This is a genomic window from Geobacter sp. AOG1, from assembly GCF_019972315.1.
GTDB lineage: Bacteria > Desulfobacterota > Desulfuromonadia > Geobacterales > Geobacteraceae > Geomobilimonas.
This window is the reverse complement of record NZ_BLIZ01000001.1, coordinates 2,179,487-2,237,157: the sequence shown is the minus strand read 5'-3', so window position 1 is coordinate 2,237,157 and position 57,671 is coordinate 2,179,487. Positions and strand designations below refer to the sequence as shown.

At 54.9% G+C, this 57,671-nt stretch carries 40 protein-coding genes (1 of these 40 cut by a window edge); 1 reads left to right on the top strand and 39 read right to left on the bottom strand.

Annotated elements, in window-relative coordinates; all coding sequences use genetic code 11:
• The 37 genes from LDN04_RS10225 to lysS form a co-directional block, all read right to left on the bottom strand.
• Positions 1-68: the beginning of an SDR family NAD(P)-dependent oxidoreductase gene (locus tag LDN04_RS10225; protein WP_223909723.1), read on the bottom strand. 601 nt of this gene lie to the left of the window's left edge; only the first 68 of its 669 coding nucleotides appear in the window; its start codon is at positions 66-68; the stop codon falls past the left edge of the window.
• A 149-nt stretch (positions 69-217) separates the two neighbouring features.
• The gene (locus LDN04_RS10220; RefSeq protein ID WP_223909720.1) at positions 218-1,813 is read right to left on the bottom strand and encodes an aldolase catalytic domain-containing protein; all 1,596 of its coding nucleotides are present in this window, start codon (positions 1,811-1,813) and stop codon (positions 218-220) included.
• Between the two features lie 3 nt (positions 1,814-1,816).
• Entirely contained in the window at positions 1,817-3,616 is a 1,800-nt protein-coding gene (locus LDN04_RS10215) for a thiamine pyrophosphate-binding protein (RefSeq protein WP_223909709.1), read from the bottom strand.
• A gap of 60 nt (positions 3,617-3,676) precedes the next feature.
• Complete coding sequence (locus LDN04_RS10210) at positions 3,677-4,555, bottom strand: NAD(P)-dependent oxidoreductase (protein WP_223909706.1); 879 nt, start codon at positions 4,553-4,555, stop codon at positions 3,677-3,679.
• Positions 4,552-5,730, bottom strand: coding sequence for a glycosyltransferase 87 family protein (locus tag LDN04_RS10205; protein ID WP_223909703.1), 1,179 nt, complete (start codon positions 5,728-5,730; stop codon positions 4,552-4,554). Before LDN04_RS10205 ends, LDN04_RS10210 begins: the two co-directional genes overlap by 4 nt.
• 207 nt (positions 5,731-5,937) lie before the next feature.
• Positions 5,938-7,971 carry a hypothetical protein gene (locus LDN04_RS10200; RefSeq protein ID WP_223909700.1) on the bottom strand — a complete coding sequence of 678 codons (2,034 nt, stop codon included), beginning with the start codon at positions 7,969-7,971 and terminating at the stop codon, positions 5,938-5,940.
• A 310-nt stretch (positions 7,972-8,281) separates the two neighbouring features.
• Positions 8,282-8,980, bottom strand: coding sequence for a glycosyltransferase (locus tag LDN04_RS10195; protein ID WP_223909697.1), 699 nt, complete (start codon positions 8,978-8,980; stop codon positions 8,282-8,284).
• Positions 8,970-9,992, bottom strand: a complete 1,023-nt coding sequence (locus LDN04_RS10190; RefSeq protein ID WP_223909694.1) for an NAD-dependent epimerase/dehydratase family protein — start codon at positions 9,990-9,992, stop codon at positions 8,970-8,972. Before LDN04_RS10190 ends, LDN04_RS10195 begins: the two co-directional genes overlap by 11 nt.
• Complete coding sequence (locus LDN04_RS10185; RefSeq protein WP_223909685.1) at positions 9,989-10,879, bottom strand: NAD(P)-dependent oxidoreductase; 891 nt, start codon at positions 10,877-10,879, stop codon at positions 9,989-9,991. The genes LDN04_RS10190 and LDN04_RS10185 overlap by 4 nt, the downstream gene beginning before the upstream one ends.
• Before the next feature lie 46 nt (positions 10,880-10,925).
• Positions 10,926-12,278: a lipopolysaccharide biosynthesis protein RfbH gene (rfbH, locus tag LDN04_RS10180; protein WP_223909682.1), complete on the bottom strand. Its 1,353-nt coding sequence runs from the start codon at positions 12,276-12,278 to the stop codon at positions 10,926-10,928.
• 14 nt (positions 12,279-12,292) lie between these two features.
• Positions 12,293-13,360 (bottom strand): CDP-glucose 4,6-dehydratase, encoded by a 1,068-nt coding sequence (gene rfbG, locus LDN04_RS10175; RefSeq protein WP_223909680.1) that lies wholly within the window; start codon positions 13,358-13,360, stop codon positions 12,293-12,295.
• 23 nt (positions 13,361-13,383) lie between these two features.
• Entirely contained in the window at positions 13,384-14,163 is a 780-nt protein-coding gene (rfbF, locus tag LDN04_RS10170; RefSeq protein WP_223909677.1) for a glucose-1-phosphate cytidylyltransferase, read from the bottom strand.
• Positions 14,164-14,260: 97 nt separating this feature from the next.
• Entirely contained in the window at positions 14,261-15,193 is a 933-nt protein-coding gene (locus LDN04_RS10165) for a glycosyltransferase family 2 protein (RefSeq protein ID WP_223909675.1), read from the bottom strand.
• Positions 15,180-15,572, bottom strand: a complete 393-nt coding sequence (locus LDN04_RS10160; RefSeq protein WP_223909672.1) for a GtrA family protein — start codon at positions 15,570-15,572, stop codon at positions 15,180-15,182. Before LDN04_RS10160 ends, LDN04_RS10165 begins: the two co-directional genes overlap by 14 nt.
• A complete protein-coding gene (locus LDN04_RS10155; RefSeq protein ID WP_223909669.1) occupies positions 15,550-17,835 on the bottom strand; it encodes a hypothetical protein in 2,286 nt (761 codons plus the stop codon). Before LDN04_RS10155 ends, LDN04_RS10160 begins: the two co-directional genes overlap by 23 nt.
• 40 nt (positions 17,836-17,875) lie before the next feature.
• A complete protein-coding gene (locus LDN04_RS10150) occupies positions 17,876-18,889 on the bottom strand; it encodes a glycosyltransferase family 9 protein (RefSeq protein ID WP_223909666.1) in 1,014 nt (337 codons plus the stop codon).
• Positions 18,890-19,042: 153 nt separating this feature from the next.
• A complete protein-coding gene (locus LDN04_RS10145) occupies positions 19,043-20,053 on the bottom strand; it encodes a glycosyltransferase family 2 protein (protein WP_223909663.1) in 1,011 nt (336 codons plus the stop codon).
• A gap of 38 nt (positions 20,054-20,091) precedes the next feature.
• On the bottom strand, positions 20,092-21,186 hold the full coding sequence (locus tag LDN04_RS10140; RefSeq protein WP_223909661.1) for a glycosyltransferase family 4 protein: 1,095 nt from the start codon (positions 21,184-21,186) through the stop codon (positions 20,092-20,094).
• Between the two features lie 13 nt (positions 21,187-21,199).
• A complete protein-coding gene (locus LDN04_RS10135; protein ID WP_223909658.1) occupies positions 21,200-22,135 on the bottom strand; it encodes a glycosyltransferase family 2 protein in 936 nt (311 codons plus the stop codon).
• Positions 22,136-22,214: 79 nt separating this feature from the next.
• The gene (locus LDN04_RS10130; RefSeq protein ID WP_223909656.1) at positions 22,215-23,288 is read right to left on the bottom strand and encodes a glycosyltransferase; all 1,074 of its coding nucleotides are present in this window, start codon (positions 23,286-23,288) and stop codon (positions 22,215-22,217) included.
• Positions 23,289-23,305: 17 nt separating this feature from the next.
• Positions 23,306-24,367 carry a lipopolysaccharide heptosyltransferase II gene (waaF, locus tag LDN04_RS10125; RefSeq protein ID WP_223909654.1) on the bottom strand — a complete coding sequence of 354 codons (1,062 nt, stop codon included), beginning with the start codon at positions 24,365-24,367 and terminating at the stop codon, positions 23,306-23,308.
• A gap of 6 nt (positions 24,368-24,373) precedes the next feature.
• Positions 24,374-24,547 (bottom strand): Trm112 family protein, encoded by a 174-nt coding sequence (locus LDN04_RS10120; RefSeq protein WP_223909652.1) that lies wholly within the window; start codon positions 24,545-24,547, stop codon positions 24,374-24,376.
• A 63-nt stretch (positions 24,548-24,610) separates the two neighbouring features.
• On the bottom strand, positions 24,611-25,684 hold the full coding sequence (lpxK, locus tag LDN04_RS10115; RefSeq protein ID WP_223909649.1) for a tetraacyldisaccharide 4'-kinase: 1,074 nt from the start codon (positions 25,682-25,684) through the stop codon (positions 24,611-24,613).
• A 135-nt stretch (positions 25,685-25,819) separates the two neighbouring features.
• Complete coding sequence (locus tag LDN04_RS10110) at positions 25,820-27,109, bottom strand: 3-deoxy-D-manno-octulosonic acid transferase (RefSeq protein ID WP_223909646.1); 1,290 nt, start codon at positions 27,107-27,109, stop codon at positions 25,820-25,822.
• Entirely contained in the window at positions 27,106-27,765 is a 660-nt protein-coding gene (locus LDN04_RS10105; protein ID WP_223909643.1) for a lysophospholipid acyltransferase family protein, read from the bottom strand. The genes LDN04_RS10110 and LDN04_RS10105 overlap by 4 nt, the downstream gene beginning before the upstream one ends.
• Positions 27,765-29,483 (bottom strand): lipid A export permease/ATP-binding protein MsbA, encoded by a 1,719-nt coding sequence (msbA, locus tag LDN04_RS10100; RefSeq protein ID WP_223909640.1) that lies wholly within the window; start codon positions 29,481-29,483, stop codon positions 27,765-27,767. Before msbA ends, LDN04_RS10105 begins: the two co-directional genes overlap by 1 nt.
• Complete coding sequence (lpxB, locus tag LDN04_RS10095; protein WP_374045151.1) at positions 29,480-30,643, bottom strand: lipid-A-disaccharide synthase; 1,164 nt, start codon at positions 30,641-30,643, stop codon at positions 29,480-29,482. Before lpxB ends, msbA begins: the two co-directional genes overlap by 4 nt.
• Positions 30,636-31,730 carry a DegT/DnrJ/EryC1/StrS family aminotransferase gene (locus LDN04_RS10090; RefSeq protein ID WP_374045150.1) on the bottom strand — a complete coding sequence of 365 codons (1,095 nt, stop codon included), beginning with the start codon at positions 31,728-31,730 and terminating at the stop codon, positions 30,636-30,638. Before LDN04_RS10090 ends, lpxB begins: the two co-directional genes overlap by 8 nt.
• A gap of 24 nt (positions 31,731-31,754) precedes the next feature.
• The gene (locus LDN04_RS10085) at positions 31,755-32,684 is read right to left on the bottom strand and encodes a Gfo/Idh/MocA family protein (RefSeq protein WP_223909634.1); all 930 of its coding nucleotides are present in this window, start codon (positions 32,682-32,684) and stop codon (positions 31,755-31,757) included.
• Positions 32,684-33,460, bottom strand: coding sequence for an acyl-ACP--UDP-N-acetylglucosamine O-acyltransferase (gene lpxA, locus LDN04_RS10080; protein WP_223909631.1), 777 nt, complete (start codon positions 33,458-33,460; stop codon positions 32,684-32,686). Before lpxA ends, LDN04_RS10085 begins: the two co-directional genes overlap by 1 nt.
• A 61-nt stretch (positions 33,461-33,521) precedes the next feature.
• The gene (gene fabZ, locus LDN04_RS10075) at positions 33,522-33,956 is read right to left on the bottom strand and encodes a 3-hydroxyacyl-ACP dehydratase FabZ (RefSeq protein ID WP_223909628.1); all 435 of its coding nucleotides are present in this window, start codon (positions 33,954-33,956) and stop codon (positions 33,522-33,524) included.
• A gap of 71 nt (positions 33,957-34,027) precedes the next feature.
• Positions 34,028-35,077 carry a UDP-3-O-(3-hydroxymyristoyl)glucosamine N-acyltransferase gene (lpxD, locus tag LDN04_RS10070; protein WP_223909625.1) on the bottom strand — a complete coding sequence of 350 codons (1,050 nt, stop codon included), beginning with the start codon at positions 35,075-35,077 and terminating at the stop codon, positions 34,028-34,030.
• Between the two features lie 69 nt (positions 35,078-35,146).
• Positions 35,147-35,665: an OmpH family outer membrane protein gene (locus LDN04_RS10065; RefSeq protein ID WP_223909622.1), complete on the bottom strand. Its 519-nt coding sequence runs from the start codon at positions 35,663-35,665 to the stop codon at positions 35,147-35,149.
• Between the two features lie 25 nt (positions 35,666-35,690).
• Complete coding sequence (bamA, locus tag LDN04_RS10060; RefSeq protein ID WP_374045149.1) at positions 35,691-38,009, bottom strand: outer membrane protein assembly factor BamA; 2,319 nt, start codon at positions 38,007-38,009, stop codon at positions 35,691-35,693.
• 10 nt (positions 38,010-38,019) lie between these two features.
• A complete protein-coding gene (locus tag LDN04_RS10055) occupies positions 38,020-38,691 on the bottom strand; it encodes an ABC transporter ATP-binding protein (protein ID WP_223909618.1) in 672 nt (223 codons plus the stop codon).
• A gap of 149 nt (positions 38,692-38,840) precedes the next feature.
• Positions 38,841-40,115: a lipoprotein-releasing ABC transporter permease subunit gene (locus LDN04_RS10050; protein WP_223909615.1), complete on the bottom strand. Its 1,275-nt coding sequence runs from the start codon at positions 40,113-40,115 to the stop codon at positions 38,841-38,843.
• Positions 40,116-40,193: 78 nt separating this feature from the next.
• Entirely contained in the window at positions 40,194-41,669 is a 1,476-nt protein-coding gene (lysS, locus tag LDN04_RS10045; RefSeq protein WP_223909612.1) for a lysine--tRNA ligase, read from the bottom strand.
• A 728-nt stretch (positions 41,670-42,397) separates the two neighbouring features.
• Between lysS and wrbA the strand changes: the two genes are divergently transcribed.
• Positions 42,398-43,015: an NAD(P)H:quinone oxidoreductase gene (gene wrbA, locus LDN04_RS10040; protein WP_223909609.1), complete on the top strand. Its 618-nt coding sequence runs from the start codon at positions 42,398-42,400 to the stop codon at positions 43,013-43,015.
• 84 nt (positions 43,016-43,099) lie between these two features.
• Here wrbA and LDN04_RS10035 read toward each other — a convergent pair whose 3' ends face one another.
• On the bottom strand, positions 43,100-49,666 hold the full coding sequence (locus LDN04_RS10035; RefSeq protein ID WP_223909606.1) for a hypothetical protein: 6,567 nt from the start codon (positions 49,664-49,666) through the stop codon (positions 43,100-43,102).
• 217 nt (positions 49,667-49,883) lie between these two features.
• Positions 49,884-57,671 (bottom strand): hypothetical protein (locus tag LDN04_RS10030; RefSeq protein WP_374045148.1); only part of this gene is annotated, 7,788 nt, incomplete at its 5' end.

The following is a 57,671-nucleotide window of genomic DNA, read 5'->3' as shown; positions in this document are numbered from 1 at the left end:
AAGAGATCAGCAATAGCTCTGCCGATCCCTCTGGATGCACCCGTTATCAAGGCCGTTCGACCTAACATTACTATTTACCTCCGACTTATAGCTACTTAATGTATCAGCGTCGTCGTAACTATCTTTCAGTTCATTATTTGTCCAGAAATATAACGGATACAACGAGCCACAAGGTGGTTGGGCTATTTTGACAGAACAGCTCAGACAGGGTATCGACTCACAAATACATGGTTTTTGTAAGGCTGGAAATGCTCATGTCTTTACCGATAGCCTTGATGCATTCAGTCATTGCACTATTCCTCTTCAATACGTCATCCTGGCAATACAACAAAGGGATATAATCGCTGTAATAATTCTGTTCATTATTGTCAGTATACCCGTCAAATCCCGCAAGCACTATTTCCTGTACAGCGCATTTTTTCAAAATCTTCATGACCATAAGCAACGGATTGTCACGTACTGATTCTGTATCATTAGTTAATGCCCCATAGTTGAAAATATAATCTATTTGCTTGCTTGATGGTGATACATTGGATGTACAAATTACTTTGACATTTATACCATCACCGTAAATCCTATGAAAAAACTGGCTATACCTTTTCGAATTCCCCATAAATACATAATCAATAGGGTATAGATCGTTAATAAAATTGATAGATATTACTACAGGTTTATATTTATCAATATACGACACAATACTGTCAGACTCATTTATGATGGATGCTCCAGGGCCAAGAAGCAAAATATTTCTATTTTCTATATCTTTTGCAAGACGAAGGTACGAGGTTTCATCATTGCACGAGACATTTTGATGTTCCTGATATTTTTTTTCAATAAGCTCTTTGTTGAATGACAGCTTGTTTCCTTCCGGTAACGTTTCAAGCAAATCGTTTACCGATTTTACTGCCAGAGTTTTCTTGGCAAGGAGGTATTTTACATATTCTGGATGGCAATCGTTCGATGCAGCGAGATAGTATAAGAGAGAGTATCCCCAAGGGGCTTTTGCGTACTCTTTCAGTATGTCAACATCAATCGCTTCAAGCAGGTGTTCTATCGCATAGTTTTTGGAAAAATTTTCATTGAAGAACATTGCGATCAGTTCAGTGTTTGCGTTTCCAGCCCCTTTCCCCATGCCGTAAAGGGAACTGTCAATGACGAGGTTACGGTCACTTTCAAGTTCGCATAACTCAATGGAACTGGCGTATACCAGCTGAAAGTTGTTATGGGCATGATAGCCAATGGTTATCGACTTGTTCAGATAGGTATCAAAAAGCTGGTAATAATGCAGGAGCTCCTTGCTATGCATAAGGCCGTACGTGTCAACGATGGCAACAGCATAGGGGTCGAGTTTGTTGATTTTTTCGATAAGACTGATGACATCGCCGTCTGAATACCCGGTAATCGAAACGGGATTCACAAATGTTTTGTAGCCCTTTTCCTGTAGTTGAGCCAGATACTCAAGGGCCGCGTCCTGATCTTTTTTCTTGAATATTACCCGGATACCGTCGATACACGAATCCTTCTGCAACGATATTCTGCTGATATCACAGGTACCATAATCGATCATCGCGAGGATCATCGCGTTATCGATATCGAGTCCTCGCAGCAGGGGAGAAATCGAACCGCTATCGGGCAGAATAGACCTGTCGGGGTCATAGGGACGACGTTCATCGATAAAACCGATTTCGATCATATCAATGCCGGCTTTGTCAAGACGACTGATAATGCTTTTCATGCTCCCCAGACCAAAATTCCAGTCATTGACAAAGCCGCCGTCGCGAAGAGTACAATCAAGAATACGTATGGATCTCATATTCTACCCCTTGTATACATCTGTTTTCATTTCTTCTTCTGATAAAAACGGGAACATATCTTCCAGCGAAGGCGAAACCATCGTTCCATCAGGCAGCGAACGAGCGGAGAGCTTCGGCGCAAACCCCTGTGCCGGATCAAGCAGCACTTCACAGAGTACCGGGTTCCTCGACGAAAGGACTTTCCCAATTTTTTCATCTATGGTGTCTATAGCATCAATTCTGATAAATTCAAACCCATATGCAGACGCAATCTTTTCAGCATCGGGAAAGCTGATACCGCTTGATGCATTGACACCGCAGAACCTCGCAGCAAAGAGATTGGTCTGAGTCTGACGAATAGAGTGGTACCCATCGTTGTTCAACCAGAAGATTTTCAAATTCAGCCAGTTATGGATGATCGTCTGCAATTCCTGAATGTTCATCTGAATACTTCCATCGCCGTCAAGGCAAATTACACGCTCACCTCTTCTGGCTACCGCAGCACCAAGTGCCGCAGGGAGTCCGTATCCCATGCTTGCGCAACCGGAATTGGTGAAAAGGCGCTGGTTCTTTTTCACGATCATGGCCTGGAATGAGCAGACGCAGGCACTACCGTTACCGGTAACGGTAACATCCCCTTCTTCCAGATGCCGGGAAAGTTTGTCCATGAAGACGTACGGGTTAACCGGTGAATTAGTCGTATAATATTCGGGCAACACCGCAGGATATTTTTGATGCATCTCTCTGCACCACATCAGCCACTTGTCATTGCACCGTATCGGGGTTCTTTTTGCCGCAGCAAGAAGCCCCGGCAAAAAATCGGCAAGATCGGCATGAATCGGCATATCTACCGACAGGGTCGGCTTTTTAAGCTCGCCTTCATCGATGTCAACGGCCGCAAGATACGCATTTTTAGCGAAATTTTCCCAATTATAGCTTATCTGGCGGATATTCATCCTGCAGCCAAGCGAAAGAAGCAGGTCACCGTTCTGAGTTACAAAGTTACCGCCACGCGTGCCAATTGTTCCAGGACGCCCGCCATACAACGGATGATCGTCCCAAAGTTCGTCGTGGGAGTTCCATGCGGTGACAACGGGGACATGGAGATAGTCGAGGAGCTCAACGAATGATTCGTATGCGCCGGAAAGACGAATCCCGCTGCCGGCAAGAATTACCGGTTTTTTTGCGGCTCTTATTCTGTCAAGCAGTTCTTCATACACACTGTTCGAGGGGGGGGGAAGGATCTCTCCCGCATCCTCCTTGGGGTCGTAGTGCTTGAGAGAATCTGTTTCAACTGTAGCTCCCTGCACATTTAACGGGATATCGAGCCAGACCGGCCCAGGTCTGCCATGGGTAGCAAGGAAGAGTGCACGCTCAAGGTGGTACGCTATCGACTCCGGGTCAGTAACCATGACGGAATACTTCGTCATGCACCTCACGGCATCCACGATATTGAACTCCTGATCCCCCAATTGTCTCAAGGGGACAGAGGTTGAGGCAATCGTTGTGGAGAATTTTACCTGTCCCGATACGACAAACATGGGAATCGAATCAACCCATCCCCCCATAACACCGGTAAGGGCATTTGTTCCGCCCGGCCCGCTGGTCACACAGACCAGCGCAATCTTTCCGGTCAAACGCGCATAAGCTTCGGCGGCAATGGCACAGGCCTGCTCGTGATGATTATAGATGGAATGCAGCTTTGGGTGGTTACCGAACGAGTCGTTCAGATGCATGGCCCCGCCGCCGGTCACGGTAAACAGATCGGTAATGGCGTTTTCAACCATAAAACTGGCTATATAGTCCGAAACCTTAATTTTCATGTTAATGAGCTCTCAATTGTTAGTGACTTTCCTGAAGATTCCGACTCACGGCATGTCCGCCTATTTGTCCGTGAGCAACAGCTCTCTGTTGAGAGAGTCTTTACGATTCTCATACCATCCATACAACCGGTCAATAGCCTCGACGAGCGGTGTGAACGTCAGTCCCGGAATTTCTGCACGTAGTCGCCTGTTGTCACCGCTGTACTCCGGTCCGAGTCCCGGTTCGCCGACGACAATAGGCAGATCCTTCCCTGACCTGCACCGCACCATTTCCGCAAGGGAATAGAGGTCGACCGCCGCATCGGGGGTGACGTTGTAGGCGACATGTTCAGCCCGGTTCTCGATAAAGTGCTCCAGGACCGGCATGAGATCGTCGATGTAGAGGTAATCGAAGTGCCTGTTCTGCTTGATGGTGATGGGAAGATCGAACAGCGCCTTGCAGATCGCGTTGGAGATGAACCTGATAGCGTAGTCCTCATACTTGCCGAAGACGCCGAACAGGCGGAGTTTCACCACATTCTGACGGTGCTCCAGATACTTGGCGATTATATACTTTGAGAATCCGTGGGGATCGACAGGGATATGGGTACCGAAGTACCCTTCCTCCATCTTGGCCTTGTAGTGGCGCATGTCGTACACCGCGCCCGACCCGAGAAAGATCATCTTCCGGAATCTGTCCGCGTTGGCCATGAGGTTGAAAAACATCCGCGTATTGGCATCGAGCAGCCCCGACTGGTCTGCCGCATTGCGATGCCCCGGCTTGACGGCACCGTGGATGACCACGTCGATGTCATTGCGGAGAAAAAATTCCCGCACGTGCACTTCATCCGTCAGGTCGAGTTCCCGGTGACCGGGGGAGATGACCGTGTACCTGCCGGACAACTGTTCTCGGATGTTTCGGCCGATAAAGCCACTGCCACCGGTAAGGAGTATGTTCATCGGGGGCTCCGTTCAAACCGCTCGAGCAGGATGAGTACGGCAATCCCAACCATCAAAAGGGGGTTGAGAAGAACGGCTATGCTGATAGCGTGTCCCAACTGGATATAATCCTTCGGGATGAGCATCAGGCCGAACATGACTGCGAATACCCTGGTAAACCGGGAAGAGTGACCCGTGTTGATAAACAGCATCGTCGGCACAAAAAGATGTATCAGTTTGTAATCGAAAGAGACCTGGGGAAGAAGTATCATGGAGAATACCAGAAGGGCCACCTTTTTCCAGAGTATATCCTCTTTTAGCACAATATACGCTGCTACCAGCACGAAAAAAGCCAGGGCAATGACCGTGTAATGGTCGATAAACGGCTGCACTTGGGGAAGAGGCTTGGCAATCATCCGGATGACTCCGTAGAGGGAGGAGTTGTGCTGGAGCCCTTCTTTTGTAATCAGGTAGGTGGTGTTAAAGCCCGCCAGATTTCTCCGCAGCCCTTCGAGAGAGTGAAGAATCCCCCCATTGAGCATGGCGGCACTTGCCAGGGAGATGACGGCAGTCGTGCAGGCAGTAACAATAATGTTCCGGTATTTTCTCTCTGCCAAGTAGAGGACGACAAACACGCCGGGGTACAGCTTCATGGCAATTGCCAGGGACAGGAAGAGCACACCCGGCAGGTCCTGACCTTTCCGGTGGAAGTATATGAACAGGGTTATGCAGATGAACACGAATGCTTCCACATTGCCGCGGTCAAAGTTAAATAATACGGGATAGGACATGAACGTGAGGACAAACACGCTCATCCATCTGTCCGAAATGGGGACCGTCGGCATATTCCGAAAGATGTACCAAACAAAATACCCACCGAACAGTGCTAGAAACAAGGCAAAGGCAAAATGCTCGTTAAACAAGGTAAAGAGGTACATCACGATGAAGGTGAGCGGGAAATAGACGCTCACCGGTGCGGAGTAGGGATCGAGATTCCCCGTAGCCCGATAAATATTGTAGAAATCGTTGAATCTATCCGCGGGGTCAAAAAGAAACGTCCGGTAGAAGTAACGCTCAAGCCCACAGTAATTTGCCAAAATATAATGAAAGATAACCGAGAGAGTAAAACCGATTATCACTATCGTACTGATTGTTTTCAGTTTGTTAGCACCGTTCGGGCACACAGGTTCGCTCATAACCGGAATCCCCGCAAAATCACTGCTGCCATAAGGAGAGTTTTGAGCGCTACTGACATATTGAGCTCACCAAAACGGCAATTGTCAACAATGATATCTGGGATGTTGCCATTGTGAAGCGATTTAGACATGTTGCCAGTTATTTCAAGAGACATAGATGTGGATCCTTCGCGCATAAGCATTGTTTTGGACACAAGTTTCGCTCATTCAATTTTGGAGTGTCGGTGCAGTAGTGATACTTGACATCTTTTTTCTTTTATAAACAGAGATAATATCTCCTTTTTCTATTAGTTCATAATAAGGTGCAATCATAAAATAAATATCGCGAAGTTCCTTAAATCTTGACAAACGAGTCTTATTATCTTTATTGAAATGAGGATATTTTATCGACATATAATTATTGACAGTCCATAATTGGTCATTTAGTAAAATATCAGAATCAATATAGATGATTTCTGGTTTGGCTTGCATTAAATCTTTATACACATTCATTTTCTCTTCTGGTAAAAAAAGCCACCATTGCAAACAAGGATAGAACATTTTGCTGTATGTGTTAGATACTACGGGTAATATAAAATCATATCTTGAAATGAGATAAATTCCGCCTTCTTCCTTTGAGTATTTATGAATGAGATGAACTGCGTTTTCTAAATAACGAGGTGATCCTGTCGTCGAATAATTTACTGCTCCCAAATTCCATTCGTATAATTGATGATTCTTAAATGTATCCAAGTAATCTGATTCGGTCTTGTTAAAGGCTTTATATGTTTGGACAAAATATACTAAAGAAATAAGTATTAGGATTGAAATGACGCTATTATCGTATTTGTCAGTTAGAAACAACCCTTTAATCATTATTAAAGACGAAAGAACTAATAAACAAAATGTGGGCCAAACGTGAATTAAGCTGTGTAAATCTCCATGCCAAATGAAATGATACAGCATCAAATATGTATATGGTGTTAGAAAAAGAGCCAAGTAATAAACTTTGTTTTTCTGTCCAACTACTGACACTAACATCAATAGTAGAGCAAGCATTGAATAAACAGTAAAAATAATTATAGAGAATTTTATTGGGATAGGATTGCCAAAATGCCCATCGAGAAAATATTTGATTCCTCCGTGGTCAACATTTGGTATAAACAAAAACGATATTAAAACAGATATTCCGGTTAACGTTAGCAGAAGTAGATGCTTATAATTTTTATCCACTAAAACAACAATTAGCAATGTACAATTCACAGATAGAGCCAAAATCAATCCGAAATTAGGAGAACTCCAAACAGCTGCTGCAGAAACAATATTTACTAAAAGTAAGTTGTAGTATTTTTTATTATCAATGTATAGTCCAATGAATATTATTATAGGTATTTCAAACAAATGCCTAATAGGATTAACGGGCATCTGTCCAGTTACAATTATGAAATATCCCAAAGGGACATTATAAAAAGTGAACAAAAGTGTAGTAATTAATACAAATGTTCCAACAAGTAATGATCTAAAATATACTAAGGCAGCTATTGCGAGTCCAAATATATATAGCGGATAGATTGAATATATTAAAGTGAACCATTTTTTAAAATTGAATCCTACAGTATCAAAATATGTTTTCATTGCTCCTAAGGTTGCAAAGCCATACAAACCACCAGTTTTGTTGTATGGAACACCTTTCATCCACATATTGATTGGATTTATCGTTTGAAACTGTATTAATTCATAACTGGAATATGACGTTTGGAATTGATATTCATAAAGAGATTTCGCTATAAACTCTTCGTTTGTTCTATTACTTTCAATTTTTTTCATCCAGTTAGTAATATTTGGATCATTCTGGGTTTCAGATTGGGAAGAATTATCCGCTAGGAATTCATCTATATTCTGGTAACGAGGGTATAATAAATTATTCTTTATGTATTTTATACTATCTAAGGATTGGTTTTGAACAAATACAGTCTCACTAAAATCGATATATTCATTGAATACTTTTACATCGCCTTTAATAAATGGAGATATATCGCTAAAAAACAAACAACTGAGCAGTATAATAATTAAAACACATGCGTTATTAAACGATAAATACTTGTTGTTAAATAATGATATTGTAGATTTAATATATTTTTGAGAACAAAATACATTATACATCTCGCATATATTTCTACCAATAAACGAAGGAAGTGATAATTTTAGGTCTAAAGGATTATCATGAAAATCTTTTGAGGCTTCTTTTCTAAATATGTTCAATATAACGGTACATAATATTATAAAGAGGAATGATAATGTAAAGAATGTTATAAATAATACTAAATCGTACAACTTGGCATTATAATACGGAAAAAGATATACCCAATCCAGATAATGATAAGAGACCTTGTTGCGATAGAGCACAAAACAATATTTTGCAATATAAGAAGATATTATACCTACAAAACATAAGCCTAATAGTGGGAAAATGAACAAGATAAGGTAAAACCTAATTTTTGTATATAAGCTGTTCATTGCAAATCTCAACATTTGGTTATGGGATAGGAGTGACGTATAAAGATATATTGCCCTATTTACCAAACCGCAGCTTCAGCAGAGTAAACAGGTATGAAACTATAAAAACAAACAGACTTCTCTTGGTTTTTCCGAACATCCTTTTTTTGAAGGAGAATGGGACTTCTCTGATAGAGATACCTTTGTTCTGCTTACTCAGTTTGTACAGCAGTTCTTCAACGATGTCGAAATTATCGCAATAAAGTTTGAGTGGTCTGAGCAGTTCACCCCGGTATATCTTGAAACTGTTGGATACGTCCTTGCATTTGAGATTGAGCACCACCGAATAGATCAAGTTGAGCACCCTGCTCATGTAAACAAGGACCCAGGGGTTTTCGGTATACCCACCCTTTACGTAACGGGACGCGATCACGACATCGTGATCTCCGACATGGCGATAAAGGTTAGGGATGAACTCTGGAGGGTGTGAACCGTCGGCATCCATGAAGAGGAGATACTTCCCACGTGCCTGCGCGATTCCTGTCCTGACCGCATCGCCAAAGGAATTGCCGCCTTCCCTGTTGATGTACCTGACGCTGTTCTGCAGACAGACGTCCACCGTGTTGTCGAGGGGGGTCATCGTATCGACCACGAGGATCTCATAGGCATCGGTCAGTTTTTCCAGCACATCATGGAGACGGGGGAGGATCAATCGGAGATTTTCTTCTTCAAGATAGGACGGGAGCACGACGCTCAGGGTGATGTTATTTGCCATGTTCGATCCAGTCCACCATTTTCCCAATCCCCGTAACAGCATCCACGTTCGGCTTCCACCCCAGGAACCGCTCCGCCTTGACGATATCCGCCACAAAAACCCGCTGGTCACTCTCCCGGGGGGGTAGTTGTATATAGTTGAGAGGCGCGCCGGATATATCCTGGAGGATAGCGAAAAGTTCCAGAAGGGAAAGGCTGTTGTCCATCCCCCCGCCGATATTGAACGCTTCTCCTTTTACGGAATCGATCCTCTCTGCAGCGGCAAAATAGAGCCGCACCATGTCCTCGGCATGCAGCACGTCCCGTACCTGCTTGCCGTTACCGGAAATAGTAAACGGCTCACCTGCCGTCCCTCTTTTAGCCTCCACCGCTTTCTGGCAGAACCAGCCGATCCACCCCTGGTCGTAAGTGGCATACTGGCGACCTCCATACATGGAAGAGTGCCTGAAGACGGCGGTCTTCAGGCCGAAAATGCGTGCATAGTCGAGCATGTACTGGTCGGCAGCCCCCTTCGAGCAGCCGTAGGGGGAATGGAACTCCAGGGGGGTGGTCTCGTCGAACCCATGCGGTTTTTCGGTGCAGACATAACGGGTTTCGGTTTCACGGTACGAAAACTGTTCCAGGTCTCCATAAACCTTATTGGTAGATGAATAGACGACCGCCGCTTCGGGTACGTGCAGGCGAACTGCTTCGAGAAGGTTATGGGATCCCATGACATTCGTCTCGAAATCAAGCCGCGGATTGGCAATGGACGTCGTCATGGCAACCTGGCCGGCAAGATGAAAAACCACATCGGGCCTGAATTCCGACACCGCCCGCACCACATCGTTCTGGTTACGGATGTCGCCATGGACAAACCGGAATTCGCCCCGGGACTCGAGCCACTTGAGATTCTCCACGGAACCTTTCCGGGAAAGATTGTCAAATACCAGAAGGTCGTCACCTTCTCCCAGGGCATGTGCCGCCAGATTGCTCCCCAGGAAACCGCTGCCGCCAGTTATAAGAATTTTCACCTGCGTCTGTTCTCCTTTTCCCGTTTGATTGTTATCAGTAACCCTTCCTCCAGAGAAAACCGGGGGCTCCAGCCAAGCCGATGAATTGCCGAAAGGTCCACCTCAGAAACCATCACCTCGTTCTTACGATAATCAAGCGCCCCGAAATTCAAATGGCTGCACTCATTCCCCGCAAGCTTTTTCACGAGCGCCACAAACTCCCGTATTTCAATGGAGTCACCGGAGCCTATCTCAAAAGGGTGAAACCCTTTCCCCAAGGTCCCGCAGTGCTCGATTATACAGAGGAAGGCCTCCACCACATCGTCGATGTAGATAAAGTCCCGTTTCTGTCTCCCCGGTGTCAGGTCGATTTCGGCTTCGTTATCCGCTATCCGGTGGATAACGTTGGTGACGAACTTGGAGTCATCGTCCCCGGGTCCGTAAAAATGCTCCAACGCCACATTGATACTTGTTATTTCCCCTGAAAACACCTTGAGCCATTCTTTCATCTGATTTTTCGACAGGGAATAAAAATTTACCCTTTTATCGAGAATGGTATCGGTATTGATGAAACAGGGTACCTTATGCTTTATCCCCAGCTGCAAAAGACCCAGCGGAAGCATGAGGTTGACCTCCAGAAGATCGGTGGGGTCCTTCTGGTTCCTCCCGTAATTTGTTGCGCAGTGAATGATTATATCTATTTTTTCATTGGCGAAGATGTCATCCAGGGAACAGTGACCGATACGGTGCACGACTATCCTGTCCAGCACGCTTTTCAACCGTGTCATGTCAGAATGGGATCGTGCCAGGAGGATGAGCCGATAACCCCGGTCAACCAGTTTCATCAGCAAATTGCTGCCCAGAAACCCGGTCCCGCCGGTAAGCAACACCGTCTTTGTTTCGGTCATGCCGTCCAGGCTCCTTGCAACGCACGTACTGCTTTCACTCCAGGGTTCATTTCCCACGGACAAATCCCGCCAGCGTATCAATCATGAAGCCGATCATCTCCGGGGTCATCCCCGGGTAGACGCCGACCCAGAAGGTGTCAAGCATGATCCTGTCGGTCGTGGCAAGGTTGCCGGCAACCCGGTATCCCTGTGCGGAGCGGCGCATCTCGTCGAAGCAGGGGTGCTTAATGAGGTTGCCGGCAAAGAGCATGCGCGTTTGTACCCCTTTCGACTCCAGATGGTCCACGACCTCTTCCCGCTTGAAGCCGGCACCGTCCCTCACGGTCAGCAGAAAACCGAACCAGGAGGGGTCGGCATCCACCGTTGGCTCGGGGAGAACGAATTTGTGGGCCAGGCCGTCAAGTCCGTCGCGGAGCATCTGCCAGTTCTTTTTACGTGCCGCGATGAACCCGGGGAGCTTTTCTAGCTGGGCACAGCCGATGGCCGCCTGCATATCGGTCACCTTGAGGTTATACCCGAAATGGGAATAGACGTACTTGTGGTCGTACCCATAGGGGAGCTCGCCGAACTGCTGGGTGAACCTGTTGCCACAGGTATCGTCCCGCCCGGAAGGGCACCAGCAGTCACGCCCCCAGTCCCGGAACGACTCGACCAGCCGCTTGAGCCGCGTGTCGCCGGTATACACCGCCCCTCCCTCTCCCATCGTCATGTGATGGGGGGGATAGAAGCTCGAGGTCCCCAGATGGCCAATGGTGCCGGTGTAACGCCATTCACCATTGTAGAGATAGCGGGAACCCAATGCATCGCAATTGTCCTCTATCAGCCAGAGGTTGTTTCGGTCGCAAAACTCCTTGACCGCCTTGAGATCGAAGGGGTTTCCCAGCGTGTGGGCCAGCATGACCGCCTTGGTCTTGTCCGAAAGGGCCTTTTCCAGCTGGGAGACGTCAACGTTGTACGTGGGAAGTTCCACGTCCACAAATACCGGAACGGCGCCATACTGGATGATGGGAGCAACCGTCGTCGGGAAGCCGGCGGCGACGGTAATGACTTCGTCTCCCCGCCCGATCTTCCTCTCCCCCAGCTTCGGCGACGTCAGTGCCATGAAGGCAAGGAGGTTTGCCGAAGAGCCGGAATTGGTGAGGGAACACTCCTTAGTCCCCAGGAACTCGGCGAACTCCTTTTCAAACCGTGCCGCGTACCTGCCGGTAGTCAGCCAGAAATCCAGCGATGAATCGATAAGGGCTGCTATTTCCTTCTCGTCGAAAACCCGGGCCGCATAGGAGATACGATCCCCCGCAACAAACGGCTTTTTCTCCTTGTGCTTGACGTTGTAATACTCCACAGCCGCCTGTATTGCCCGCTCCCGCAATGTGTGTTCGCGATCGTCTGGTGTAGCCATCTCGTACCTCGGTATTATGATTTTGAGTACTCTTCTATCTGTTGGAAACAGACATCCCGCATGTCCCGATTCTGCTGGAAAGCCCTCGCCCACTCGATACTGCTATCGATCGCCTTGTTCAGGTTCCACCGGGGATGCCAGCCAAGCTCCGCCTTTACCTTCGAGCAGTCCAGCTTCAGGTAATGGGCTTCGTGGGGGTGCTCTCCCTTATCGATTTCATAGGATGCCCTCTCCCCCCAGTCTGCGCACATTCTCCGCACGATCCACTCAACCGGCTTGGCATCGTTATCGTCAGGACCGAAGTTCCATCCCGTTGCAAAGCGGGGTCCTTCCTCATACAGTTTTTGGGCCAGAAGCATATATCCGCTCAAGGGTTCCAGAACGTGCTGCCAGGGCCTGATGGCATGGGGGTTCCTGATGGAAATCTTGTTCCCCATGAGAAGCGCCCTCAGGCAGTCGGGAATAAGCCGGTCCGTCGCCCAGTCCCCCCCCCCGATGACATTCCCCGCCCTGGCCGTTGCAAGAGCAACGCCATGGTCTTCGTAGCTCTTCGGATTGAAATAGGAGCTCCGGTAGGCAGCAGTGACCAGTTCCGAACAGGCCTTGCTGCTGGAATAGGGGTCGTGCCCCCCCATCGCCTCATTTTCCCGGTACCCCCAGACCCATTCTCTGTTTTCGTAGCATTTGTCGGTCGTGACATTGACTACGGCCTTAACGCTGTTGCAGTTTCGCACCGACTCCAGCAGATTCACGGTCCCCATGACGTTGGTGGCGTAGGTCTCGACGGGAATTTTGTAGGAATCGCGAACCAGCGGCTGGGCGGCCATATGAATGACGATTTCGGGGTCTGCATCGGCCATCGCCCGTGAAAGAGTATCCCCGTCGCGGATATCTGCGACAAGGGAGTGGACTAATTCATCGAGCCGGCAGAGTTCAAAGAGGCTCGGGTCAGTGGGGGGGACCAGCGCATAGCCGGTTACCTTGGCCCCCAGGGCGTTCAGCCAGAGGACAAGCCAGGACCCCTTGAAGCCGGTATGCCCCGTGAGAAAAACCCTCTTGCCTTTCCAGAATGTGCTCTCCATGCCTTTCTCCTTCCCCTATTTCGTCACTCTTCCCATATCTTCCAGGGAGCCTTACCCGATTTCCAGAGTTTTTCAAGTTGGTTTTTGTCCCTCAGGCTGTCCATTGGCTGCCAGAAACCATTGTGCTTGAACGTCATCAATTCACCAGTATGGGCCAGATTCTCCAGTGGCTCATTCTCCAGGACAGTCGCATCACCATCGATAAAGTCGAATACCTTGGGCTCCATCACGAAGAAACCGGCATTAATCCAGTTGCCATCCCCCTTCGGTTTTTCCTGAAACCCCAGAACCCGGCCTTCCTCTGACAATTCCAAAGCGCCGAAACGACCACTTGGCTGGGTGGACGTAACGGTGGCAACCCTGCCATGGGATTTGTGGAATGCAAGAAGTTCGTGGAGATTCACATTGCCAACGCCATCACCATAGGTCAGCATGAAGGGTTCATCGCCGACATACTGCTGAATCCTCTTAACCCTCCCCCCGGTCATCGTTTCAAGCCCCGTGTTGACAAGCGTCACGGTCCAGGGTTCCGCAGAATGGTGATGGATAACCCGCTCGTTATTGTTACGAAAATCGAACGTCACGTCCGATTCATGCAGAAAGTAATGGGCAAAATACTCCTTGATGCAGTAGGCTTTGTACCCCAGGCACACGATAAAGTCATTAAAACCATAGCTTGAATATATCTTCATTATGTGCCAAAGAATCGGGCGCTCCCCGATCTCTATCATTGGTTTGGGTTTCAGATACGATTCTTCACTGATCCGTGTTCCGAACCCCCCTGCAAGAATGACTACTTTCATAGAGCCTCCTTTTTCATCTGTCCGCACATTTTCTGTGACTTCCACACAATCACTACTCGCTGTAATACAAACAGGGCATGCTTACACAATGACAGTTTCAGTCGAAATTTATTCTTTCCTTTTCAATGACAAGCGGTCTCTTTAAAACCTGCGTATGTATTGCTCCCACATATTCGCCGATAATGCCGATAAAAAACAGTTGCACCGACGAAAAGAGAAACAGGCCGATGATAAGCGGCGCCATCCCCATGCTGAACGTGTTCCAGGCTATCAGTTTCGCGACAAAATATCCTACGGCGACCAGGAGACTGACGGCCGACATGCAGAATCCGATCATTGTCGCCAAGCGGAGAGGAACCTTCGAGTGGTTCGTAATCCCCAGCATGGCCATATCATACAGTGTATAGAAATTATTCTTCGTTATTCCCCTTTTCCGCACCGGTTGGGTGTATTCAATTTTCGCACTGGCAAAACCAATATCGGAAATCAACCCGCGAAAGTAGGGGTAGGGATCATCGATGCCCCGGAGCGTGTCCACCACCATTTTGTCATAGAGGCCGAAGCCGGTGTTGTTCTTGGTCAACTCGATCTCCGAAAGCCTGCTGATGAATTCGTAGTACAGCTTGCGAACCAGAAACATGGCGGGTGTTTCATGACTTTGGGTTTTGACGCCGAGAACTATCTTGTAACCCGCTTCCCATTGTGCAACAAAATCCCGAATCATGGCAGGCGGATCTTGGAGATCGGAGACGAGCAACACCGCCGCGTCACCATTGGCCTGGAGAAGGCCGTGAAACGGTGAGCGGATATGGCCGTAATTTCTGTTGTTTACTATGACCTTCACCTGTTTGTCTTCTGCGGCCAGTCGCTTCAGGATTTCTACCGTTCTGTCCCTCGAAGCGTTATCGATGAAAATATGCTCGTACGTATACCCCGGCAGGTCGGCAAATACCTGCCGAACCTGGCGGTACAGTTCTTCGACATTTTCCTCTTCGTTGTAACAGGGAGATACGACACTAATCACAGGCATGCGACACACGCTCCTTGAACACCACGTTGTTGTGTAACGTGAACGATATCAGGGTAATTGGGACAAGCAGTAACGCACCGGCCAGATACATGTTGACATGGTAATTATTGAACAGACGCAATGCTGCCACATTCAACAGGTACGTCAGGATGTAAACGCCTATGAATTTGTAAATCAAGGCATTGTTCTTGTTCTTGAAAACAAGCCTGCCGATCGACTTGAAATTGAACAGTACGCCAAGTACGGTCGATAACAGAACCGCCATTGAATAATGCACATTCAGGTATATGAAGAAAGCAAACAGTGAATAGCCGAAGACGGTGTTCATCATACCAACCAACAGGTACCTGATAAGCTTAATGTCGAGCAGATGCCGCATACAGAGACTTCCTTTTGTATACCGAGAGCAAAACACCTTCTTCTACTTTTTCATAACCATCTTCAACGGCAGTGAATATTTTCCCAAGTTCGAGGCGTCGCTCCTGATTGGCCTTTCTAAAGGCGTTAATCTCAGGGGCATTGAAATAAGGTGCCCATGGGTCGGGATGCTCTTCGGAGATTCCGTTTTCCACGAACAGATACTCCGGTTTCTGGCTCTTCAGTCTGTTTATGGCCTCTGCCCGCTCCTTCGAAGTAAACACAAACCACTGCATCTCGAAAAATGGCATCATCGAATATCTCTTGGCGAGAAAGGGGAGTACATTGTCATACACCGATAGTAGGTGTATCCCGGAATTTTCTTGCGGGCGGTATTTCTGTATCAGCGCAATACTCTCGCGAAACGGCTCGGGGTTGATGGTTGTCGCTATTTTCGCCCGGTCGAAATCCCACTGGTATATCCGGTGCTGGGTAAAATTCCTGGTGTAGATTCTTTTGCTTTTGTAAAACTCACCAATGGCGTTGTTACAGGTGAATGCAAGCCATGCCGTTCCCAGCACCATACCTGTCGTAAGAGCTATGCGTGCCCCCCCGGTTTTTACTATCAACTCCTTGCTTATGTAAAGCATCAGTAGCAGTTCAAGCCCGATGAACGGTATCACCGGCATCAGGTGGTTGCTGAGCCCGCTCCAGAAAAAGTACGTCAGGAGTCCCTGGGAATAGATGAACACAAATATGAAGGCATACTTCAGGTAATGTGTCTGTCTCCTGATTAAAAACAGGAAGTGGTAAGAAACCACAAGATACACAATTGTCAGAAATACTACGTCTGGATCCGGGCGCCAGGAAAGATACCCCCTCAGAAAGTAGAAGAGCGTGCTGCTTGCATTCGCGGTGGTCTTGAAGAATGGCGCGGCCAGCATGACCAGCGGCAGCAGCACCAACATTGCCAACAGGGTGTATCTTTCTTTCCCCTGCTTGGTCTCCCAGAGGTACGGCAGACACGCCGCACCCAGCGAGATCAGCAGCACCAATCCGAATTGCCGGTTCATGTAGATGCTCAGCGCAGCCAGAACGATTGCAGACACCAGGAATACCAGGTTGTTGCGCCTGAAATAGAGCAGCAAAAACAGGAAAACCGTCGTATCAAATAAGTGAATTGTCGGAATGACGCCGGGAGCATGTATAAAAACCCAATACCCTGCACTGAAGAACGCAATCGAATATACAGCAAATGCATTAAAAACATACAACTTATCCCGAAACAGATAGAGAAGCAACAAAATATACAGCATAGAGTAGATTATGTAGAAAATGTAGCATTTATAGAAGTTATCCAGCGACATGCCGCCGAACAGCTCCATGGTCCACTTATACAGCAGGGTATTCCCCTGCCCGTACTGCATGTACACATCCGCAGGGGCCTTGCCGCTTATATACTCGTTCAGGGGGTTCAGGATATGTCCAATATGGTTGAACGGCCCCCATGACGCGTTCTGATGAAAATATTCCTTGTCGTTTGCGGCAAAAAATTCACTGATTTCAGCCTTGCCTGTCGTACCCTTCTCTATGGAATCGAGGAAGGTTCTGTTGTTGACATAGGTACCATTTATCTTCGTGTCACTATAGATGTTCTTGAATTCATTCATGACATAGATGGGCCCCTTTATCACCTTGAGAGGCTCAACCGAGACGACACAGAGCAACAGAAACGTCAACAGCAACAGGACGTTCCCCTTGTGACGCGCCAGGATGTCTCTCCAACACATCGACACTTTGACATCACAGAGATGTCTGAACCGGTAGCGCTTTAGGGGAATAAACTTTAGGGGAACAAACAGGATGAACAGAAGGTACAGGGACATCAACAAACGTTGGGACATTTCCCAGTGCCGGTTCAGCAGGACAAAGAACAGGGCTGACGAAAGGAGCAGCAGTAGAGGATAACGATTGCCGAGCGTCCTCGACTTTTTTCGCACGTAACGCACACTGTTTCGCTGGGTCTTGACGTAAAAGACCAGGCCATACAGCGCCATGGCGACGCAGAGGACTACATAATTGAAGAGGGAAGCATCATGGGGATGGTAATAATAACTCGCCCATGCATTGAGGGAGAGAGTGTAATGATCAAGCAATCTTGATTTTATGTACGAGGTCGCATTCCAGGCAAAAAAACCGACTGCACATCCGGAAAGTACGACATTCACATTGAACATCATCCTTCTGAAGATAGTTTTGAAGGGTTTCCTATCCTTGGGGCTCATACGAATGGCACGCCTTTCATCGTGAATGGTGCAGAACGTCCTACTTCTTCCCGCATCCCGTTTCGATCACACGTTCGACCACTCTCAACACTTCCTCAACGCTAATATTCTTCATACACTCCATGACAACAGGGTTGACGCACCTATCGGTCACGCAGGGGACACACGGCACCTCAGGATGACGGATCACACTGTGCCCTTCTCCAACCGGTCCGGTCCTCTCCGGATTGATGGCACCAAACAGGGCGACTGCGGTGGTTCCCACCGCAGTCGCCATATGGAGGGGACCGGTATCCCCAGTGACAATGGTCGTGCAGCGCTGCAGTACCGCTCCCAACTGAAGGAGCGTAGTCCGCCCCACCAGGTCCAGAACCGGGCTCTTCATGCTGGAGACAATCGCCTCGGCAAGGTCCCGCTCGTCCGCTCCCCCCACGATCACCACGCCGGCTCCCCGTTCCGTCACTAACCGGTCCCCCAGCCGGGCAAATCGCTGGGGACTCCAGCACTTGATCCGGTTGCTGGCCCCCGGATTGAGGGCAATGACCGGCTTTCCTGTAAAGTCTGACGAATTGAAGAGATCAGCCGCAAATTGTGCGGCATCAGCACCCGGCTCGAACTCCAGATGCTGGTCCACCTTCAAGGGGTCAATTCCCAAAGGAGCCAGCGTTTCAATATGGTTCAGAACCGCATGGATAGTTCGTCCACGGGCCTTGTGATACACGAGCACCCGACAGGGGAGTGCGGCCGAAACCAGGAACCACGCCTTGAGGTTGCTGCGTTGGAAATTGACTACGAGATCGTAACGGGCACGGTACAACCGCAACCAGAGCCTGGCCAGGGAGGAGAGGGAGCGGTGTACGCCCCGCTTGTCGAACACGATCGCCTCGTGGACATGGGGATTGTGCTGGAACAGGGCCGCAGTCGCTGCCGAGCTCACCAGGATGGAAATGCGGGCCTCGGGATACTTCCCATGAAGGGCACGGATTGCCGGAGTGAGCTGGAGGAGGTCGCCGATGGCACCCGGCTTTATTATGAGGATATTCCCATAGTCCATGAATAATATCATTATCCAGCTGGGGTGCGCGCCCCACAAGCTGGTAGCAGAATTAGATCAGTTGCGACAGTGGGCCATAACGTACGGCCGTAGAGAACGTGCAGCAGAGATGTACCGTAAGATTCCAAATTCAGCATCATACCAGTCAAGGCCTCAGAAAGAAAGCTTTCTTTGTAGAAGTCCCTGAACTTTAGTGTAACGTTTGTGAATGGATTTTCCCCATTTCAGTGTGAATTTAGCAATGCCAGGTGGTAAATATATTGCCGGCACTATGTACAACCAAAACAAAATATTTTTACTGAATTTATCATGGAAGATCTGAAATATGTTTTCATTACTATCATCGTAAACTTCTTTGTTTAATCTTATATTCAATATTCTGCCAGGGTAGAATTGTGCTAACAACTTATTGATTATTCTATTATATAACTGTAAACTCAATCCATTATTCTTATACGTTGACAATATTGCCATGAAGTTCGTAACGAATACATGGAAGAACCTGAACCCTCCTGAGTTAAAGGTTTTTGCAGCCAGTATCGGCCGTTCGATGTATGCGTGTTTTTGATTATAAATATAGGCGGGGAGGGTCCATCCCAACTGCACCAGATTTGTACCACTGTATGCACCTATGTTAATGCTGCTTGGCATCAGTGACTTATTTATAATGTTGCTACTGATAAAGGTAGAATCAATATATACTCTGTAAATATATTCCTGATTGTCGTTATATACAACATAACCTTTGTCAGGTCGTGTATTATGATCTTTCTTATTAAATTCTCCCGAGAATGCAGTTACACTTAAGAAAACAGATCCAAAGTCATCGCTCCTGATAACATCCAATAAATATTTCAAAGCATGATCATGAATTACATCGTCGTCTCCAAAAATCAACACATATTTACTGTCAGCTTCCTTGTAACACTGTATAAAATTCTCATCGGGACCAATATTGCAACTGTTCCTTATATATCTGATATTAGGATGTATTTTCAGGTATTTTGAAACGATGTCTTGTGTCTCGTCTGTTGAACAATTGTCCGATATAATAAGGTCTACTTCAGTCTCACACTCATGTAGTTGTGGTGAAAATTGGCTTAGACACAAATCTAAACATTTTGCCCGGTTAAATGTAGGGATTGCAATTGTAAATAGTTTCACATGAGCTCCAGTAGACTGCTATTCCTGCCTGTGGCGGGTCATTTCAGAAGATGCTGGTAATATTCCAGGTACCGGCGGCCCATGGCTGCCAGGGAGTACTGCCGTTTCACCAGGTCATAGCCGTTGCGGCCAAGGGAAAAGCGTTGCTCGTCATCCTGTAACAGGCCGACCACAGCGGCGGAGAACTCGGCAGGCCCTCCCGTCACCACCCTTCCTACATCCTCGCCGCGGAAGATATCGACCATCCCCCCCTCGTCGTAGGTCACCACCGGCGTCCCGGCAGCCAGGCTTTCCAGGTGGACGATACCGAATCCTTCGTTGCGGTGGGTGGTCACCGACAGGTCGAAGTCGTAAAAGATGTCAGGAATCCGCTCCCGGGGCACCCGACCGGTGAAGATCACCGCGTCCTCCACCCCGAGGCTGCTGATCTGCGCCATGATGGGAGTGATGAGCCATTCGTCGGTGTTGTCGCCGACGAAGGCGACCTTGATCCCCGGAAAGGCCTGCCGCAGGGTGGGGATCATCTCGATCAGTTCCCCCTGGTTCTTCCAGAACTCCCCGATCATGCCGATGAGGGGAAATCCTTCCCCCGTAAAATAGCGGCGCGGACGGCTGCGGTCAAACTTCCCGTCAGCGGGGGGCTCACCGAGGGCGATACCGTAATAGACCACGCTCACCTTGCCGGCCATTGTCGGGTTCCCCTGGAGAAGCTTGGTCCGCACATGCTCGGAGATGCAGAGAATGGCGTCGGCGCTGCCAAGAAGGAGCTGACGGCGGGCAGTGGCGGTATGGTAGCTCATCATGAGCTTGCCCGGCTTGCGCAACGGGAAGGCCAGATGCCAGGCCAGGGCGGTCATGAAAAGATCGTGCTCCCGATTCACGGAAACGATATCGAAACGCTCCCGGCGAAGAAGCCGTACCAGTTGGAAGAGTGCCTTGACGTCACCGAGGCCATGGCCGGGAAGAGCGTGCACCGGCATCCCCAGCTCCCGAAACCGGGCGTCGGACCGGGCGCCGGACCGTACCACGAACTGCACTTCCGTTCCGAGCCGTCCAAGTTCGCTCGCCAGATCCTTGAGGTGCTCCTGACCGCCACTCCACCCCTTGTCGTTATTGATCAGCAGGACCTTCATGGCCACTCTCCCTTCAACATATGCACCGGAACACCTCACGGTCGGTCACCCGGAAATACTTCTGCCGCTGCCGCCGTAGGGCGGGCACCCGGGGGAGGTAGCGAAGCGCCCGGAAAAAGCCGACGAATTTATATTTGCGAAAGGCCACCACATCGTAAAGCAGGGAAAACGGCAGACAGATAAAATATCGAAGGATGAGCGCCCGGTCCGTGATGTTGAGCCAGAGGAAGAGTGTCCGGTTACGGTCACCGATGAACTTGATTTTCCTCTTTTTGTGCAGGCTGAGGATAGTAGAGCTCGTCTCGTGGTAGACCGTCGTCCCCGGCTCCAGGAGGCTCTTCCATCCCGCTTTCCAGGCGCGGTAAGAGAGATCGATATCCTCGATATAGAACGGGTGGTAGATCGAATCGAAGCCGCCGAGAATACGGAGCTTTCCCCGGTCATAGAAGCTCGCCCCGCCGGAACCGTAGAAAATGGGGACTTCCCCCTCCAGGGAGGGAAGATCGGCACGCTGCAGGTAACGGGTCTGGAACCAGCAGACACCGGGGCGCAAGCGCGGGATGGCCTGGCTCTCCCGGCGGCGGGGATCGATGATGTCTGGCGTGGCGCTGAACACTGTCGGGTCGTCGAACCAGCGAAGCGGCCGGTCAAATAGATCGTCCTCCACAAGGATGTCGTTGTTGAGTGAGAGCACCACATCGTGACGAGCGGCATCTATCCCCCGGTTCATGGTCTCGCCGAACCCCACGTTGCGCTCGTTGACGAGCACCCTCACCTCGGGAAACCGCTCGGCAAGGAAACTGACCGTATCGTCGCTACTGGCATCGTCGACCACGATGACTTCCACCGGGGCGCCATGCCGGGCCGCTGCCCGCAAGAGGGGAGGCAGGTTCCGTTCCAGGAGGTGACGACCGTTATAGGTAGGGATGACAACTGAAACTGATTTCATGATTCCTTCGCTCATTCAGGGTGTTTTTTGTCGCCCTGGAATACATTCGGCAGTTGGAGTCTGTCTCCACCTGCCGAATTCAAGCAGATACAAGTTCGAGGATCCGCCGCGGATCATGCTCCTCGGCAAGCACCCGTGCAGCGTCACAGGCCCGCGCAGCGTAGGTTTCCCAATCCCCTAGCACCTTGTCGATGGCGTCAGAGAGTGCTTCAGGGGTGCGCTCCTCTATGGTGACTCCAGCTCCGAACCGCTCCACCTGCACGCCGGGCCAGGTACCGCGAGTGGCGATGACGGGGGCGCCGTGCAGCAGCGCATCGAGGACAACTCCGCTCACCGCGTCGGCAAAACGCTCCCGTTCGTACGGTGCGAGCACGAGAGCGCCACGGAAGCGCGCTGTATAGCCATCCCGGTCAGGCGCATGGTCGTCAGTCACGAGTCCCTCATACCCCGAAGCAAGCAGGGATTCGACGAGCTCTACCTCGCGCCGTCCATGCCGTAAGGCATGCTTGGTCGACACCTGGACAAACAGGGGGATCGACCTCCCTTCCCGCGCCCACTGGTTGGCAAGCCTGGCGATGAGATCGAGCCCCTTGTTCATGCGGGCGGCCCCCGCCATGAGCAGGCGGGAAAACGGTGCGGGCTCCGGGAGTTTTTCGGGGCCAATGGCCGGATAGGGCATGCACGCCACCCGCCGCCATCCCCCCTCGCGGAGGGCTCGGGCGATGGCTTCGGTCGGGACAATGGCAAGGGCGTGCAGTCTCGCCGGCGCTGAGAGCCGGTGGAAGACCGCGTCCTGGAGCCCCGTCGGTATCCAGTGGAAATAGAGGCACGCGTGGTCAGGCGTTCTCCCCGACAGGGCGGCCGCCAGAGAAACCACGGCCCCATGCCTTCCGTCGGAAGTCAGCACGAGAAAAGGTATCCCTTCGCGCGTGGCGCGCATGATAGTCCGCCACTCCGCACACGCTCGCCCGACTCTCGGCTCGTCCATGCAGGGACTGACAGCCGGCATGGACGCCAGCAGCTCGTCCGCATCGGGATGGGCAAATACGTCGATCGTCATCCCGTCGGCACGCATCCCCAGGGCGCGGACGAACTCGGCATAATGACCGCTCGGGTTTCTCAAGTTCGGTTCGATGACCAGGAGCCGTCGCATGTGGTTATCCTGTCTGTTCACGTGAAAAAAGTCTCGATCTCATCCAGCACCCGCTGAACGGTGATACTCTCGACGCATTCCGGCTTTCCCCGGAGTGACGGCTTGCATTCGGTAAAAAATTTCTGCCGACAGGGGGAACAGGAGAACTCGCTGTAGACAACGCGGCAGCTCTTGCCCCACGGACCGAACTTTACCGGTGACTGGGGCCCGAAAACCGCCACGAGCGGTACCCCGAGGGCCGCCCCCAGATGCATGATCCCGCTGTCGTTGCAGACGAGAAGCCGACAACGGGCAAGGAGTGCCATGGTCTGGCGGAGCGTGGTGCTTCCCACCGCCATAACCGGTTCGGGGGATATCCTCTCCCGCATGTAGTCGGCGAGTTCCCCGTCCCTTCCCCCGCCGAAGAGGACGATCCGCCCACCGTGGATGCCCTGGAGCCGATTGGCAACCTCAATGAAGTTGTCCTCGTGCCACGCCCGGGTCTGATTGGCGGCAAAGGGATGGATCGCCATGAGGGGCACGTCGGGGGAAACACCCCGAGCAGCCAGGTACTCCTCCGCAAACCGCTCCTCTTCCGGGGAAAGCCACGCATCCAGTTGGTCGTCCTCTACTTTCACCCCATCCGCCCGCAGGACATCGAGAAAGTTCTGCACTTCATGCCTGTCGTGGCGGTAGGGAACCTGCTTGGTGAGGAGAACCCCGCGCCCCTCCGTATCGAAACCGACCCGTTCCGGCGCACCGGTCAGCCAGGAGATGACGGCACTGGAGAGGGAGCGTTTGAGTACGTATACCTTGTCGAACCTCTTCTCCCGCAGTTCCCGGATAAAGGCTATCTTGGCGGCCAAGGTCCGGTGCGCCCCCCGGCTGTCGGCATGGATGGTAACCGGATCCCAGTAGATCAGCTCATCCACATAGGGGATGCCTGTAATGACCTCGGCGGAACCGGGCGCCACCACCCAGGCGATATACGCGTCCGGCTCCGCTCTGCGCAGGTTGCGCAGAAAGGGGACCGTCAGAATCGTGTCGCCGATAAAGCGGTACCGCAACACCAGTATTTTTTTCTGCTTTTCACTTTTCATTTTTTACTATTCACTGATTTCCTCCGCCTCATCCGCCAGCATCACCGGAATATCGTCACGCACCGGATATTTCAACCGGCAGACCGGACAGACCAGCCCCGAGCCGTCCTCAAGCAACCGGACCTCTCCCCTGCAGGCGGGACAGGCGAGAATAGCGAGAAGTTCCTGGGATAATACCATGATCTATTTCTCCCGACTCGTCGTGTGATTGGATTTTTATGATGCCACAACAACGCAGGCAACTTAAAGCAATTTCTCGATCTCTCGTTCCAGCGGCAGTGCATCGGCAAAGGTTATCTGGAGCGACGCGACGACACAGGGGCCGAGCCGGTCTTTGAATTGAGTGAGCTTGACGGCATCTTTCCCTGTGGTGATGAGTATGGCACTCTGAGACGTATCACGGAGTTTGCAAATTGCTGCCAGTTCCTCATCTCCGTACACCGAATGGTCGGGAAAGGCAAGCGTGGCCACGAGTGGAACACCCGCCCGCTCAAGTTCATCGAAAAAGCAACCCGGATCGGCAATTCCCGAAAAGGCCATGATCCGCACCCCCTTCAGTCGGGAAAAGGGAGCCAGCGCCCCCCCCTCAAGGGGAATCATCCCTTCGAGGGTGTGGGCAGCCATGAGAAATGGTTTGCCAGGGACCGGATTTACCAGCCCAACGCCGTCTTTAGAGCGGGTGGCAACGACAATATCAGCCCGGCCGGCCGCGGCCACCGGTTCCCGCAACAGGCCGGCCGGGAGGGTAAACCCGTTGCCGAAGGGGCGCCGACTGTCAACGAGCAGGACGTTCAGATCTCTCTGCAGCCGGATATGCTGAAAGCCGTCGTCGAGGATGAAGATATCCGGCTTGAGCGTTTCGAGGGCATACACCCCCGCCCGGTAACGGTCGGCTCCGATGACGACCGCAAGGCCGGGAACGGTTTTCGCCAGCAGGACCGGTTCGTCCCCCGCGTCTTCGGGGGGAAGGAGGATGCGTTCCCCGTCGGAGACCATCCGTATTTCACCGTGGGCGCTCCCCCCGTAGCCGCGGGAAAGGACGACGACCCGCTTCCCCTTCCCCATGAGATATCGGGCGAGCCAGCCGACCATGGGGGTCTTCCCCGTCCCCCCCACCGTCAGGTTGCCGACGGAGATGACCGGCCGGGGTAGCCTGCGAGTGCGCAGCAGCCCCGCCCCATAGGCAAAGGCCCGCAATCGGAGCGCAAGGGAGTAGAACAGGGAGAGAAACTTCAGGCACCCAAGCAACAGCCGGTCCTGGGGATTTTCCCGTTTTCCGTCCACCAACTCGCGAAAATACTGTTCATATCCGGCCATGCATTTTTCCCCTGAATTCGTGAGGGGTAAGTGTTCTGTGGAAATATGCCCGAGTTCCAGGTAGAGGCGATATGAGCCGTATAGCAACGAACCGAGGGGACTCTGGGCAGATCAGAATCTTTACCCCTCGCACGTTCATTTCAACAGTGAAGCGATAATCTCCATGTGCCGGTCCGTCGCCCCCCTGTTTTCATCCAGAAGAGCAACCCCGTGGCGCCCCATGGAGGTACGACGCTCGTCGTCCGCCAGGAGCTCTTTCAGTACAGAAGCCAGCTCCGCACCGTCATGCACCTGTACCCCCCCGCCCGCTGCCAGGACCATGGCGGCAATCTCGCGGAAATTGCTCATGTGCGGCCCGAACACCACCGGCACGCCGAGGGAGGCGGGCTCCAGCACGTTATGTCCGCCGGTCGGCACAAGGCTCCCTCCGACAAAAACCAGGTCCGAGAGGGAATAAATCGTCATCAGTTCACCGACCGTATCGACCAGCAGGGCTTCCCCTGTTCGGAAATCAGATGTTTTGTCCTTAAGTTCCGAGCGGAGGGAGAAGGGGATGCTTTCCTTTTTCAGCAATTCCCCAACCTGGCCGGCCCGTTCGGGGTGACGAGGGACAAGGACAAGCAGGCAGGCATGCCCGGCGGCCAGGATTGTCCGGTAAGCAGCGAGCACCAGCTCATCTTCTCCGGCATGGGTGCTCCCCGCAGTCAGAACAATCAGGGACGCAGGAACACGGTATTCCTTCTTAAGCAGGGATTTCCGCTCCGGTGAAAGGACGACTGAAGGGATATCATACTTGAGATTTTTCGTCACATGGACGCGGCCCGAATCGGCGCCGATGGCGATAATCCTTCGGGCATCCTCGTCGGTCTGCATGCAGAGCGCCGTGAAATGGGCGAGAACGGGGCGGAAAAACCAGTCAAGCTTGAGGTAGCGGCCAAAGGAGCGGTCGGAGATGCGGCCGTTAACCATGACGGTGGGAATACCCAGCCCTGCTGCCGTGCGGAGAAAATTCGGCCAGATTTCGGTTTCCACGATGACGACGAGAGACGGCCTGAGTGATTGCAGCACCCGCCGAACGGCAAACCGGTAGTCAAAGGGAAGGTAGATGCAGAGATCAACTTCCGGCAGCTTTTCCCCGATGCTCCGACCGGTTTCGGTCACATTGGACAGAACGATCCTTTTGTCAGGGAAACGCTGACGGAGGGCTGTCAGAAGCGGCTTTGCAGCCATGGTTTCGCCGACGGAAACCGCATGAACCCAGATTATTTCCTTACCACCGAGAGTGGCAACACGCTCCGGCGGGATGGAACCGAACCGTTCGGCAAATGCAGCACGCCTCCCGCGGCTCGCGGAGCGATAGAGGTGGTAAGGGATGATGCCGATGAGGGCCACCCAGAGCAGGATGTCATAGAAGAAGTAGATCATGTCCGGAAATAACCGTCCGCCCGCCCGGTTGCCTCCTTGAGGGCATGCTCGATACGGAGACGAAACACCTCCATATCCTCCCCCTCCCGGTAATGGAGCGGTTCCCCCACCACGAATACCCCCCGGGAAAAAGGGCGGGGGATGAGAAAGCGGTCCCAGCTCTTCATCCGCCAGACGGACGAGGCTGAGAAGGCAATGGGTATCACTGGCCGGCCGCTCAACCGGGCAACCTGCGCCACGCCAGGCTTGAGTTCTTCCGATGGTCCGCGTGGGCCATCGGGAGTGACAGCCACGTCATTGCCCGCTCGCAGAAGCCGGACCATTTCCTGCAAGGCGGCCTTCCCCCCCTTAGACGACGATCCCCGCACCAGCCTGAAGCCGAAGCACTTCATGATGTTGGCAATGATCTCACCGTCCCGGTGAACGCTTATCAGCACATACAAGGTATTCCCGGGATAGAGGAAGGGAAGCATGAGCATCCGGCCATGCCAGAAAACACCGACAAAACCTTCCCTGGTACGGACAGCGTTGTCAATGGCATCTCCTACGATGCAAATCCGCATGGTGGCACGGAGCAACCGGATGATGCCATACATGAGGAGCGTCAACGGTCTACCGGAAAGTGAACGTGCTATTTTGCGGCGAAGTTCTCTCATCAGTCCTTGAACTGCATCTGGTACAGCTTATTGTAGACTCCGTCATGGGCCAGCAGTTCACGGTGAGAACCCGATTCGGCGATTCTCCCCTTTTCTAGCACCACGATCTTGTCGGCATTGACGATGGTCGACAGCCGGTGGGCAATGACAAAGGTTGTGCGGTTCTTCATCAGGTTATTGAGGGCCTTTTGCACCATCTGCTCGCTTTCCGTGTCCAGGGCACTCGTCGCCTCGTCCAGGATAAGAATCGGCGCATTCTTCAGCAGTGCGCGGGCAATGCAGATACGCTGCCGCTGGCCGCCCGACAGGCGCACGCCGCGGTCGCCGATACTTGTCCGGTACCCTTCGGGCATCTCCATAATGAAGTCATGGGCAAAGGCGGCTCGGGCAGCAGCCTCAACATCGGTATCGGTGGCATCCTGCCTGCCGTAGCGGATATTGTTGGCAATGGTGTCGTTGAACAGGATGGTTTCCTGGTCGACGAGGGCAACCTGGTTGAGCAGATCCCCCAACCGCAGAGAACGGATATCGATGCCGTCGATCAGCACCGCACCCTGACTGACGTCGTAAAACCTGGTAATGAGGGAGACAAGTGTGCTTTTTCCCCCTCCCGAAGGCCCCACCAGTGCCACGACCTCTCCCCGGTCGGCCCGGAGGGAAACGTCGGTCAGGACATTCTCGTCTTCATAGCGGAACGATACGTTAACCAGCTCCACCCTCCCCTCGGCCCGGGTCAGGGGGAGTGGCGAGGGTGGATCTATGATATCCGGCTCCAGGTCCATTGACTCGAAAACCCGGCCGGCAGCGGCAAGAGCGCGCTGGAGGGTGTTGTAGGTTGAGTTTAATTTTTTTATGGGATTGTAGAGGAAGATCATGGCCGCGATAAAGGAGAGGAACGCCTCGGGAGTCAATGTCCCGTTGCGGATCATGGCGATGCTGGCCCAGACCACGGCGGCAATCCCCAGGGAGGTGAGAAGCTCCATGATAGGAACTGCCATCCCTTCGTATTTTATGGATTTGCGCAAAAAATGGTAGAATCCCCTGTTGGCCTCGCTAAACTTGTCGATTTCGCGTTCTTCCATGCTGAAGGCCTTGACGACCTTGATGCCGGCGTAACTCTCCTGAAGTATGCTCGCCAGGTCACCCACCTTCTCCTGGCTTTGCCGTACGGCATTCTTGATGCGCCGCCCGATCTTCTGGGCGGGATAGACCGTGGCAGGGAGGACAAGAAAGGCGATGAGGGCAAGTTTCCAGTTGAGATAAAAAATGGTGCCGAGGAGGAACACGGCCCCGAGACCGTCCCGGAAGAGGCCGGTGATGACATTCGCTACCCCTTCCTGCATCAGGCTGACGTCATTAAGCACGCGTGACATGAGTGCGCCGGTCTGGTTGCGGCTGAAGTAGCCGAGACCAAGCCCCATGTTTTTCCGATAGAGCTCGTTGCGGATGTCCTGAATGGCCAGCTGGCCGGAAGTGCGAATGAAATAGTCGTTTACATAACGCGCAAGCCCGCGCACCAGAAAAATGGCGATAATGGCCACGGGAAGAAGCTGGAGGAGCGACCAGTCCTTTGTGGCAAAGAGCTTCTTGACGATAGGTCCCGACAGATACGCAAAAAGGGCATCCATCCCTCCGACGACGGAGGAACCGACTGCAGCGATGACAATGCGCAACCAATAGGGCCGACTGAACTGCAAAAGGCGCTTGTATGTGTTCATGGGCCCTCAACTCCGGGAGCAAGCATCTCGGCTGCCAGCTGGGCCACGCGCCGGGAGCAGCCGCCCGTCCCGAGCATACCCCGCACCCCTTTCAACTTTTCGGTCATGGCTGCCGCATATTCCCGGTCCCCCAGAATTTTTTCAATCTCCACGGCAATCCTGGCAGGTTCCGCGTCGTGCTGGATCAGTTCCGGCACCACCCGCTCACCGGCAACTATGTTGCACAGACCGATGTGATCGACCCGGATGAGACGTCTGCCGATTTCATAGGTCATGGGGGATACCTTGTAGATGATAACCATGGGAACCCCCATTAGGGCGATCTCCAGGGTGACGGTCCCCGACACGGTAACGATGGCATCGCAGAGTTCCATGGCATCGTGGGAACGGGCGGGGATAATCGTAACCGGCAGACCGGATTCGGACAGGTGCGGCTCCAGGTCGGCACGGGTCAGGCTGGTGGCCAGGGGGAGCACGAACTGCAAGTCGGGATGCCGTTCCCGCAACAGGCGGGCAGTTGCCAGAATGGTCGGGAACAAGCTGCGGATTTCGCTCCGCCGGCTGCCGGGGAAAAGCCCGACCGTTTGCCGGTTGGGATCGAGACCGAACTCCCGTTGCAAGGGAGAGCGCTCGGCCGTAGGACGCACCGAATCCAGCAGAGGATGACCGACAAAGGTGACCGGTACGCCGGCACGCTCGTAGAACGGCACTTCGAAGGGGAATACCACCGCCATGTGATCGACGCGCCGGCCGATAGTATGCACCCTTCCCGCACGCCAGGCCCAGACCTGGGGGCTGATGTAGTAGAGCACCTTGATGCCGTGCTTTTTGGCAACCTTGGCCAGCCGCAGGTTGAAGTCGGGGTAGTCGATAAGGATCAACAGGTCAGGTGGTTGTCGCTTGAGGATACCGGCCAGGAGAGAAAAGGCCCGGTAGATGGTCGGGAAGTGGGCGACTACCTCCACCAGTCCCACCACAGCCATCTCGGCCGCATCCACCAGGGTCCGCACGCCCGCCTCGCGCATCCGGACCCCGCCGATGCCGAAGATATCCACGTCGCCAAGCCGCTCGCGCAGGGCTGTTGCTACGGCGGCACCATGGTGATCACCGGAAGCCTCGCCGGCAACCATCATGATTCTCTGCACGCGGGAATCAGGCAAGGGCGTCCCGGACAGCGGCCAGCACTTCGTCCACCTGGGCGTCAGTCATTTCAGGGAAAATGGGGAGGGAGAGACAGCGGGCAGCAATCCCCTCGCTGACCGGCAGCGACAGGCCTGCACAGGCGGCAGCAAAGACGTTCTGCTTGTGGAGCGGAATCGGGTAGTAGATGGCGGAGGCGATCTGCCGCTCACCGAGTTTGGCCATGATGGCATCGCGGCGGTCGCTCAGCAGCGTGTACTGGTGGTACACGTGATTGCCGATGCCGTCTTCCATCGGTGGTGTGATTCCCAGCGGGGCCAGGGCGGCCGAATAGCGGTGGGCAACACGACGCCGCTCCCGGTTGTAGGTGTCGATCCGCTTCAACTTCACCCGGAGGATCACCGCCTGCAACTCATCCAGCCTGCTGTTGTAGCCGATGGCGTCATGATGGTAACGGACCTTGCTGCCGTGGTTGCGCAGCATCCGGAGCCGTTCGGCCGTCTCGTCACAGGTGGTGGTCACCAGGCCGCCGTCCCCGTACCCCCCTAGGTTCTTGCTCGGGAAAAAGCTGAAACAGCCGGCCAAGCCGAAGGAGCCGGTCATCTTGCCGCCGATGGCCGCGCCGAAGGACTGGGCACAGTCTTCTATGAGGAGCAGGTTGTGTTTATCGCAAAGTTCCTGCAACGCCCCGATGTTGGCCGGCTGGCCGAACAGGTGCACCGGCAGGAGCGCCTTAGTCCGGGGGGTGATGGCTTTGGCCACCAGTGCCGGGTCGATGTTGAAGGAGCCCGGTTCTACGTCGACGAACACCGGGGTGGCCCCGACATAGCAGATGGCCTCGGCCGTGGCGATGAAGGTAAAGGGGGAGGTGATCACCTCGTCACCCGGGCCGATGCCCGCCGCCGCCAGCGCCAGATGGAGAGCATCGGTCCCCGATGCGACGCCGACCGCATGGGGAACACCGAGATAGGCGGCCGTCTCCTGTTCGAATGCGGTAACATTGGGACCGAGTATGAACTGGGTCTTTCCCAGCGCCTCCAGAAGTCCGTTGTCGATTTCTTCCTTGATCTGCTCATACTGGATTTTCAAGTCTACCATGGGGATCATTGTCTCACCTCGTCTCTCTACGTTTCACAGTTTTTTACTGATCAGCAGTGCCGTTTCCAGAGCGCGCATCCCGTCCTCGCCGCTGACTACGGGAGGTTTGCCCGTGGCTATGGCATCGAGGAATGCCGCAATCTCGCTCTTGAGCGCGTCACCCTGTTCAAAATTCTCTTCGTGGATCTGGATGGCGGGGATGCCGGGCATCATTTCCCCCTCCCCTTTCCGGAACACCGACAGTTTCTTGCTCTGGAAGTCGACGGTTATGTAGGCGTCGGCCTGAAAAATCCGCATCCGCCGCTCGCTCTTGAGGCTTATCCGGCTCGCCGTGACATTGGCCACGCAGCCATTTTCGAACTGGATACGGGCGTTGGCGATATCCTCCTCGTCGGTGAAGACGGGCGCGCCCACGGAGTTGACCTGCTTCACCCGGGAATTGACAATGTGCTGGATGATATCGATATCATGTATCATCAGGTCGAGCACCACGTTGACATCGGTCCCTCGCGGCTTAAAGGGGGCAATCCGGACCGATTCGATGAAGCGGGGATTGGTAAGATGGTTACTGAGGGCAACCACCACCGGGTTGAACCGCTCAAGATGTCCCACCTGGAAGACCAGCCGACGCTCGGCGGCAATCCGGATCAGTTCCGCTGCCTCCTCCAGGGTCGTGGTGATCGGTTTCTCCAGCAGGACATGGGCACCACCCTCCAGGAAGGCCCGGGCCACCTCGAAATGATACTGGGTCGGCACCACCACGCTGACGGCATCCACCTGTCCCACCAGTTCACGATAATCGGTAAAGGCAGGGCACCCCACCTTGGCAGCCACCTCTTCGGCCCGCCCCCTGTCCGTATCCACTACGCCCACAAGTTCGGCGTCGGGGAGTGCCGCGAATTTCTCCGCGTGGAACTGCCCCAGGTATCCGACCCCAATGACGGCTGCTCTGATTTTTTTCATCAGCGGCAAATTCCCCTTTGCGATTGTTCGATAAACGACACAAGTTGCTTCACTTCCTCAGTCTGGGGGAGCTCCTGTCGGATACGGTCCAGGGCGTCCACCAGCCGCAGCTTGGACAGCACGAGGATGCGATAGGCCTTTTTCAGGGTGGCTATCTTATCTTCGCTGAACCCCCTCCGCGTCAGGCCGACCTGGTTAAGGCCACGTAGCTTGACGTCCTTCCGGTCTCCGGTAACGATGGTAAAGGGAGGAATGTCCTGGCCCACCATGGTTCCCCCGCCGATCATGGCATGTGCACCGATCCTGACGAACTGGTGGATCGCACACAAGCCGCCAAGGATGGCGAAATCGTCGACTCGCACGTGCCCTGCAAGGGTGGCACCATTGGCCATAACCACACCGTTGCCCACATGGCAGTCATGGGCCACATGGGAATAGGCCATGAAAAGGTTGCCGTTACCCACCGTGGTTTCGTTGTCGCCGGTGACGGTGCCGGGATGAAGGGTGGCAAACTCCCGGATGATGTTGCGATCCCCGATTTTCAGCCAGGTTTCCTCTCCCTTGTACTTGAGGTCCTGGGGGATACCACCCACCGAGGCGAGATGGAATATCTGGTTGTCCTGGCCGATCTCCGTCCAACCGTCGATTACCGCATTGGGACCGACCCGCGTGCCCTTTCCAATCCTGACATGGGGGCCGATAAAGACTCCCGGGCCTATTTCCACATCGTTGTCGAGCTCCGCACCTTGCTGGATTGCGGCTGATGGATGAATCATGAAAACTCCCATGTGCACGGAAGCGCGAGAAAAGATGGAACGCCACCTTGCGCCTTCCGCTCTATTTATCGGCGAATGTCGCCTTCAGTTCTGCTTCGGTAACCACCTTGCCATCCACATAGACCTTGCCGACGAAACACCAGATGCCACGGCGGCAGGCGGTCATTTCCATCTCGATGCGCAGCTGGTCCCCCGGGACCACCGGCCGCCGGAATTTGACCTTGTCGATGGCGGCAAAATAGGAAATCTTTTTGCGGATCTCATCATCGGAAGCAAGGTAGGCAAGGATTCCCCCCACCTGGGCCATGGCCTCGATGATGAGAACCCCCGGCATGACGGGATGCCCGGGGAAATGCCCCTGAAAGAACGGTTCGTTCACGCTGACATTCTTGATTCCAACGATCTTCTTCCCCTCCTCAACCTCCACTATCCGGTCGACCAGCAGGAAGGGATAGCGATGGGGAAGGATTTTCATGATTTCATTAACATCGAGCATGACAAACTCCGTTACATGGATTTTTCGTTACGCATCAACAAAGTAACATAGAGGGCCGAGGGAGTACCCCCTTACACAGGTCCCTGGTCCCGGGTCCCGAGTTTGGCCTCCAGCTCTTCGACCTTCTTTTCGAGGGCGCTTACCGTTTTCCGCAGTTCGGGGAGTCGGGGGATAACCCCCATGGACCGAAGCCATTCCTTGTGGGGGATGGCCGGAATACCACTGTAAATGCCATTGGCCGGCATATTTCCCGGCACGCCGGATTTAGCGCCGATCATGACATTGTCGCCGATCTCCAGGTGGCCCGCCACCCCGACCTGACCGGCCAGGGTAACATGATTGCCAAGCTTGGTGCTTCCCGAGATGCCGACCTGCGAAACAATCATGCAGTTCTCACCAATGACACAGTTGTGGGCGATTTGCACCAGGTTATCGATCTTGGTACCCCTCCCGATACGGGTCACTTCGAGAGCCGCCCGGTCAATGACCACGTTGGCACCGATCTCCACGTCATCTTCCACCACCACGATACCGATCTGGGGAATCTTGTAATATCCGGCACCGTCCGGGGCATACCCGAAACCGTCGGAACCGATGACCGTCCCGTCGTGGATAATCACACGGTTGCCGATACGGCAACGCTCCCGGATGCTGACGTTGGCATGGAGGGTAACGTCGTCACCCAGTTCCACCCCCGGATACAGTGCTACACCGGGGTAGAGGGTGACCCTGTTCCCGAGCCGGACACCGTCCGCAACCCAGACTCCCGGATAGATGGTAACGTCGCTCCCCATGATGACATCCCTGCCGAGACTGGCCCCCTCCATAACTCCCTGGAATTGGGGAGGATGCACATGGAAGAGGGTCAACAACTTGGCAAACGCAAGATAGGGGTTGGCGACCTCTATGACATTTCTGCCATGGCCATCGGCACCGGGGGGGAGTATGACCGCAGTGGCACGGGTAGTGGCGACCTTCGACGCATACCTGGGGTTGGCAAGAAACGTTATCTGTCCTTCACCGGCGTCATCCAGACCGGCCAAGCCATGCACCAGCGCCGTCTCGTCGCCGATCACCCTGCCGCCAAGGTAGACAGCAAGTTCTTTAAGGTGTTTTCCCATGTCAACTCCTGACAATAATCAGAACATGTGTAGTGGCCCGCCCGACCTGGGCACCCACGGGGAGTGCCCCTACTTTTTCTTCGCTTCGTTGAAGATCTTGAGAATTTCGTCAGTCAGATCAGACTTGTCATCGGTGTAGATCATGCTGTCGTTCTTGACGAAAATGAACGAGTAGCTGTTCTTCCGGCCGTACTCCTGGATCACCTTGACGATATCCTCCACGATTTTATTGGTGTATTCGTCGTTCTTTGCCTGCAGATCGTCCTGGGCATCCTTGAGGAATCGCTGATACTCCTTGAGCTTCTGCTGATAATCCTTCTCCTTCGCATTACGCGCGGTTTCGGAAAGGAGAACACTCTGTTTTTCAAGGTCGGCCTTGAGTTTTTTCAGTTCCTCTTCCTTGGCGTTCTTTTCGTTCTCGTATTTGCCGGCCTTGAGGGCAAGTTGCTCCTTTGCCTCCTTGCCGGCATTGGAAAGGACCAGGACCTTCTGCACATCGACCGACGCGAGTTTCACGTCGGCTGCCCCGGCAACGGCCGCCATTGCCATTATCAGGGTGAAGAATACGGTAGTGATGATCGTGCGCATGTACATCTCCTTTTTCAGATATAAATTAGAAGAAACTTCCGATGGAAAACTCCAGCCTGCCGCTGGCCTTGTCGATCCCCGTGCGGGGGTTGAACGGTATGCCGTATTCCAGGCGAAGCGGTCCAAGAGGGGAAAACCAGCGGACGCCAAGGCCGTAACTGGTCTGGAACCGGCTGAACAGCTTGTCGAGCCCGTCGTAGGCATTGCCGGCATCAAAGAACAGCACCCCTTTCAACCCGGCATCCTTGAGAAGGGGGAAACTATAATCGATATTGAAGTACGATTCCGTATTGCCACCCACATAGGTGGTGATGGGCGTAATGGAGCTAATGCCATTTATGTCGGTATTCACGACATTGTTGGAAACATGGGGGCTCACCGTCCGGCCATTATAGCCGCGAATAGTGTTTATCCCCCCCAGGTAGAACAGTTCGTCGATGGAAATCCTTTTCCCCCCCACCGACTGGATGTGACCGACGGTACCCCGCAGGGAAAGGACCGTTCCCCACATGGCAGGAATGAAGAGTGAGTTTTCCGTCACGTAGCGTGCATACCGGTTGGTCCCCCCAAGGCCGGCAAATTCGGCGGAAAGGGTGTTGACCATGCCGCGAGAAGGGTCGAGACGGTAGTCGGTGGTGTTACGGGTAATGCTGGCCGTAACGGAACTCGTGGTGGACGTCGTTTCGGGTGCGGTAGTCATCCCAAGGGCGATACTTTCCTTCAGGGCCGCCGACTCATTGTAGACTTTCTTGTCCTCGTACTTATAGAGCAGGAACGTGCTGACGTTATCCGACAGGGGATATCCTCCCTTGAGGTCGAAACCGGTCACCCTTCGGCTGAAGTCAATGTAGTCACGCTCGGACCGGTAGACGTCACCACCGAAGGTCCATTTGCTGTCCAGGAAATAGGGGTCGGTGACCCCCACGTTATAGGTCTGGGATTTACCGCCGAGGGAAGCCGACAGGTTGGCCTTGAGGCCAAGGCCGAGGAAGTTCGCCTGCTGCACCGAGCCCTGCCCGATCAAACCGTCCAGGGAGCTGTAGCCGGCACCGACGCTGAAGGTTCCCGTAGCCTTCTCCTTCACCTCCACGTTCACGTTCAGCTTGTTATCCGCACTCCCCTTCGCAGTGGAGATGTTGGCCTCCTCGAAGTAGCCGAGGTTCATCAGGTTTGTCTTGCTCCGCTTGATGCCGGTGCTGCTGTAGAGCTCCCCTTCCGTCACCCTCAGCTCCCGGCGCACGACCTTGTCGCGGCTCTTGGTGTTCCCGCTGATATTGATACGGTCGATATAGACCTTCTCACCCTTTTCCATGTCGAACACGAGATCTATGGTCTTCTTCTCCGGGTTCACCCGGGTCTGGGGAGTGACATTGGCGAAGGCGTAACCCTTGTCGGCATAGACATCGGTCAGGGCAAAGACGTCATTCCGCAGCAGTCCCCGACTGAACACATCCCCCGTCTTCAGTTTCATTATGGCGGCCAGTTCCCCCTCTTTCTCCAGGAGGTCCCCCTTGAAGCCGATGGTCCCTGTCCTGAACTGCTCACCCTCGGTGATGCCGATGGTCACCACCAGGGCGCTCTTGTCGGGAAGGAGTTCCACTTTCGGTTCACCCACCTTGACGTTGACATACCCGATATTGAAATAGAGGTCGGCAATCAGGTTGACGTCGTTCTTGAGCACCTCTTCCTTGTACGTACCGGCGCCGGTCAGCCAGGAGAGCATCCACTTTTCCCCGGTTTCCATTGCCTTTCTGAGTTGACGGGGGGTAAAGGCACGGTTTCCCTCGAACTCGATTTTTTTGATGAGGACCTTTTTACCTTCCGTAATCTTGAACACGACCCGGACGTCGGTTTCTCCCCGTTTGTCCGTCTGCGTCTCCACCTCAGCCAGGTAATACCCCTCGTCGGCGTAGAGCTTCTTGACCTTCTTCACGCTCTTGGCCACGTCCCGTGGTGAATAGACGGTGTTCGGCTTCACCTCGAGCACTTCCCGGACCTTCTCCGTGGTCAGTTCCTTGGTTCCCTCGATCTTCACATCCCGGACGATCCCCTTCTCCACGACCCGGTAGACGAGTATCACCCCCTTGTCGGCAGGAACGGTTTCCGCGGTGATGTTCTGGAACTGTCCGAGCTTGTAAATGGCTCGGATATCTGCATCCACCTTGTCGGCATAGAGCAGATCCCCCGCCTTCAGCCTGACCGCGTTGAGAATGGCGGCCGCTTCAATGCGCCGGTTCCCCTTGACCTGGATATCGGTGATCTTCTCCCCTTCGGCCCGGGCAAAGCCAGCCGGCAGGGCGACCATCATCAGAACAACTGCTGTGTAACAGGCTAGACGGCGCAATCGGCCTCCCCTACTCTATTCGTCCGTCTACCATACGGATGGTCTTTCCCATCCGGGCAGCCAGGTTTTCATTATGGGTCACGATGATAAGGGTGATCCCCGTGCGGGCGTGGAGTTCCATGAGCAGTTCGTGGACCCCCTCGCTGGTCTTCATGTCCAGATTACCGGTCGGTTCGTCCGCCAGAAGAAGGGGCGGTGCGAGCACCAGGGCGCGAGCAATGGCCACCCGTTGCTGTTCGCCACCGGACAGTTCCCCCGGCTTGTGGGTCAGGCGATGGGCGAGTCCCACATCGGTAAGCAGCTTCGTTGCAATCCCTGCTGCTTCCTCCCGCTTCATCCTCCCCATGAGAAGCGGCATCATCACGTTCTCCAGGGCGGTGAACTCACGCAGCAAGTGGTGAAACTGGAACACGAACCCGAGGGAACGATTGCGGAAAGAGGCCAGGGAGCTCTCCCCCCGGTTGAAGACGTTCTCACCGTTGAACAGGACCTCTCCCGACGTGGGGTGGTCAAGGGTTCCCAGGACCTGGAGCAGGGTGCTCTTCCCCGCCCCGGAGGCCCCGACCAGGGCAATGGTCTCTCCCGCCGCTACCTCCAGATCGATCCCCTTCAGCACCTCCACAGCCGTTACGCCGCTCCCGAAGGACTTGTACAACCCCTTCACCTGCACAAGACTAGGCATGGGAGCACCCCGTCACGGCACAACGCAACGAATTCGGAAAAAGCTTCAGATGCAAGGCGCGACGTGCCATCCGAACGAGGCGTAGCAGCGCTACGTCGCAGTGAAGGAAGGTGCGGTGCAACGCCGCAGATGGACTTTTGCCGGATTCGTTATTCATAGCGGAGCGCCTCTGCCGGTGCCATCCGTGCCGCCTGCCACGACGGATAAAGGGTCGCCACGAACGATATCGCTACCGCCGTCACCGATATGAGGAGCACATCGGACGGCACCACCTGGGACGGAAAGTGGTCCAGATAGTAGACGTCCTTGCTGAACAGTTCGAAGCCCGTCAGCCTTTGGATGACATCGACAATCGGCTGCAGGTTGAGGGCCACCACGAGCCCTCCGAGCACACCAATGGCCGTGCCGAAAACTCCGATCACCAACCCCTCGAAGACGAATATCCGCATGATGCTCCGACCGGTCGCCCCCATGGACTTGAGGATCGCGATATCCCTGGTCTTCTCCATCACGATCATGAACAGGGTGGAGGCGATGCCGAAGGCCGCCACCAGGACGATGAGAGTCAGGATGATGAACATGACCATCTTTTCGGTCTTGAGAGCAAACAGGATGTTCTTGTTCATCTGCATCCAGTCCCGCGCATAGAAGGGAAACCCGAGTTCCCGGTTGATGGTGCGGGCCAGTTCACCGGTCTTGTAGACATCGGCAACCTTGAGCTGGATGCCGGTCACCGCACTCCCCAGGCCGAGGAAGTTCTGGGCCTCGGACAGAGAGACATAGGCCAGGGTGGTGTCGTATTCGTACATGCCGGTGTTGAATATTCCCACCACCCGGAACGGCTTCAGCTTCGGGACCATGCCGAGGGGGGTAATATTGCCGAGGGGAGAAATAACGTTGACCTTGTCTCCCAGGTAGAGGTTGAGGTTCCTCGCCAGCTCTTTGCCGATGACCACCCCCGGTAAGGGCGGCTCGCTTTTGGCGTAGGGGGAGGGAACGGGGCTGTCCAGATTGGACAGTTTCCCCTCCACCACCGTCTTATGGAGATTCGTCACCTGCGCGTCGGTATGGGTATCGATGCCGCGCAGCACCACTCCGGAGACGTTCTTGCCGGTGGAGAGCATGACCTGATTATAGATGAAGGGGGTCGCCGCCACCACGCCGGGGAACTTCTTGAGGCGCTCCATGACGGGGGGGTACTCGTCGATGCCGCCGCCGGTCTTCAGCACCACGATATGGGCGTTGGTCCCGAGGATCTTCTCTTTCAGGTCTTCCTCGAAACCGGTCATGACCGCCAGGACGATGATCAAAGCCATCACTCCGAGTGCCACGCCGGCCGTCGAGATGACGGTAATGATCGATATGAATGCCGACTTGCGCTTGGCCTTCAGGTAGCGCAGGCCGATAAAAAGTTCGTAGGGCATAGAAACCGGGATCCGGGACCGGGGATCGGAGATCGGGGTTGGTTACAGGTCCCCGGTCCCCGTTTACTGGTCCCTGAATTATTTTTCCTTCTTGAGTTGGGGGAAGAGGATGACGTCCCGGATGGAGGGGGAATCGGTCAGAAGCATCACCAGCCGGTCGATCCCAATCCCCTCCCCCGCCGTAGGGGGAAGGCCGTATTCGAGAGCCCGGATGTAATCCTCGTCCATGTAGTGGGCCTCCTCGTCACCCTTGTCCTTGGCCGCCACCTGGGCAAGGAACCGCTCCTTCTGGTCGATGGGGTCGTTCAGCTCGGAGAAGGCATTGGCCATCTCCCGACCGGCGCAGAAGAACTCGAACCGATCGACGATTTCCGGGTCCTGGTCGCTCTTGCGCGACAGGGGAGAGACCTCGGTCGGATAGGCAGTGATGAAGGTCGGCTGGATCAGCTTGGTCTCCGCCACTTCTTCGAAAATCTCGGTGATGAGCTTGCCATAGCCGATGTCCTGCGGAAGGTCGAGGCCGATCTGGCGCGCATAGGCGTAGGCCAGGTCACGGTCCTCCAGGGATTTGGCGTCGATGTCGCCATACTCCAGGATCGCCTCCTTGACCGTCAGCCGTTTCCAGGGGCGCTTGAAGCTGATGTCGAGCCCCTGGTACGTAAAGTCGAGGGTACCGAGAAGTTCCTGGGCCACATGGCAGAGGAGTTCCTCGGTCAGGTCCATCAGGTCCTCGAAGGTCGCGTAGGCCTGGTAGAACTCCATCATGGTGAATTCCGGGTTGTGACGGACGGATATCCCCTCGTTGCGGAAGTTGCGGTTGATCTCGAACACCCGCTCGAAGCCCCCCACCACCAGCCGTTTCAGGTAGAGCTCGGGGGCGATGCGGAGAAACAGCTCCATGTCGAGGGCATTGTGATGGGTGACAAAGGGACGGGCCGTGGCGCCGCCGGGAATCTGCTGCATCATCGGCGTCTCGACTTCGAGAAAATCCCGGCCGGTCATGAACTCGCGGATCAGGTTGATGACGCGGGAGCGCTTGATGAAGACCTCCCGCACCTCAGGGTTAACAATCAGGTCAACGTAACGCTGCCGGTAGCGGGTCTCCACGTCGGTGAGGCCATGGAACTTCTCCGGCAGGGGAAGGAGGGACTTGGTCAGGAGGCGTATTTCGCTTGCATGGAGGGAGAGTTCGCCGGTCTTTGTGCGAAACGGCTTCCCTACGGCGCCGATGATATCGCCGATGTCGAAGGTCTCGAACCGCTCGAAGGCCTCTTCACCAACAGAGTCCTTCTTCACGTAGAGTTGCATTCTCCCCTTGCGATCCTGGAGCTGAACGAAGGCCGCCTTGCCGAAGGAACGACGGGCGATAATCCGGCCGGCCACCGTGAAAGTCGCGGGGTTATCCTCTATGTCCGTCACATGGCCATAGGCGTCAGCCAGGTTCCGCGAGGTATGTGCAGGTTTAAAATCATTGGGGAACGGGTTGATCCCCGCCTCCCACATGGCATCCAGTTTGCGTCTCCGCTGCAACAGCAGTTCACTGAGCTCTTCCATCGACTGTTTCTACCCCTTGTCTCGGCGCTTTTCCGCCGGTTTAACAAACTGGCAAATTAGCGTAAATAGGGGCGTTAAGTCAAGTAAAAAGGCGGAAAACGACGAGAGCCCCGGAACGAATTCCGGGGCTCTTTCATTATAGCTTGGCGCTGACCAGGGGCTCTTTATGCCAATCCGTCGGTGGCAATCTGTCCGGCTCCATCGTATACGCCCCATGCGGGCCGCATAAAACGGGTTACCAGCTGTTGCCCCTTTTTCAAGCGGTTGTGACGCGCCTGGCGGATGTCACACTACGCAATCCGCGTTGTCCCTTGCAGCGCCAATCTCAACTCAATATGCTCCAGGATGCCGTACAAATCCTTGAACTCCTGACCTGTGTGCAGTATTGACCGGGAAGGCGCTTCAGGCTTCCTTCTCCGCAGAGGGCTTGCTCACCACGCCCGGACCCGGCACCCTTTGCCGTGATTATCGACAGCGGCTCATACGATGGGTACCTGCACCCCAGAGCACTTGTCAAAGAACATCTTCTTACGCCTTTAGTATACTGCCGCCGGCATCATTAATCAACACTTATATTCCCCAACAAATTGCGTGATTTTGAGAGGTTACCCTTAATCACCATGTCAAAGTAATCCCTGCCCTACCTTGACGCAGCCCAAGGCGGCGGTATCATCTAACAGTGACGCAAGTGACCAGTTGGTCGTACCCCACCACCAAAGGAGAACTCCATGGCACCAAAGATTCAGGTTATATTCTACAGCATGTACGGTCACATCTATCAGATGGCAGAAGCGATTGCAGCCGGCGCACGTGAGGTCTCCGGTGCCGACGTAAGCATCTACCAGGTACCAGAACTGATGTCCAGTGAGGCTCTGGAAAAGAGCGGCGCCAAGGCGGCCCGGTCAACCTTCGCCCATATCCCCGTGGCGGTTCCCGCACAAATGGCCGAGGCGGACGCCATTATTTTCGGCACCCCGACCCGGTTCGGCAACATGTGCGCCCAGATGCGAAACTTCCTCGACCAGACGGGAGGGCTCTGGGTGCAAGGGGCACTGGTCGGCAAGGTGGGGAGCGTCTTCACCAGCACCGGCACCCAGCACGGTGGCCAGGAGACGACCATCACCAGCTTCCACTCCACCCTCCTCCACCAGGGGATGATCATCGTGGGGGTTCCCTATGCCGAGCCGCGGCTCACCGTCATGACCGAGATCACCGGCGGCACACCCTACGGAGCCTCCACCCTTGCCGCTGCAGACGGCTCCCGCCAGCCTTCGGAGAACGAACTTGCCATCGCCCGTTATCAGGGAAGGCACGTGGCGGAGATTGCTAAGAAACTAGTCGGCTAAATCAGCCCGTAGTTGAAAACAGAAAAGGCGGCACCATTTGGTGTCGCCTTTTCTGTTTTAAGGCCTCAAGTTTACCGTTCTCGATCAGGGGGTATAGGTTACCGCAAAGTCGGCAAGCACCGGCGCGAAATACGGATTTCCGGTTTGCAGTGTCACTTCCACCTCCAGCCATTGTGAAGCCGGCGTGGTGATGCCGGAACGTGAAGTGAGGTAATAATCGGACCATGTGGCGCTGACCAGGCCCGCTTCAGTATCTGCCCCCCTTGTTCTGTACTTGATCGACGTATCAGGGAGAAGCGTACTGTCATTCCAGTACACGCCGCCCCAGGTGGCTCTGAAGCCGGCATCCACCTTGAACCCGGTGACCGTTCCGAGGGGCAGGTACGGGGAACTGTATGCAAACGGAAGCTGGATGCCGGTGATCAATATGTTTGGTACGGGAGTACTGTTTGTACCGAAAGAACCACCGACGATCGCACCCCACTGGTTACTTCCCCAGGCAGACAGAGCTCCATCAGCATTTAAGGATTGGAAAATCGTCTTTCCTGCACTCACCGCAATTACACCCGAATTTGCCCCCAGGCCTGATACCGGCACAGGGGTTGTCCTTCGGGTTGTCGTAGTGTCCCCCAGTTGCCCCGAACTATTATCCCCCCAGGCCCACACAGAGCCATCGTCTTTTAATAGCAAAGAACTGTTCTTTGCCGCAGCTACAGCGCTCGCTCCGGAGCCAGGCGCCATTACCTGGACAGGAGAAATAGTGCTATTACCTGAACCATCACCAAGCTGGCCGTAATAGTTGTATCCCCACGCCCACACAGAGCCGTCAACCTTTACTGCCAGGCTATGGTAATCCCCACCGGCAAGGGCAATAACACCTGACCCCGGGCCCATGGTTGAAACCGGCACGGGAGAAGATGGAGTTGAGTAGGAGCCATCACCCAACGCACCGTAGCCGTTGTAGCCCCAGGCCCACACAGAGCCATCGGCCTTTACTGCAAAGGAATGGAGTTCGCCGGCGACTATGGCAACCCCCCCCGTCAGTCCTGACACTCTTACGGGCACGGATCTTTGGGTGCTTGTACCATCTCCGAGCTGATTTAACCAATTATCTCCCCAAGCCCAGACAGTGCCATCTGATTTCAAGGCCAGAAAGTGATATCTCCCTGCCGCTATTGCAATAACACCCGAACCGGCACCCAACCCCGTTACTGCCACTGGAGTTGGCTTGTCCACTTTGGTGCCATCTCCAAGTTGGCCGGAATTATTATGTCCCCAGGCAAGTACAGACCCATCAGACTTTAGTGCCAATGAACTGTCATATGTCGCCGCTACCGCTATCACACCAGCCCCGGTACCCAGACCCGAAACCTGCACTGGTGTCGTTTTATATAAGCCATTACCGCTTGTCCCATCCCCCAGTTGCCCATAGTTGTTATATCCCCAGGCCCAGACAGACCCGTCCGGTTTCACCGCCAGTGCATGATCATATCCGGCGGCAACGGTCGGGTTTCTCCATTTATTTGAAGACAGAGACAGCGTAATGCCGGCATCGTCTGTCTGGTTGGTACCTGATACAAAGACCTCGCTCCTGGTGGTTGGCGTACCTGTTGTCGAGGCATTGTTTTCAAAATCCCCCTTGGTCGTCCAGGTGGCCCTGGAGACCGGAACGTTCGATGTTGTGAACGAGCGTGCAGGTGCGGTGTAGGGGGTTTCATTGAGCGCCATGTCCCTGGCCTTGACACGCCAGTAATAGGTTGTTCCGGTTTCGAGAAGAGGCGTGTAACTCGTGCCTGTCTGCCAGTCGCTGCTCTCTAGCCCTGTGGTGAATCCGATATCTTTGGCTATCTGGAAGAGATACTGCACCGACCCGCTGACGGAGTCCGTGGCAACGGTCGAATTGAGCACTGTAGTGACCGCCAGATCGGCTGCCCCATTCGCCGGAGACGCAAATGTCAGTCCAGTTGGAGGGGTGACGTCATAATGATAGGGGCCATAGATTTTTTGCCAGTTAAAGTCAGATGTCACATCATCCTTGTTGTAAGACCAGACATACAGATACCAGCTTCCTTCGGAGACGGGTGTTATGGTCAGTTGACCGCTCCCCCATGTCGACTGGTTGCCATAATTGGATGTGAAAGCTTCCTGGCTCCAAAGGTAGCGGTAATACTCCACTCTGCCCGTGCCAAAGCCAAGAGTGTTGGTAAAGGTTATGGGTGCATTCCCCCATGTGTTTGCTGGCTTGTCAGAGGTAACGTCCGGAGGGAGAGCCAGGGTGTATCTGCTGAGAGACTGGCTTGGACCACTCTCTCCATTGGCGTTATAGGCGTGCACATGCCGTGTGTACTGTGTATTGGCTGCAAGCCCATATTCATCGAAGTAGGAAGACGTGGTTGCGGGATCGACTTTTACCACGTGGTCCGGATCATGCAATCTGAACCCGGTTTCATTGTCGGAATTGTCGACAAAGAACCACCGCATCGAACTGTAATAGGTGGATGAAGCACTCGCCAGTGTGGGTGCGGCCACGACGGTATCAAACGCGGTAAAGGTCCAGGCCGGCGAAACAAGTTTATGTCCGACATGATCCTTTACGGTGAAACTCCAGGTTATGACCTCGCCGCTGCCGTAGGGAGCATCCGGTTTTACTGTTACAACATAGCTTGCATCAGAACCTGTCTTGGTGACGATGGCTGTATCGGCAGCTGTATAGCTCTTCGCATACCCCATGCTGCCACTGATCTGAACAGTTATCGTAGCCCAGTCGATACCGGATACCGCATCGGAAATGGTGAAGACCAGAGGATTGGTGATCGCGCCGGTCCCTCCGTCTGCAGGAATTGGAGCAGACACCGTCGGCGCGGTACTGTCATAATATTTAAAATCACTCCAGAGAGTATAATTGCCACTGACGTTGTCTGCGTTGTACGACTTGAGATACAGATACCAAAGGCCATCGGCCGTGGCTGTAGTGGTCAGGGTGCCGCTGTCCCAGATAGTTTCGTTGTCAGTGAACGTGTAAGAGGGGTTCTGCGTCCAGACGTAACGATAATGGTCCACACCGCCTGGCCCGAAGCCGACAGCATTGGTAAAGGTGAAATCCGGCGTACTACTGTGCAAGTAAATGTCGGATGTCACATACGGGAATTGCGGCCAGGTATAGATGCTGACATCCCCACTGGGTAAACTGTCCCCCAGGGCGTTATAGGCGTGGAGATGGCGTGTGTACCTGGTGTTTGGGGCCAATCCGCTTTCATCCACGTAGGTGCTCTTAGCGTTTGTGTTGCTCGCTTTGAGGGTATTGCCGCTGTCATGCAAATGGTATCCGTCGTAGTCATTCGCCGTATCAGTATAGCTCCACCGCACAGAGGTCGAAGAAAGTGGGACAGGTTGCCCAAGCACCGGAGGAACAGGTGGAGCGGGCGGGTTGACAGCCCATGGGGTGAGTTCGTTCCATTGCTGGTCACTGCTGTTGCTTTCGTGACAGGCTACCCCGTACCCCTGGAACCCCGGTTTGTCCCCCCCCCAGCTGCCTGGGAAGTGGCCGGAACCTGAACCTCCGAATGCCAACGAACCCGCACGACTCACACACCAGCGCGTGTCGCCGGCGCTGAATTCCGCTGCGGCACCGCTACACGCGACGTTATAACCTGCCCAGCCATTGTCCGCCAGAACTGGTGTAGGATTGTTGCCGGTCTGACCCTTGTGCTTCCTGTCCAGGCAGTTGGTCACCATCAGGCGCGGCAGGGACGCACTGTTATGGGGAGAATGGCACTTGGAGCAGGAATAGTTGTGCTGTACCGTCCCGTTGGCCGTCTTCCACCCTTTGACCGATTCATGGATACGATTTTTGCTCTTCCAGTCATGGGTGACGCCATCGGTCAGGTTCTCCTTCGAATGACAACCGAGACACAGCCCTTCGGACTGGTTTTCCGTCTGACTGATGCCGGTTACCGCATCCTTGATGCTTGCACCGAAGGTGTTCTGGTCGATGTTGTACGGCACCCCTTCGCGGCCAATATCCTTACGGTTGGTGAAGTTGGTATTGTTCGCCGGTGCCGTATCCTCCTTATAGGGGGAGGTGAGCCAGGTTCCCTTCAACAGGGGCACCGCATACTGCTGGTTGGCACCCAGGGTCGGGCTCACTCCGTGGGGGTCATGGCAGGGGGTGCAGAGCCCGTCGATGGACCCCATGGGGGTGCTGGACAGGGGGGCCGAGGCGCCGAAGTGGCCACCCATCACGGGGTTCTTTTTCTTGAAGGGATAGCGCTGTTCGGCACCGGAGGTGCTGTAATCCTTGTACCTCGGCGCATCCCAGTAGCCAAGGATGGCCTGGGTGGCACCGTAGGTGGAGCCGTATCCCCAGGGGGTGCTGGTTGCCGTCTGATTGAGGTGGCAGTCCAGGCAGATGCTGGCCCCGGGGTTGCGCACGTTCTTGTCCGCTGCGCTTCCCCCCGCCTGGGGCTTGTAGCTGGTGGCGTACCCACCCACTCCGGTGACCGTCTCTTTCAGCAGCCCCCCCCGCTTCTTACCCGTGGCGCTGGAGTAGCGGCTGGTGATCCCCGCCACGCTGGAACCGTGGGAGTTGTGGCAGTCGTAGCACTGGACACCGGTGGTCCCACCGGTGTTCGTTATGGCACCGTCGACGCCGGTGGTGGTGTTCCAGCCCCGCTGGTTGCCCGCCGCGTTGCCGTGGGCCGACAGGGACTTGGTGATCCGCTTCTGGGCTGCGTTGGCGACGGACGAGTATTTGCCCCAGGTGGTTGTGCCGGTCTGGGCATAGCGGGCGGCGACGCTGGTGCCGTCCCAGGCGTACTGTTTGGGGGTCTTGCCGTCACCGAAGGGAGTTGCGCTGTTGTTCTGGTCGCTGTGGCATCCCAGGCAGTGGCTGGTCACTTTCTCGATTTGTCCCCGCGACCCGTCGGCGGTGTACTGGACGGCGGTGGCCCCGGCGGTGAAGGTAGTCGGACGGGCGGCGGCGCCGTAGACGACGAGATCAACCGGAGAGCCGGGAGCGGCCGCCCCGCCGTGATAGGCAGGGTTGATGGTACCGTCGCTGTTGGCCTCCCAGTGGCACTGGTAGCATTTGGCATCGGTAAGCTCTCCCTGGACATGGTGGGAGCTGCCGCCGAACTGGCTGGTGACAGCCGCCCGGTTACCCTGGGCTATGGAGTGGCAGCCAAGGCAGGCACCCTTCTCCCAAACGGCCGCCGTTCCACCATGGCAGGCAATGTTGGCGCAGGTGCGGGTAGAGGTAGTATAGCTGGCGCTGGCGCCGGCGAGGATGCCGGTCGGGTCACGGAACACGTCCTGGAAGGTGCCGGTGTTGTGGCTATTCCCCTTGTGGCACTCGTTGCAACTGTACTGGTAATTGCTGCCACCTCCCGCATGGCGCCGGTGGGGGGAGGTGGTCTCGTCTACCCCGGCATACCCTGCTGCCGCTGCCGGCGGCGGATAGCCGTGGCAGCTGGAACAGCTGGCGGAGAAGGAGCCGATCGTGCTCTGGTGGCCATGGCAGGTGGCACAGACGTTGGCATCGGTGCTCGTATGCTCGATGGGATAGCCCGCTCCCTGCGGCACGGCGTGGCACCCCTGGCAGACTCCCGTACCCCGGTAATCGACGTAGTTTCGCGCGCTGCCGGTGTACTGGAAGAACACCCGCTTGTTGCGTACCGCTCCGGCACTGCTGGAGAAGTTCATGTACCGCCGGATCAGGAAGACGTTGGGTAGCTTCTCCTGCTCGGTCACCGCGTTGGCGTCGTACGCCACGTGCCCGCTATGGCAGTCGCCGCACTGGACATCCTGACCCTTGTTGTTGTGGGACGCTTTACCCCCGTGGCAGTCGCTGCAGATATTGGGCGCCGCGGCACTGGCTCCCCGCAGGTCGGTCCGCAGCAGTTTCCCCGTGGAGGGGCTGAGGTTACCCTGCCGCGCACTGGTGGCGCTGTCGTAGGTGGCACTGTTGGAGTCGGCGAAGTGGACCCGGTGGCAGGTGGAGCAGAGAACTTGCCCGCTGATCAGTTTCAGGGCGGAGGTGGGGTTGCCGGGGTTGCTGTTGACCGGTACGGCCTGGAAAGCAGCCGGCCGCGCCTTGGCCGCACCGGAGTAGCTGACGGTGACCGGGTGGCTGCCACTTAAGTGGCTGGTGCTGTTACGCAGACGATGGCAGTCGAGGCACATCTCGTCATTGTCATTAAGCGCACGCAGAAACGGCGCGGAGTTGAAGGCGGAGGAGCGGGGATTCTTGACGTTATGGCAGCGGACGCAGCTGATGCTCCCCGCCATGTTCGGCTTGGTCATTTGCGGGTTGAGGGGAGGAAGCGCTCCCGCCGGCGGGACGTTGTCCGAGCCGCTCCAGTTGTGGGAGCTCTGGTAGAGGATGCCTGGCCGCGCCGAGGTGGCGTTGCCGAACGGGTTGGAGGCGTCGCCCGGCACGAAGGATTTGTTCCCCGCCTTGCCGTCGGCAGGGTTGTGGCAGGTGAGGCAGAGATTGGTGTACCCCTGGGTCCCCAGGGTGCTGTGGCTCTGATGGCAGCCGCTGCAGGTGTAACCGTTGGCCGTGTTATGGGGAAAGTCGACCGCAAAGACTGCTGTCGACATCAGGACTAAGGCGGTGAGTAGCGCTACGATATAGCCCACGGTTTTCTTCATAACAGGCTCCAGGTGGTGGTGGAATTTGACGTACTTGCAATACCTATGACTGAAGGCAGAACTGGAAACACCCTTTGTTCTTGCACAGGGAATATTTTCCGTTAACAACAGCCGACTGAACCACTACGACGAAAGGGCATACGGCGGTACTAGACTGACAACGAGGCGCCTGACATGGAATTGTCAGGCGCCTCGTTGTTGTTGCTGAAACCAGCTGTCAGGGGAGATAGGACACCGCAACATCGTTGACAATCGGTGTAACAGCAGTGTCAGTCGATTGCAGGGTAAGTTCAACCTCCAGCCACTGGGATGCGGGGCTCGTGATGGTCGTTGTCATGGGGGTATAAGGATAATAAATGGCAGACCAGCTGGCAGTCCCCAACCCCGCTTCTGTGTTTGCCCCCCTGGTCCTAAGCTTCACCGTCGTATTGGTAGGAGTAGTGCCGTTCCAGGAAATTGTCGACCAGTTTACGACTGCTCCGGCATTCAGCTTGAGATTGGTAACTGTACCGGGCGAATAGTAAACGAGCGGTGTTTTAACGCCGGTTATGAGGGACTGGACAGGGATAATCCGGTCGGTAGTGCTGTTGTCCCCCAGCCGCCCATTGCTGTTGTATCCCCAGGCCCAGACCGAACCGTCGTTTTTCAGAGCCAGGGAATGAAGGCTCCCTGCCGCCACCTTTATAACGCCAGAATTGCTCCCCAAGTTGGTGACCTGGACTGGTGTAATCCGCTGGGTGTTGCTATTGTCCCCCAACTGCCCAAGTGTGTTCTGCCCCCAGGCCCAGACCGAACCGTCAGATTTTAAGGCCAACGAGAAATTGCCCCCTGCAGCCACAGCTATCACGCCAGCACCGGGGCCAAGGCCATAAACCTGAACTGGGACAAGCCGCTGAGTGGTACTGTTGTCCCCCAATTGACCATTGGCATTGGAACCCCAGGCCCAGACCGAGCCGTCATCTTTCAGGGCCAACGTATGATAGCTCCCCGCAGCCACAGCTATTACGCCGGCACCGGCACCCAGCCCGCTAACCTGGGTCGGTGCGAGACGATTGGTGGTACTGTTGTCCCCTACTTGCCCATTGGAATTGAACCCCCAGGCCCAAGCCGAACCGTCAGTTTTGACGGCAACGGAGTGAAGTTCGCCGGCCACAATCCCGGCAACGCCCGAAGCGAGGGTCGGAATGGCAACTGGTGTGGCCCTTGTCCCCGTATCGTTGGTGCCGAGCTGACCGTGACCGCCGTACCCCCAAGCCCAGACCGAGCCGTTGGATTTCAGTGCAAGGGAATGGAGAGATCCGGCTGCCACCTTGACGGTGCCTGACCCCACAATCAGACCCGATACCATGACCGGTGATGTGCGTGTAGTTGTATAACCGTCGCCGAGTTGATAATTGGTGTTTTGCCCCCAGGCCCAGACACTGCCGTCCGACAATACCGCCAGGGAATGGTACGAGCCAGCGGCAATGCCGACGACTCCCGTTCCCGCTACAAGAGTACGTGCAGCCACCGGGGCATTCCTGTCAATAGTGGTATTATCACCGACTTCACCATAGTAATTGTATCCCCAACCCCAGACCGAACCATCCCCTTTCAGGGCCAGGGAGTGCTGACCGCCACCTGCCAATGTGGTATTGGATACTCCGAACAGGTTCGACAGGCTGGCATCGTCAGACTGGCTGGCCCCAGAAACCATTACCAGTTTTCTGCTGGTGGCCGGAATTGCCATCACCGGCACAGAACCGGCTGCGGTCACGGCATTGTTCTCGAAGTCCCCTTTGCTGGTCCAGGTAATCTTTGTCCCCGTGGTGGTAAAGCTCCATGCCGGAGCAGTGAACGGGGTCGTATTAGAGAGGTAGTCCCGTGTTCTGACACGCCAGTAATAGGTAGTGCCGGCAGACAGGGGGGGGGAATACGTGTTCGACGCGGTCCAGTAGCTGGTCTGCAATCCTTCCGTGAAAGTGCTGTTGGTGGCAATCTGGAAGTAGTACTGCACACCGCCCGACTCGTTGTCGACAGCGGCCTTGACACTCAGAGTGGTAGTGGTCGACAGGCCGGTGGCGCCATTTGCAGGGGTCAGGATGTCAAGACCGGCGGGAGGGGTACTGTCGATGTAATAGGGGCCCAGATCCTGGGTGCCACTGGAAACATCGCCACCGTTATAGGCTTTGACATGGAGGTACCAGCTGCCATTGGCGAGTGACGTGCTGGGAAGAAAACTGCTAGACCAGGTGGGTTCGGTTTCGTTGAAGATGTATGTCGCATTCTGGTTCCAGACGTAGCGGTAATACTGCACCCCGCCGCTACCGAAGCCGGCGCTGTTGGTGCAGGATGTGTTCAACGTATTGGTCCATGTCGCCGGTGTCATGGCGGGGGTCGTGACATTGGGGGGTACCGCCAGCGTGTAGGCGCTCATGTCGGCGCTGGCGGCGCTGTCCCCGGCTACATTGTTGTAGGCATGCAGATGGCGCGTATAGAGGGTATTGGCCGACAACCCGGTCTCGTCAAGCCAGGCGAGGTTCGGGGTTGCCGCGCTCGCTTTGAGCGTCTGCGCCGCATCGTGCAGACGGAAGCCGTCTTCGCTATCGGACGTATCGGTGAAGTTCCAGCGTATGGAGGTTGTACTGAGTGCCTGGGGAGTACCGGCAGTCGGTGCCGTTGGTGGATAGGTAGTGCCGAATGACCAGGTCGGGGTATAAGAGGTCTCATTCTGGGCGGCATCGCGTGCCTTGACCCGCCAGAAATAAGTATTACTCAGGGCAAGCGTCGGGGAGTAGCTGGTCGCGGCTTGCCAGCCGCTGGTCTGGACACCCGTGGTAAAGCCGCTGTCCTTCGCAATCTGGAAGTAGTACTGTACCGAACCGCTGTCGCTGTCTACCGCGGCAGTGGCATCCAGAGTGCTTCCTACCGGGACATTTCTGGCCCCATCGGCCGGGGACGCGTTGCCAAGGCCGACCGGCGCCTGGTTGTCAGTATAATGGGTCGCATAGGTGATGGTGCAGTCGTCGAGGGTCGGCGTAAAGACACGGTCGCTCGTCGCAAGATTCATCTCCAGTTCCAGCCACCGGGAAGCCGGAATACTGATAGCGGACCCGGTTGTCGTGTAGTAGCCGGACCAGCTTGCGCCGGCCAGGTTTGCTTCGTTGTCAGCCCCCCTCGCCCTAAACGTCACTGCGGTATTGGTTGGCACCGTAGCGTTCCAGGCGACCGTCCCCCAGTTCATGGTGCTTCCGGCATCGAATTTGAGGCCGGATACGATCCCCTGGGACTTGTAGAGCCCTTTGAGTAAATTCTGCGTCGGTGCAAGGACAGGCGACACATAACCGTTCCCCAATTGACTGGCGCTGTTGTCTCCCCACGCCAGCACTGTGCCATCAGACTTGAGGGCGAGAGAATGAATCTGTCCTGCTGCAACCCTGATTACGCCACTGCCAGGTCCCGACACCTGTACCGGTACAGCCTTGTTAACAGATGTTCCGTCACCCAGCTGTCCGTAATTGTTACGGCCAAAGGCCCAGACTGAGCCGTCAGATTTCAGCGCAATGGTATGCTCGCTGCCGGCGGCAATGGCAATCACCCCTGTACCGAGGGCGGTGGCTGCAATCGGAGAATACTTGTAAGTATAGGTGGTGTTGTCGCCAAGCTGGCCGTAATAGTCGAAGCCCCAGGCAAGGACCGACCCATCCCCCTTTATGGCAAATGACGTAGAGGCTCCTGCTGCTATGCTGACCACACCCGAACCTGCCGCTAGTGCCATGACCGGTGTTGCGCTGCTGTTGCTGGTGCCGTCTCCCAACTGGCCGGAGTTGTTGGCCCCCCAGGCCCATATCGAGCCGTCGCTCTTCAATGCCAGAGTATGATTACTTCCGGAAGCTATGGCGATAACCCCTGAGTCAAGTCCAACGACCTGGACCGGCGTATTTCTGTTGGTTCCATTGCCGCTTGTCCCGTCTCCTACCTGACCGCTCCAGTTATCTCCCCACCCCCAGACCGAACCGTCGGCCTTCAGGGCCTGTGCAAAACCTGATCCGGCAGTAATGGCAATTACCCCGGAAGTCATGCTTGGCAAAGAAACAGGGGTTGTCGAGTAGTTGTTGTTGCCAGTGCCCAATTGGCCGGAGTAATTGTTCCCCCACGACCATAGAGAGCCGTCCTGCTTAAGGGCTAGTGAGAAGTTGTGACCACCGGCCAGCATGCTGATACCGCTGCCAAGACCGGAGACCTGTACCGGGGTACCTCTCGTTACCGAAGTGTTATCACCCAGCTGGCTGGCGTCGTTACGCCCCCAGGCGATTGCTGCGTCGTTCTTTACTACCAGGGAGTGATAGGTCCCTGCTGCCAGCGAAGTGGCACCTGAGCCTATGCCGAGGCCAGACACCTGGACCGGTGCGGACCTGTTCGGATTCCCTATGCCGAGTTGGCCGGCATCATTCAGCCCCCAGGCCAGCAGATAGCGATTATCCTTGATGGCGAGCGATTGGCTCATCCCTCCTGCCACCTTGGCTACACCTGAACCTGCTGCCAGAATCTCTGTGGGAGTGGTTACAGAGTACTGGGTCGCGTTGTTGCCCACCTGACCATTGGAGTTGGCTCCCCAAGCATAGACAGCCCCGTTGGCCTTTACGGCCAGGGAGTGACTATAGCCGGCTGCCACGGCAACTACACCCGATCCTGCCCCCAGAGTTGTGACAGGATTTGGTACAGTGGTGTTTGCAGTTGCCACCTGCCCATAGGTATTGTATCCCCAGGCCCAGACAGAACCGTCGTTCTTTACCGCCAGGGAGTGCAGATCGCCGGCTGCCAATGCAACCACCCCAGAAATCCCTGTAAGTGTCACAGGAGAGTTTCTCTGTATGGTCGTGCCATCCCCGAGCTTATAGCCCCAGTTATCTCCCCAGGCAAGCACAGTACCATCCACCTTGAGGGCCAGGGAGTGGTATGACCCTGCTGCAACCGCGATTACACCTGAGCCTGGAGGCAATATCTGCAGCGGGGTTGAGCTTGGCGTAGTCGTACCGTCCCCTAGTTGGCCGCGGGAGTTGTCGCCAAAAGCCCAGACCGAACCGTCGGATTTGACCGCCAGGGAATGGTATTTCCCGGCAGCTGCTCCGATCACGCCGGTTTCCAGCCCTGCTACCTTGGCAGGAGGATTCACGTAATTCGCACCGCCGCCCCCTGCCCGGCCATATGAGTTATAGCCGAATCCCCAGAGCGAGCCGTCATCCTTTACTGCCAAGGAATATTGATCGCCTGCTGCCACTGCTACTACCCCGCTGGCAAGCTCTGGTATGGCTACAGGTTCGTAATAGCTGCTGTAGAGCCCTACTCCGACCTGTCCGTAATAGTTATTCCCCCAACCCCAGACCGAGCCGTCTGACTTCAGGGCCAGGGAGTGGCCATTGCCAGCGGCAATGGCGGATATGCTTATAAAATCCAGCGTAACGGCTGCGTTGTCGGTAGGGATGGTGCCTGACACCACCACCTTGTTCCTGGTGGTGGCAGTTCCCGTAGTTGCGAGGTTGGCTTCAAAATCCCCCTTGTTGGTCCAGACCGCCGAATTGGCGGTGGTTGTGAATGACCAGGGTACGGTGTATGCCGTCTCATTGCCCGCTCCGTCCCGCGCCTTTACTCGCCAGAAATAGGTCTTGTCGGCCGTGAGCGTGAAAAGACCGGTGGTTGTGCTCTGCCAGCCGCTGGTCTGCACACTCTGGGTAAAATCGCTGTCAAGGGCTACCTGGAACTGGTACTGCACCGAACCGACACCGCTGTCGGTGGCAGTGCCCGCATAGACCGCCGTCTGGATCGGCAGGTTACTGGCGCCATTCAGAGGGGAGACCATGCCAAGCCCGGTCGGAGCGGTGGCATCATAGTAATAGGGGCCGTAATCCTTGGTCCCGTTGGCCACGTTGTCGCCGTTGTACGACTTCACATGGAGGTACCAGCCCCCATCGGCCGTGGCGGTTCTGGCCAGGGTACCGCTACTCCATTGTGGCTCGGTGTCGGTGAAGGTGTATTTGCTGTTCTGGTCCCAGGCATAGCGGTAGTACTGCACCCCGCCGGCACCGAAACCTGCCGCATTGGTGAAGGTTATGTTGGCCGTGCCGTACCAGGTCGCGACGGTCTTGTCAGCCGTGACGTTCGGAGAAAGCGGCAGGGTGTACCTGCTAGTATCCACGCTTGCAGGGCCATCACCCAGCACGTTATAGGCATGGAGATGGCGCGTGTACTGGGTATTGGCCGTCAACCCCGTTTCATCGAAGTAGGTGAGATTCGGGGTTGCCGCACTGGCTTTGACGGTCTGGGCTGCGTCATGCAGTTTGAAACCGGTTTCATTGTCCGCGGCATCGGTAAAATTCCATCGGATGGAAGTGGTGGAAAGGGCCGCCGGTATTCCTGGAACAGGGGCCGCGGGTGGACCGGACAGAATCATGAAGTTCTTGGGCACCGGAGTCCAGTTGGACGGCAGGTCCTCGGCCAGGGTATGGTTGGCATCCCGTGCCCTCGTCCGGTAGTACCACTGTTCATTGGTTATGTTGGGAGCAAGGGTCGTCGTCCAGTTGGTGGTAGAGACCCAGGGTGATGTCTGCAGATTGCCGCTGGTAAAACTGCTCGAGGTGTCAATCTGCACCTGATACTCGATCGGTCCGCCGTCGGGATCGGTCGACGCGGACCAGCTCACTGTTTGCGGGCAGTTCGTCGCACAGGTCACCGGCGACGATTTGGAAGTGGTGTTCGGGATGGATGGCGGAACGGATATGTACGGGACAGTCGTATCGGCAGAGGCAATCTGCTGACCGTCGCTGGCAACCGTCTTCACCCTATAGTGGTAGGTGGAATGGTTTGTCAGGCCCGGAAGCGCCACGCTATGGCTCAGGACGGAGGCTGAACCGGTCGCTGTTGAGCCGTACGATCCGGTCAGTCCATAATCGACTATCGAACTTCCCGGAATGGTGGTCGCCCAGGTAATGGTTGCCTGGAAGCTGCTGACCGCCGCAGTCGGGCCGGCGGTTATGGCGATCGCCGGATAGATTTTCCAGGGGGTCACCTCGTTCCAGGCCTGGTCGGTTCCCACGCCGGTCTGCCCTTCGTGGCAGGCAACGGTATAGTTGCCCACCCCCGGCACGTCGCTGCGCCAGCTCCCCGGGATATGACCACCACCTGATCCGGTGGGATTCCCGTTATTATACCCCTTGGATGTGCACCAGCCGGCGCCGCCGTTGAAAGTCGCGTATCCTTCCCTGCGGAAGGAATAGGGGATTTCCGAACACACGGGGGAGCAGCACATGTACCCGCCGTTCCCGGAATCAGCTATTTTGGCATTGCTCCATGCACTACGCCCCTTGTGCTGGCCGTCCAGGCAGTTGGTCACCATGAGCCGGGGGAGGACTGAACTGTCATGGGGGGAGTGGCACTTGGAACAGGAATAGGAATGTTTGACCGTGGCCGAGGAGGTCTTCCAATCCTTCACCGTCTCGTGGATCCGGTTCTTGCTCTTCCAGGGATTGGGAGTGGTCGGACTTGCCGCCGCCGTCAGGCTCTCCTTCGGGTGACATCCGAGGCACAATCCTTCCGCCTGGCTTTCCGTTTCCCCGATACCGGCAACCCCATCCCTGATGTTCGCACCGAAGGTATTCTGGTCGATGTTGTACTTCAGCCCCTCACCCAGGTCGGGTCGGGCGGTAAAACGGGTATTGTTCGCCGGTGCCGTATCCTCCTTGTAGGGGGAGGTGAGCCAGGTTCCCTTCAACAGGGGCACCGCATACTGCTGGTTGGCTCCCAGGGTCGGGCTCACTCCGTGGGGGTCATGGCAGGGGGTGCACAGCCCGTCGATGGACCCCATGGGGGTGCTGGACAGGGGTGACGAGGCGCCGAAGTGGCCACCCATCACGGGGTTCTTTTTCTTGAAGGGATAGCGCTGTTCGGCACCGGAGGTGCTGTAATCCTTGTACCTCGGCGCATCCCAGTAGCCAAGGATGGCCTGGGTGGCACCGTAGGTGGAGCCGTA

What these genes read in the sequence shown, in the direction of transcription:
- LDN04_RS10130 (WP_223909656.1), bottom strand. Translation starts at nt 23,288, where the DNA reads ATGCGACGGCTCCTGGTCATCGAACCGAACTTGAGAAACCCGAGCGGT.
- LDN04_RS10105 (WP_223909643.1), bottom strand. Translation starts at nt 27,765, where the DNA reads ATGAGAGAACTTCGCCGCAAAATAGCACGTTCACTTTCCGGTAGACCG.
- lpxK (WP_223909649.1), bottom strand. Translation starts at nt 25,684, where the DNA reads ATGGCCGGATATGAACAGTATTTTCGCGAGTTGGTGGACGGAAAACGG.
- rfbF (WP_223909677.1), bottom strand. Translation starts at nt 14,163, where the DNA reads ATGAAAGTAGTCATTCTTGCAGGGGGGTTCGGAACACGGATCAGTGAA.
- LDN04_RS10035 (WP_223909606.1), bottom strand. Translation starts at nt 49,666, where the DNA reads ATGAAGAAAACCGTGGGCTATATCGTAGCGCTACTCACCGCCTTAGTC.
- LDN04_RS10165 (WP_223909675.1), bottom strand. Translation starts at nt 15,193, where the DNA reads ATGCCTGTGATTAGTGTCGTATCTCCCTGTTACAACGAAGAGGAAAAT.
- LDN04_RS10215 (WP_223909709.1), bottom strand. Translation starts at nt 3,616, where the DNA reads ATGAAAATTAAGGTTTCGGACTATATAGCCAGTTTTATGGTTGAAAAC.
- msbA (WP_223909640.1), bottom strand. Translation starts at nt 29,483, where the DNA reads ATGAACACATACAAGCGCCTTTTGCAGTTCAGTCGGCCCTATTGGTTG.
- rfbH (WP_223909682.1), bottom strand. Translation starts at nt 12,278, where the DNA reads ATGGCTACACCAGACGATCGCGAACACACATTGCGGGAGCGGGCAATA.
- lysS (WP_223909612.1), bottom strand. Translation starts at nt 41,669, where the DNA reads ATGGAAGAGCTCAGTGAACTGCTGTTGCAGCGGAGACGCAAACTGGAT.
- LDN04_RS10120 (WP_223909652.1), bottom strand. Translation starts at nt 24,547, where the DNA reads ATGGTATTATCCCAGGAACTTCTCGCTATTCTCGCCTGTCCCGCCTGC.
- LDN04_RS10135 (WP_223909658.1), bottom strand. Translation starts at nt 22,135, where the DNA reads ATGAAATCAGTTTCAGTTGTCATCCCTACCTATAACGGTCGTCACCTC.
- LDN04_RS10110 (WP_223909646.1), bottom strand. Translation starts at nt 27,109, where the DNA reads ATGATCTACTTCTTCTATGACATCCTGCTCTGGGTGGCCCTCATCGGC.
- waaF (WP_223909654.1), bottom strand. Translation starts at nt 24,367, where the DNA reads ATGAAAAGTGAAAAGCAGAAAAAAATACTGGTGTTGCGGTACCGCTTT.
- LDN04_RS10090 (WP_374045150.1), bottom strand. Translation starts at nt 31,730, where the DNA reads ATGATCCCCATGGTAGACTTGAAAATCCAGTATGAGCAGATCAAGGAA.
- LDN04_RS10220 (WP_223909720.1), bottom strand. Translation starts at nt 1,813, where the DNA reads ATGAGATCCATACGTATTCTTGATTGTACTCTTCGCGACGGCGGCTTT.
- lpxA (WP_223909631.1), bottom strand. Translation starts at nt 33,460, where the DNA reads ATGATTCATCCATCAGCCGCAATCCAGCAAGGTGCGGAGCTCGACAAC.
- LDN04_RS10055 (WP_223909618.1), bottom strand. Translation starts at nt 38,691, where the DNA reads ATGCCTAGTCTTGTGCAGGTGAAGGGGTTGTACAAGTCCTTCGGGAGC.
- LDN04_RS10065 (WP_223909622.1), bottom strand. Translation starts at nt 35,665, where the DNA reads ATGCGCACGATCATCACTACCGTATTCTTCACCCTGATAATGGCAATG.
- LDN04_RS10195 (WP_223909697.1), bottom strand. Translation starts at nt 8,980, where the DNA reads ATGGCAAATAACATCACCCTGAGCGTCGTGCTCCCGTCCTATCTTGAA.
- rfbG (WP_223909680.1), bottom strand. Translation starts at nt 13,360, where the DNA reads ATGGAGAGCACATTCTGGAAAGGCAAGAGGGTTTTTCTCACGGGGCAT.
- lpxD (WP_223909625.1), bottom strand. Translation starts at nt 35,077, where the DNA reads ATGGGAAAACACCTTAAAGAACTTGCTGTCTACCTTGGCGGCAGGGTG.
- LDN04_RS10155 (WP_223909669.1), bottom strand. Translation starts at nt 17,835, where the DNA reads ATGAGCCCCAAGGATAGGAAACCCTTCAAAACTATCTTCAGAAGGATG.
- fabZ (WP_223909628.1), bottom strand. Translation starts at nt 33,956, where the DNA reads ATGCTCGATGTTAATGAAATCATGAAAATCCTTCCCCATCGCTATCCC.
- LDN04_RS10185 (WP_223909685.1), bottom strand. Translation starts at nt 10,879, where the DNA reads ATGACCGAAACAAAGACGGTGTTGCTTACCGGCGGGACCGGGTTTCTG.
- LDN04_RS10205 (WP_223909703.1), bottom strand. Translation starts at nt 5,730, where the DNA reads ATGAGCGAACCTGTGTGCCCGAACGGTGCTAACAAACTGAAAACAATC.
- LDN04_RS10210 (WP_223909706.1), bottom strand. Translation starts at nt 4,555, where the DNA reads ATGAACATACTCCTTACCGGTGGCAGTGGCTTTATCGGCCGAAACATC.
- LDN04_RS10140 (WP_223909661.1), bottom strand. Translation starts at nt 21,186, where the DNA reads ATGAAGGTCCTGCTGATCAATAACGACAAGGGGTGGAGTGGCGGTCAG.
- LDN04_RS10085 (WP_223909634.1), bottom strand. Translation starts at nt 32,684, where the DNA reads ATGAAAAAAATCAGAGCAGCCGTCATTGGGGTCGGATACCTGGGGCAG.
- wrbA (WP_223909609.1), top strand. Translation starts at nt 42,398, where the DNA reads ATGGCACCAAAGATTCAGGTTATATTCTACAGCATGTACGGTCACATC.
- LDN04_RS10160 (WP_223909672.1), bottom strand. Translation starts at nt 15,572, where the DNA reads ATGCGGCATCTGCTCGACATTAAGCTTATCAGGTACCTGTTGGTTGGT.
- LDN04_RS10050 (WP_223909615.1), bottom strand. Translation starts at nt 40,115, where the DNA reads ATGCCCTACGAACTTTTTATCGGCCTGCGCTACCTGAAGGCCAAGCGC.
- LDN04_RS10150 (WP_223909666.1), bottom strand. Translation starts at nt 18,889, where the DNA reads ATGGACTATGGGAATATCCTCATAATAAAGCCGGGTGCCATCGGCGAC.